Genomic DNA, 57671 nt, shown 5'->3' on the forward strand with positions numbered 1-57671 from the left:
ACAAACCACTGTGGCGAAAGAATAAAGACTACTTTTTTATCTTTCAAATCACTACCAAATGACTGCATCATCATGTATTGCGTTAAAGATTGCGTCCCTGGTGCCCCTAGTAAAAAAGGTGTGTAATTTCGATTATATTTTTTGGCTAAAACAGACGGGTGAAAAGGACTGATACGACTTAGTTCAGAAGAACCAAAAAACGGTACATATTCACCAGATTTTACGGCTTCATTTTTAATTGAATTCCCCCGTAAAATATTTCCTGACATGGAACTGCTAGCTTTTTCCCATAAGCCTTTATCTTCGTCATTAATCTTAAAAGGTGAAAAGAAAAACAGCGCTAGCAGGACCACAGCTGCTATTACCGGCCCAAAAATAGCAAGAAGCTTTTTTTTCATAATTAATTTCCTTTTAATTCAGAAACTTTAGCAATAATTTTATTTGGTGTATCCCATTCTTCGCGGTCAAATTCTGAAACAGGCACTTGAACATCTAGTTGTCCTTCTAATTCAACTAGCAATTGAACCGTTGCCATAGAATCCATTAAGCCCTCATCAAATAAATTTACATCTAAATTTTGTTTTACTTCATCTGTTCCGGTAATTTCTTCTAAAATGTCTAATACTGTGTCTTTCATTATTCATTCTCCTCTTTTAAATTAATTTATCTAAAATTCCTGAAAAAATCATAAAGCTAAAGCATACTGCCTGAAAGTTTAAGAAGATTGCCAATCCATGGGTAAACTTATTTGACGGTAAATTTTTATGTTTTTTCTTATAACGCAACCAGGCATCGGTTAAACAAATCAACGTAGCATGGTATAAACCATAGACGATATAATACCAAGCCAAACCGTGCCAGACCCCCATAATTAAAAAGAGGGCAAAGTAACCAACATTTGAAGCAACGATCCGACTTTTGAATACTTTCTTTTTCAATAAAGTAAACATTAAACGCATGTAAATGTAATCACGGAACCAAAAAGACAACGTCATATGCCAACGATTCCAAAACTCCTTGATGTTCCAAGCTAAAAATGGTTTATTAAAGTTCATTGGTGTTTCGTAACCCAAAATATTACTCGTTCCAACTGCGAACAAACTATACCCTGCAAAATCAAAGAATAAATACATACTATAAACATACATATATAAAACTAAGGCCCATGAGATACCGCCATTGACGATTGTGGCCCGCTCAAGTGGTGGTAACAAAACTGAACCAAAGTAATAGCCGATAATAAACTTATATAAGAAACCGACAAAAATGCGATGAATACCAGTACCTAAAAGATCCACATATTTTTCTGGCGTCGGAGGATTATCTAAGTCCTTATCAAACCGCCGGAAGCGATCAATTGGCCCAGAAGAAATCGTTGGGAAAAACAATAGAAACTGGATGTAATGCCAAACTTTATACGATTTAATCATGCCATCACGAGTTTCCATAATCATTTGTACCGATTTAAAGGTCAAATAAGAAATCCCTAAAAACCCTAATATAGAACTATGACCACCATTGAAAAAAGGTGTGACTTTGGTAATGGCTAAAGGCAAAATTGCCAAGACAACGGCGGTATAAAAGACGCCACTGCTATTTTTTTGCTGGCGATATAAAAAATAGAGGTAAACCAGTAACGTTTGCCAAACAACATAGACAATCAGCGCTACCCCTTGATGCCAACTTGCACCGCCAAAACTAACGTATAAGAAAAATAACGTCACAAGGGTTTGGTAAAAAGAAGGCCTTTTACCTGCAATCAACATACTTAAAATCAGTGGAATAAACGCAACGAGCAATAATAAAAAGTATTTAGGATCTGCATAGGGAATACTATGTGGAAAGACCATTAGCCGTTCACCTCATTTATCAGACCCTTACGATCGATTTTACCGTTTGCACTACGAGGTAATTGTTCCACATAAACAAAGCGTTGTGGGATCATGTAATCCATCACACCTTCAGCTAGTTCAGCTTTAATGGCTTTGGTTAATTGAAATTCTTTAGCAAAATCATTTTCATTGGCGACTACAAAAGCAACCAATTGCTGTACCTTGTGATCTTGATACTTGGGTACCACTGTCGCTTGTTTAACTAGCGATACTTGGTTTAAATGATGATCTACGTCTTCTAATTCAATGCGATAGCCATGAAGTTTCACTTGAAAATCAATGCGGCCTTCGTAACGTAATAATCCATCTGCTGGTAAACTCCCCGCATCTCCGGTTCGATAAGCCCAGTTACCATCTAATAAAAAGAAAGCTTGAGCGGTTTTTTCAGGATTATTCAAATAACCTTTTGAAACACTTGGTCCAGAAATGACAATTTCACCAACCTCACCGGCTGCTAAGACATTCATTTCATCCATAATGGTTACTTTTGTATCCTCTTTTACATACCCAATTGGTAAGCGGTCAACTTGTTCTAATAATGCAGGAGTAATTTCCACACCAGAAATCGCCACTGTCGCTTCTGTAGGACCATAGGTATTGTAAATATGAGCCGCAGGAAAACGTTCCAATAAACTTTGAGCCGTTTTTTTCGTTAACTCTTCACCACAAAAGATAAATGTAGTTAAACTTGGAATGTTTTTTGCGTTGAATTCTTTTTCCATCAAGCAAATATCCATAAATGATGGTGTTGAAACCCAAACTTCCAATGCCAATTTTGGTAATGTGGCAAATAAGGTCTTAAAATCGTTGATAATTTCTTTTTTCAAAGGAACTAAAGAGCCCCCTGAACACAATGCTGGATAAACATCAAAGACAGATAAATCAAATGAGTACGGGGCTTGTGATAAAAAGCGACTTTGCTCTGGTAAAACAAAATCAGTTAGCGTCCAATTTACAAAGGATAATAAATTGTTATGACTAATTTGTACCCCTTTTGGAACCCCTGTGGTACCTGAGGTGAAAATTAGATAATAATTTTCATCATTTTGAACACTTTCAAATTTCGCCACAGTTTGTTTTGCAGCAAAAATTTCTGCTAATGCATTTGGTGTTATTACTTCACAGTCAGAAGAAATATCAGGCCACGCTTCCACACTAATGATTAACGCAGGTTGCGCTACATTTAAAATCAACTCTACCCGATCATTTGGCGTATTAGCTTCGATGGGGATATAGGCATGTCCTGCTTTACTAGCACCTAAAAAAGCGGCTAACATTTCAAATTCTAAATCACCGTAAACTACAATAGGTCTTCTATCAGCAAATTTTTTAGCTAAAAAGGTAGCAAGCTGATCTGACCATCTTTTTAACTGACCATAGGTATACTCTTTTTCGTCAATATAGGCGATACGATTTGGTTCTTTTACGCTCCAAGAATCAATTTGTTCAATAATGTTTGTTACAGTCATCTGCTCTCACCTCTTAAAATTCGTTGTAAATAAATGTGCCGCCCTGAATGTTCTTGTAGTGATACAAATAAATCAGAATCAGTAGGACACAGAAGTAAAAGAGCGTTTTGCCAATAAATGTTAACCAATAATGGGTGTTTTCTTTTTGCAACCAATTTTTCATTATCACTCTCTCCTTTTCAATTGAAGTATAGAGTATTTGTTTAATTTAGAACATTTTTTCAACTTACAGTAAAAAGAAGAATCTAACACTTTCGTCACTTAAGCCCTTTCAATTTACTCACTTAAAAGGCTTTATCTAATTACCATCGTTACTGATTTTTTTAATATGTAACACACCTTTAATACTCACGGCATTTTCCTGAAATGAATTCTATTTTAAAGAAGCGTGCTATTTTAGAAAGCAGACCAAAATACACCCTAATAAAATCTTTTCTAGTCTGCAAGATGCAGTAAAAAGATTTTATTAGGGTGTATTTCACACAGGTATTATCCTCAGCTTTCCCAGCTGTGTAAGAAAAATTTGACTGTTAAAATATAGGCGACTAAATAAATCACTGCGACGATACCGCAGAATAAATAAGCGAGCCAATAACTACCGTTGGTGACAAATTGGGACCATGTATAAATCGCAAACCCGGCATGACCACACACCAATAAAACTGGGGGAGCAAAAATCCAAGCATTTTGATAATACAAGTTGCGCTTCATTTGTTTACGACTAACCCCTAATTTTTGCAACAACAAGAAGTCTTTTTTACCATTTTCAACTTCTGAAAGTTGCCGCAACATGACAATCGCAGCAGTAGTAATCGAAGCAATCATACCTAGAAATGTTGCCACATACATGAAAATTCCCGCTTCTCTTGTGGCCCTGCGTACAATTGGAAAACGACTCGTATGATTTAACCGGGAATAGTTTCCAGTAAAAGCATGGGGAGTAGCATTCTTCAATACTTTGGTGGTAATTTCACCTTTTAATTTGTCATTTTTATACGTAAAGTCATAGTAAATATCATTTCCCCAATCAGATTTCAACTCTTTTTCAACTGAAGTTGCTAGTTGCTCTTCATCTTTTGTCTTTACATTGACCATAGCAATGGTGTAGTCAACCCCTTGAATACTCTGAAACTGTTCATCTGGTAAAACCAATACCCCAGCAGCATAGCGCAACAAAGCATCCCCCAGCAAATCCGAATAAAAATGTTCTACTTTAATATCTAGCCCATTTGGCAACGTCACTTGGCGGCTGAGCTCGCTGACACTGTTAAACATCATATAATTATAATCAAATAAAATGCCACGATTAACCTGTAATGGCTCAATTTTGGGCAAATCAGGATGCTGTGCCTGAAATTTTTGATAGTCACTAAAGCGTAAAATATTAATTAAATTAAATTGCTCCATTTCTTCACTACTGAAAAGTTTTAGTGCAAAGCGGCCTGCTGTGACTTTATACTGTAAATTTTGGGTCGTGGTTACCTTGCCATCATTTTCACGAACGATGGCTTCTAGCTTTCCCAGTTCACTGCTATGCACTTGAAAGTCAGTTGGCGTTTCATTTTGACTGACGCGACTTTGAATACTAACAAGAGAAATTGCACCGCCAATTAATGCAATGGCTAATGATGTCAAAATAGTAAGCAGTGCCAAAGAACGCCAATTTTTTAATATAGCGACCAAACTGCGACTACGTTCGTAATAGTTTAGACCTTGATAACGACTTTTCTTTTTATCAAGAAAATAAAAAATAGTTTTTAAACCATAGCGATAAAATAAATACGTGCCGATAATACAAGCAAGTAAAATACCTCCCGGTAGCCAAATTAAAATAGAAAAACTTTTTGTCAGTAAGAAAAAACGAAAAATTAGCGGTCGAATAAATACAGCAGCCAAATAGCCACAGCTAATTAACAAAACACTGAAAATACCTAATTTAATTTCATAAGGCTTTGTCTTTAACTTTTGCAAGTCAAACTGTGACTTAACCGAGAACACACCATCCACTTGCTTTTTAGATAAAACAATAATGTTTTGAAATGCACTGATAATAAAAACAAAAAGAAAAACAGCCGCAGTAACCTGAACAGATTGCCATGAAAAAAACAAGGTACTCGTAACATCTAAAGCCATTGCCTTTACTAAAATCATGGAAAAAAGTTTGGAAAAAATGACACCCAGACTAATCCCCACTAAAAATGCCAATAAGTTCAAGGCAAAAATTTCGACTAACGATTGTAAAATAATCCGCCGCCGTTTTAAACCAAACAATTGGTAAAGTGCAACTTCTTGCTGCCGTTTTGCGATAAAAAAGCGATTGGCACTTAATACAAAAAAGACCATCATCACAATGACAAAAAAACTACCAATCGTTAAAATATTCTCAATTTTTATATCTTGGCTAGCCCTTTTTGTTAGTGGCTGATCATGCGTCATGGCATTAAAAGAATAATAAATCATCACCGCCATCGTGATACTAATTAAATAAACGCCGTAATTGCGAAATTGTTTTAAAAAACTACGCCAGGATAATTTATAAAGCATTTCGTCGTCCCCCACCGCCTAAAGTTGCCTGCATATCAATCACCTGTTCAAAGAAATTCTGCCTGCTACCTCTTTTAACAACCTCAGAAAAAAAGACTCCATCTTTAATAAATAAAATGCGATTGCAATAACTTGCGGTATAGGGGTCGTGGGTTACCATTAAAATGGTTTTATTTTGCTTTTGATTTAATTCGCTTAAATAATACAGTAACTCCGTGGCAGATTTTGAATCAAGGGCACCTGTTGGTTCATCGGCAAAAATAATCCGTGGTCGCACGACTAAAGCACGGGCAGCTGCCACCCGTTGTCTTTGTCCTACCGATAACTCTTCTGGATAACGATGTAAAATAGCTTTAATTCCTAATAAGTCAGCTGCTTCTGTCACGCGGCTTTCAATCTCTTCGACTTTTAAAAAATCAATTGCCAAAGGCAAGATGATATTATCTTTGGCTGTAAGCGTAGGCAATAAATTAAACTCTTGAAAAATAAAGCCCAAATCTTTACGGCGAAAATCACTTAACTGATCTTCTTTTAGTGCAGTCAGATCTTGTCCGTCCACTTTTACTGTTCCAAAAGTCGGCAGGGCAATGGAAGCTAATATATTCATTAAAGTCGTTTTTCCCGCACCGCTTGGTCCCATGATGCCGACAAATTCTCCTTCATCAACACTAAAGGACAGATTATCTAGCACTTTGGTCTGATTAAAACGATTTCCATATGTTTTACTCAAATGTTTTACTTCTATTATTTTTTCATATTTCAACCTCATTTAGTCCTTTTGTTAAATAATTTAAGACAACTTACTTATTATCTTTATGGTAGCACAAGGTGTTTTAAATGCGCAGTTTTTAAGGTAAGTCAAGGGAAAAATTTAAACAAAAATTTTTTCTTGTGCACCATTCATCTTTTTATGCAAATTTCTGTTTTTTATAAATAGCAAAAACCTATCCCTATCTGTTTTCAATATTTTTACATATTTTTTATACACTAGATATAGTGTTTAATAGTATTAAATTAAAACAATGGCACTATATATAGTTGTGTTTTTGGTTGCACCTGACTTACTTTTCGGCTATCATAATATGTGAGTTCAGACACAATAGTCTGCTGATTAAGCTGGTCTTTTCTAACTAGTTAACAGTAAAGGACATGGTTTAAGAAATAAAGGAGTGAGCAAAAATGATGGATTTAAAAAATGAGCAGCTAGCACGCGAGGTGCATCCCCAACTGCAAACCATTAAAATCATTAAACGAGACGGACGCCTAATGGATTTTGATGACCAAAAAATTTACGATGCTTTGGTTAAGGCAAAACAACAAATTCACGGTGAATTATCCCCGATTGATCATGAACGTCTATTAGAAATTGTCGAGCGGATTGACGCTGAAATTGGCCAACGCTTTTCAACTGATGTCAAAATTTATGAAATCCAAAATATTGTCGAACACATCCTTTTAGAAAAAGGCGAATATGAAATCGCAGAAGCTTATATTAATTATCGCACCCGCCGCGATTTTGACCGTAGTAAGGCAACAGATATTAATTTTACAATTGGGCGTTTAATTAACAAAGATCAAAGTGTCGTCAATGAAAATGCCAATAAAGACAGTAATGTCTTCAATACACAACGGGATTTAACAGCCGGCATCGTTGGAAAATCGATTGGCTTAAAAATGTTACCGACACATGTCGCAAACGCACATCAAAAAGGTGATATTCATTACCATGATTTGGATTACCATCCCTATACCCCTATGACCAACTGCTGTTTAATTGATTTTAAGGGCATGCTAAATGATGGTTTTAAAATTGGCAATGCAGAAGTAGAATCACCAAAATCAATTCAAACTGCCACTGCCCAAATCTCACAAATTATCGCCAATGTAGCTTCTAGCCAATATGGCGGTTGTTCTGCTGATAGAACTGATGAGTTATTAGCACCTTTTGCAAAATTAAATTATCAAAAACATATGCAAGATGCACTAAAATGGATTGAAAATCCTAAACGGCGTGAAGAATATGCCAAAGCAAAAACCAAAAAAGATATTTTCGATGCGATGCAAAGTTTGGAATATGAAATTAATACTTTATTTACTTCAAATGGTCAAACTCCTTTCACTTCCCTTGGCTTTGGCCTTGGGACAAACTGGTTTGAAAGAGAGATTCAACGGGCTATTTTACAAATTCGTATTAATGGCCTAGGAAGTGAGAGACGAACTGCTATTTTTCCAAAATTGATTTTTTCAATTAAAAAAGGCGTTAATTCTAACCCCACTGATCCAAACTACGATATTAAACAATTGGCTTTGGAATGTGCAACAAAACGGATGTATCCTGATATTTTAAACTACGATAAAATTGTTGAATTGACAGGCAGTTTCAAAGTACCAATGGGTTGCCGTTCTTTTCTACAAGGTTGGCAAGATGAGTCAGGGCAAGAAGTAAACGTTGGTCGGATGAATTTAGGTGTGGTTACGTTAAACTTACCTCGTATCGCATTAGAGGCTGCTGGTGATCAAGATAAATTCTGGACACTTTTAGAAGAGCGCTTAGCAACTGTGAAAGATGCTTTGGTGTATCGCGTAGAGCGTTGTAAAGAAGCAATCCCTGCAAATGCCCCAATCTTATATATGTACGGTGCCTTTGGTAAACGTTTAAGCCGGACCGATGCCGTGAATGAATTATTTAAAAATAAGCGGGCAACTGTTTCATTAGGTTATATTGGCTTATATGAAGTTGCTTCTACTTTCTTTGGTGGTGCTTGGGAAAATAATCCGACTGCAAAAGACTTTACCTTAAGTATTGTCAAATCATTGAAAGCTCACGCTGATGATTGGGGTAATGAATATGGTTACCACTTTAGCGTTTATTCAACGCCAAGCGAAAGTTTGACAGATCGTTTTTGTCGTTTGGATACTGAAAAATTTGGTATCGTTGAAAACGTCACTGATAAAGAATACTATACCAACAGCTTCCATTATGATGTTCGTAAAAACCCAACACCTTTTGAAAAATTAGACTTTGAAAAAGATTATCCGAAATATTGTTCCGGTGGCTTTATTCACTACTGCGAATATCCGATGTTGCAACAAAATCCAAAAGCTCTAGAAGCTGTGTGGGATTATTCTTACGATAAAGTTGGCTATTTAGGCACAAATACGCCAATTGATCACTGTTATGAATGTGGTTTTGAAGGTGACTTCACCCCAACAGAACGCGGCTTTGAATGTCCGCAATGTGGCAATCACGATCCTAAAACCTGTGACGTGGTAAAACGAACTTGTGGTTATTTAGGTAATCCCCAAGCGCGCCCCATGGTACATGGTCGTCATAAAGAAATTTCATCCCGCGTAAAACATATGAAATAAGGCCACTTTTATGGAAGTTAGAAAAAATGACCCGAACTCAGGCAACTGATGCTCGGGTCTTATTGCAAAGAAGTAAACCTGCTTAGCTAAATAAGCGATTAACAGAAAGAAGGCTTTTTTTATGCGCAACCCCAAGCCTAAAGAATGGCAAGCAAGTAAATATAGTAAAAATTATATTGCTGACTATAAAGCATTTAATTTTGTCGACGGTGAAGGTGTCCGCAATAGTTTATATGTTAGTGGTTGTCTTTTTGCCTGTGAAGGCTGCTTTAATAAAGCTGTCCAAAACTTTAACTACGGTACTCCTTTTACTAAAGAATTAGAAGATCAAATCATCACGGACTTATCTCACGATTATGTTCAAGGCTTAACGCTATTAGGCGGTGAACCTTTTTTAAATACAAGTGTTTGTTTACAAGTAGTTAATCGAGTAAAAAAAGAATTTGGTGAAAAAAAAGATATTTGGAGTTGGTCTGGATATACTTTTGAAGAGCTATTGCAAGAGACTGACGACAAATTGGAATTGCTAAATAAAATTGACATCTTAGTAGATGGGCGCTTTGAACTAGCCAAACGAAATTTAAATTTACAATTTCGTGGCAGTAGCAATCAACGAATCCTAGATGTCAAAAAATCATTGGCGCTTGGAAAAGCGGTTATTTGGGATAAATGTCACGATGCAACAGAAAATTTTGAACAAATAAAAAAACAAGATTTAATCTAGCCCTCCATCGCTTAGCTTCACAAAAATCAAACAATTGTCCCACTCACAAAAAAGTAGGATTTTCCCAATTTGCCTTATTTCTTAAAAGGCCTGCACCTGAAACAAACGACATAAACTTTTGTAAAGTAATTTATTTTCGTGAAAATTTTATCTTTTTCTAATAGTGTACAAAAAGTGAGGCAAAATGAAAATTCTGCCTCACTTTTTACGTATATTTACATTCCATTACTTTTCATCTTCCCACAAAGGTAAGGTCATATTTTCAAAAGTCACCGGATCCAAATTCGTCACCGTCACCCCTAAAAGGCGAATTCCCTTTTCAATGCCTGCAACGTCTTCCCAAATTAGACTAGCTTGAGAAAAAATCATTTGTTTATCAATTAAATAAGTAGGCAGTGTCTTTCTTTTGGTTACCGTTTCATAACCTGTATAGCGCACTTTTAAAACAATCGTTTTACCATGTTTGCCCACTCTTTTTAAAGATGCTGCAACTTTTTCAGACAATTGTCTCAGCTGCGTTAACACTTCTTCTTCTGTAGTAAGCGGGTTGCCATAAGTATGTTCTTTTCCAACCGACTTTCGCTGTCTTGTCACGGCAACCGGTGCATCGTGTATTCCCCGCACTTTTCGATACAAAGAGTAGCCCATTTTACCAAAGGTTTGAATTAACTCCATTTCTGTTTTCTCGTATAAGTCCGCACCGGTAAAAATTCCCATTTCATTCATTTTGGGGACTGTCTTTTTTCCGACTCCATGAAATTTTTCAATTGGTAAAGCTTTTAAAAAAGTAATCGCATCCCGTGGTGGAATAACCGTAATCCCCTGAGGCTTCATATAATCAGAGGCCAACTTAGCTAAAAATTTATTATAGCTAACTCCTGCTGAACAAGTAAGGTGAACTTTTTGCCAGACTTCTTTTTGAATTAAACGGGCGACCTTCACGGCTGAAGTACTGTTCACTTTATTTTCTGTAACATCTAAATAAGCTTCATCAATGGATACTGGCTCAATAATATCGGTATAACGGGCAAAAATCTGACGAACTTCTTCTGAAACTTTTCGATACTTCTCGTGGTTTCCCGGTACAAAAATAGCCTTGGGACACAATTCATACGCTTTTTGTGCACTCATTGCAGAGTGGATCCCATATTTGCGCGCCTCATAATTGGCAGTCGTCACAACTCCTTTACCCCCAGTATCGCTGGGATGGCGTGCAATAACTAAGGGATGCTTTGCTAAATTGGGATCGTCTCGTTCTTCAACAGAAGCAAAAAAAGCGTCCATATCAATATGAATAATTTTACGACTTGTATCATTCTTTAAAGGAAATTGCAGCTCTCCCATACCCTCACCCCACATTCTAACTTATTATACTAACACAAACAAACGTTCGCAAGTTTTCTCGTTAATAAAAATTTTTTTTAACAAAACGTTAGTTTTTAACAAAAAAATCAGCCGCTTTAATCGGCTGATTCGAGGATTTCATGATAGTTTTTATAAACAACTTGCTTTTTAACTTGATTATTTTGTGCCACTGTTTTAATCGCTTGATTGGGTTTCATCCCTGTTTTAACTAAATTTTCTACCTGCTCTTTCAAAGATAACATAGCCGTCTCAGCAGATACATCATCTTTTCTGCTACCAGAAGAGCCTGCTACCATTAAACAGCACTCACCTTTTACAGCATTTTCTGCCAAATAGCTAGCTAATTCCACCAGATTGCCCCGTAAATACTCTTCATGTACTTTGGTCAACTCACGGCAAATAACTGCCTGTCGACTGCCAAAAACTTCAGCTAAATTTGCAACGGTTTGTTTTAAACGATAAGGTGATTCATAAAAAATTAAAGTTGCCATCTCGTTTTTCAACGTATTTAAAACTGTGAGCTGTTCACTTTTCTTGCGGGGCAAAAAGCCATAGAAATAATTAGGTTGCGGGTTTAGCCCGGAGGCAATTAAAGCCGTTAACCCAGCAGTTGCACCAGGTAGCGCAACAACGTTTATCTCCTCTGCAATACACGCCACCACTAATTCATGACCGGGATCACTAATTGACGGCATGCCGGCGTCGCTTACTTGGGCAATATTTATTCCTTGCTGTAACAAAGTAATTAATTCTGGCACTCGTTCTTTAAAATTATGTTCATGTAAACTTTTTTGTGGTGTTTTAATTTCAAAATGATTCAATAATTTTTGTGTATTGCGAGTATCTTCACTGGCGATTAATTGTACCGTTTTTAACGTCTCCACGGCACGATACGTCATGTCTTGTAAATTGCCAATTGGTGTAGGTACCAAATAAAGCGTTCCGCTTATTGGACTTCCTTTAAAACTGCTTTGCTTTTGCACTTGTTATCACCTTTTCATAAAGTGAAAAAGAATTGATTGAAAAGGATAGAATTACCTTTTAATCAATTCCTCGTCACTTAATTTTGACTTTCACGATATAATACTTCCAAACAAAAAACGCATTGCTCGTCGTTTTCTCTTCTGGCACCATAGGATTCACGGCAAATATGAAAACCTTCTTCATAAATCTTTTCCAAGTTCATCCGGGATTTTGACATACCCTGTTTAACTTCTTCCGCGGCATTTTCTTCTTTTAACTCTTGCAAGTATTCCCGTAGTTTTTGATTTTCTAATTCTAAGGTTGTATTCTTCTCAACAATTTCTTGCAGGGCCGCTTTCATTGCTGTTAATTGCTGTAATGAACTCTCTAAATCTAACTCTAATTTACTTAATCCATCATAAATATCACGTTTGTCCATGCTCACTGGCATCACCTGCTTTTTTTGCTTCATCGGCTGTGGCAGCTAGACTGGCTACTTGTTGCGCCTTAAAGTCTTTTAGTTCCTCATAATGATACTCCACTGGCGTTTCTTTTTGGAATAGCCGCACTTTTACAATCCGACTTAATAAATTCAAACCGATAACTTTTCCCTTGCCATCTGGTGTCTCAATCTCTTTACCATAATCTGGTAATTCTCGTTTTGCCGCTTCATATTCATCATTTTCATATTTCAAACAGCACATTAAACGGCCACACAAACCAGAAATTTTGGTTGGGTTTAAAGATAAGCCTTGATCTTTAGCCATTTTAATCGAAACAGGAATAAAATCACCTAAAAAAGTCGTACAACATAACGGTCTACCGCAAGGCCCGATACCGCCTAATAATTTTGCTTCATCCCGTACACCGATTTGGCGCAACTCAATTCTTGTTCTAAACTCACTAGCTAAGTCTTTTACCAACTCACGAAAGTCAATTCGACCATCTGCTGTGAAGTAAAAAATCATTTTACTCCGGTCAAAAGTATATTCAACAGAGACTAGTTTCATCGCTAATTCATGTTGTCGTATTTTCTTTTTTCCAATCACAAAGGCCGCTTTTGCGTCTTCTTTGTTTTGGGCTGCTCGTTTTAATTCTGCGCTCGTTGCAATATGTAAAATCGGCAGCACTTCATCAGGTAAATCCCCACTGTCAATTTCCACTTTAGGAATGACAACTTCTGCCATTAATTTGACTTGTTGGGATTCAACTATCACTTTTTCTTCATAACGATACTCTTGATCTTTACCAGGACGATAATAATAAACGTGACCTGCTTCTTTATAGCGGACTCCCACTACTTCCATTTAATTCCCTCCCTTACTTTAAATTTTAAAAGCTCGGTAACTACTCCCTAAACTTTTTTATGAAAGACGAACAATCCGCAAAACCAATTGTTCACATACATTTTGAAAGGCAACATTGGCCCGTAATTTTTGTTCAGCTTGCAAGATCAACTCTAAAATACCGTTAACTTTTTGCAGCTGCGGCAAGTTTGCCACTTCTTTTTTTCGTTGTTGGCGAAAATAAAACAATAACATTTGTAATAATGTAAACTGTTGCTCTTTTTCTTTTGCCAAAGGCGCCAACTTCTTTTGAACAAAAATAAAGGCTTGTAAATCTGCTTTTTCAAGATAGCGATGCCAAGTTAAAACAGCATCCTTAGCACTATTAAACCATTCATCTTGTGAGAATTCAATTGCTTTTTCAAAGCTATTGGTAAGGCTTGCAAGTAAAGTTGCACTTTTTCCCCCCACCCCTTCAGCGACCAAACTTTCAAAAAGGTGTGTCTTTGATAAGGGGGTAAAGTGGATAAGCTGACAGCGGGATTGAATCGTTGGTAAAATGCGTCCTAACGCACTGGTCTCTAAAATTGCTAAAAGGCCTGCTTGGGGTTCTTCTAAAAATTTTAACAAACTATTCGCTGCGCTAACGTTCATTTTGTCCGCATCTGAAATAATGAAAACTTGTCGCTTTGCTTCAAACCCTTTTTTACTAAATTCAGCCTGGAGTCGTCGTATCTGATCAACTTTAATCGTTTGACCCTCAGGCTTTATAACTTGAACATTCGGGTGTTCGTTTAACTGAATCCGGATGCAATTATTGCACACATTGCAAGGCTCGTTAGCTACTACATTAGTGCAAAAAAGACGTTTAGCCAGCCACATACTCATTTGATGTTTACCAGTGCCACTCTCCCCTTCAAAAAGATAAGCATGAGACATACGCTCATGCTCAATACTTTTTTTTATTTGGGCAAAGACCTGGGGCTCATTTTTTAATAAAAATTCTTGCTCCGTCATTTTACTTGCTCCTTAATATTGATGGAAACCTTCGACTGGTAGAACAAAAACTGTTGCGCCACCGACTTCAACTTCGACTGGATAGGGTACTTGTCCGTCTAGGGAAATATCTAAAGACATAGGGGTTGAAACATACTGTTTTCGTGACTGACACGTCTTTTTAATCAATTCAAGTGCTTCTTGCACCCGTTCATCTTCAATCCCGATAATAAACGTACTGTTACCAGCTTTTAAAAAGCCGCCGGTTGAAGATAGTTTTGTGGCCCGAATATTATTGTCAATAAACTCGTTAGCCAAACGGTTACTATCTTTATCTTGTACAATTGCCATAACTAATTTCATAAAAATTGCCTCCTTTTAATTGGAAAGACTTCACAAACTGACGTGACTGCAATGTATTCAGCTAAATTATTCTAAGAAAAGCTGGCTTGCCTTTGTGGATACTCGCTTTTCCAGTAAATCGCATTTCATTGTATCCTAAGCTTTTGTTCTTTAGAAAAATTGAGGATATGCTTCAGTGATGGCAGTAAAACTCGCATCCACTACATCTTGTAAACTCATTCTGGCATCAACTTTGTGAATCCGAATGGGATCTTCTTCGGCCAATTTCAAATAGGCATGACGCACCCGTTGATGAAATTCCAAACTCTCAATTTCCAAGCGATCCGCTTCGCCATGACGGGAATTTTCGATCCGTTTTAATCCTGTGTCTGAATCGACATCAAGATAAAGAGTGAAATCTGGCTTTAAACCTTCTGTTGCAAATTCATTAATTTTAGCAATTTCCGGAATACCAATTCTGCGTCCAGCTCCTTGATAGGCCAAAGAACTATCTACGAAACGATCACAAATCACGATTTTACCAGCGTTTAAAGCAGGCATAATAACTTCAACTAAATGTTGACGTCTGGCTGCTGCATATAATAAAGCTTCTGTGCGATCATCCATTTCTTCATTACGAGGGTCTAAAATAATTTTTCTGATTTTTTCAGCGATTTTTACACCACCGGGTTCCCGCGTTTTAACGATGCCGCGTTTGGCAATCAGCTGAATCCGAGGAAATAATTCATTAACAACGCTCGTTTTTCCTGCGCCATCTGGTCCTTCAATCGTGATAAATAATCCGTTCACAAGTTTGTCCTCCAATTATCTATTAACATTATTGTACAAAAAAATTCTAAATTTTGAAACTTTACAACTCACGGCGTCCTTCCACCGCTTTTAAAAGGGTTACTTCATCGGCATACTCAATATCACTGCCGACAGATAGACCGTGAGCCAATCGGGTTACTTTAATTCCAGCTGGTTTAATTAAGCGGGACAAATAAATGGCGGTCGCTTCTCCTTCGGTCGTAGCATTTGTCGCCAAAATTACTTCTTTTACTTCATCATCATGTAATCTTTTCAAAAGAGTTGGCACGTTAATATCTTCTGGTCCGGTTCCTTCCATTGGCGATAAAACGCCATGTAAAACGTGGTATAAACCGTGATACTCCCGCATTTTTTCCAAAGCCATCACATCTTTTGGTTCTTCGACGACTAAAATTGTACTGCGATCCCGAGTTTGATCGGCACAAATTGGACAGGGATCTTCTTCTGTGATGTTGCCGCAAATGCTACAAAAATGTAGGTCCCGTTTAACACTTAAAAGGGATTTGGCAAATTCATTGACGACCTCGTCTTTCATATCGATTGTATAAAAAGCTAACCGTGTGGCGGTTTTTTGTCCAATCCCGGGCAGTTTCATATAGCTGTCAATTAATTTGGCAATTGGTTCTGGGTATTGCATAAACATTTCTCCTTAAGCTAAAACTGCTGTGCGACACTTTTTTAAAATCCTGGCATACCTTTTGTATATTTTCCTAACGTTTGTTCGGTTTCTTTTTCGATTTTACTTAAAGCATCATTGACTGCCATCATGACTAAGTCTTGTAGCATTTCACTATCTTCTGGATCAATCACATCAGAGACAACACTTAAGCCAGTCATTTTTTTATCGCCAGTAAACGTCGCTTTTACATATTCATTGGTTGAAACACCAACAAATTCTTTTTCATTTAAAGCCGCTTGTGCTTTTGTCATTTCCTTTTGCATTTTTTGTACTTGTTTCATCATGCCTTGCATATTTCCCATGCCACGCATCATATTAACCACTCCTTCAATTTTTAAAATTTAGACTAATCGTCGATTACTTTGACCACATCTGAGCCAAATAAAGCGACTGCTTTTTGGGCTGGATCTTCATCTTCTGTAGCAGTCGCATCTGGTGGCAAATGATTTAATAAATCGTCATCTAAAATACCAGCTTCCACTAAATCTAGCCCGTTATTTTGCGCTTTCCTATTTTCATTTGCAGCATTTTCGACTACTTTTTCTTGCTTGTTTGCTTTATTTTCTTCTTTTTGCGAATCATCATCAGCTAATAGGCTGCCATTTTTTTGCGCTGTCACAAATTCGCGCCTTAACTCTTGCCAAGCAGCACTGGTTAAATAGACCGGCTGCGGCGCATAATCTGGGATCATTTTGCTCAAATTATTGCCAATGAGCTGACTCATCTCCTCATCGGCAATAGCTTTTTGACAGATAATTTCATAATCAAAGGTCACGACAATTCCATTTGCACTAGCAGCTCGCACTTGCCCCTGCCGTAAAACTGCTTTTTTTGTAATCGGTAAACTTGCCAATAAATCTTCCCAGACGATTTGCGTTTGATGTAAATTATCTTTTGTTGCTGCTTTCAAAACGTTAAAGACTTGATTTCTGGGAACGCGCAGATTATTTTGCTTCCGATTATGATTTTTTTCCGGAGCTTTTGAAACGGTTGGCTCCTGCTTCACCACACCTGTTGATTGGAGTTGTTTTACCTCTTGTTCCAATTGTTCAACTTTTTGTTTTAAGGCAACAACTGAATTATCCGCATTTGATAGTGCAACTGGCGTGTTGGCCTTAGTAGAAGTTATGGCGGTAGTCGTTTTAATTTCAGCTAATTTAACAATACAGACTTCCAAATAAATTGTGGGGGAATTTGTAAAACGGACTTCATTTTGTGTCTCATTTAAAATTTTAATCCAATCAAAAATCTGTTGGCTACTTAACTGCTCAGACAAGTTTTTAAAAGCAGTAGTTAAATGCCCTGCCTTTTGTTGCAGTAATTGTGGCGCTTTTTGATACAATAATAAATCGCGACAATAAACCAATAAATTTTCAAGTAACCGCTGCGCTTCTTTTCCTTCGGCTAAGATAGCTGCTAAATCCGTTAAAGCTGCGCCGGCATCATGACTTAAACAATGGCCTAAAAGTTGATCCATCATTTCATACGTTAGACTACCTGTAACTGCCATAACATCAGCTAAAGTAATAGTCCCATCAGCAAATGAAATTGCTTGATCCAACATCGACAGGGCATCTCGCATACCCCCTTCGGCTGATTGTGCAATTATTTCTAGGGCTTGCTCTTCATAAGGTTGATTACTTTCTTCTAAAATATATTGCATTCGTCCCACGATTGCTTTGGTGTCGATGCGTTTAAAATCAAAGCGTTGCGTTCGAGAAATGATTGTCGCCGGAATTTTATGAGGCTCGGTTGTCGCTAAAATGAAGACAAGACTTTCTCTTGGTTCTTCAAGTGTCTTTAATAACGCGTTAAAAGCCCCCGTTGAAAGCATGTGGACTTCATCGATAATATAGACTTTATATTTACCCTTGGTAGGGGAATAATTAGCACGCTCGGTTAAAAAGCGAATTTCGTCAACGCCATTATTACTAGCTGCATCGATTTCAATAACATCATCAAATTGGCCGTTCGTAATCGCCTGACAATTTTCACATTCATTACAAGGCTCTCCATCATGACTATTAGGACAGTTAATCGCTTTAGCAAAAATTTTGGCTGCACTGGTCTTCCCTGTTCCTCGCGGTCCGGTAAATAAATACGCATGGGAAATCTTCTGTTGGCTAATAGCATTTTTTAAGGTTTGCGTAATCGCGTCTTGTCCGACTACGTCATCAAAACGTTGTGAACGCCAAACACGATATAGGGCTTGATAGGCCATTTTTTGCCTCACTTCCTTTAAATTCACTATTTTCTATTATACGCAATTTCTGATAAAAAAACTAGTTTTGCTCTGTTCTTTTATCAATTCTAAAACCTTGTTTAAACAAAGCAGGCAGTCTGTTGCACCTATGCTATAATTTTATTATAGTAGGCGCTTTACTACTATTAAAAAAAGTGCCACGAAATAAAAAGGAGGATTTTTGAGTATGGGAATTATTAAAGCTGCAGCCGGAGCTGTGACAGGCGGTTTAGCCGATCAATGGCTTGAGGTGATTGAACCTGCTGATATGGGGGATAACACTGTCTTAACAAAAGGTGAAAAAGTTAGAAAAGATGCCAAGCGTAACGCCAACAAAAAAGGAACAAGCGACGTTATTACAGATGGTTCTGTCATTCATGTTTATCCAAATATGATGATGCTTTTAGTTGACGGTGGTAAAATCATTGACTATACCGCCGAAGAAGGTTATTACACAGTCAAAAATGATACCGCTCCTTCTCTTTTTAATGGCTCTTTAAAAGATGCCGTTAAAGAAACGTTTAGTCGCGTTAAATTTGGTGGAACGACACCGCAAAAACAACAAGTCTTCTACATTAATTTACAAGAAATTAAAGGCATCAAGTTTGGCACCCCTGCACCATTAAATTATTTTGATAATTTTTACAATGCGGAATTGTTTTTAAGAGCCCACGGAACTTATTCAATTAAAATTACCGATCCGATTTTATTTTATACAAATGCAATCCCTAAAAATAAAGAGCAAGTGGAAATTGACGACATTAATGAACAGTATTTAAATGAGTTCTTGACTGCTTTACAGACTGCTATTAACCAAATGTCAGCTGATGGCGTCCGTATCTCTTATGTTCCGTCAAAAAGTATGGAATTAAGTAAATATATGGCCAATGTTTTGGATAGTGATTGGAATACTTTGCGAGGAATGGAAATTGTAGCCGTTGCACTAGCAAGTATTTCTTATACCGATGACTCGACTAAATTAATTAATATGCGTAACGAAGGTGCTATGTTAGGCGATCCAAGTATTCGTGAAGGATACGTACAAGGATCAGTGGCACGAGGCATGGAAGCTGCTGGCAAAAATGATGCCGGCGCAGCAACGGGATTTTTTGGCATGGGAATGGGGATGAATACAGGCGGGACTTACCTAAACCAAGCTAGCCAAAACAATCAACAACAGCTAAATAATCAACAACAAAAACAAAATGAAAAAGCAGATGACAATACATGGACTTGTCCGCAATGTGGCACAGAAAATACCGGTAAATTCTGCAGCAATTGTGGCACACCAAAACCAGCTGCATCTGGAAAAGTTGATTTAAAAATGAAATGTAGCGAATGTGGCAGTATCATTGATCTTTCCAATGGAATTCCAAAATTCTGTCCGGAATGTGGCAAAACATTTAAAGGCGTCCCCATTGATTAAGCAGTTGTAACAGAATTGTTACATTTAAAAAATCAATGAGTTACTATTTCACATCAACGTAGCTGACTTATTGCAGCTAGTCAAAACAATAAGTCGGCAAATCCCAAAATAGCAACTCATATTTTTATGATTGTTCGGCTTGGTTTAAAAAAGTTAACCTTAAAACACCACTATTTAAAAAAAGAGGTGTGACAAGACTTTTGTTATATCGCTAACACCTGACAAAAAATAAGGAGTGACGCCATGGACGCATTAACACATAAATGTCCCAATTGTAACGGTGCGCTAACTTTTGATCCCGATGACCAAAAGTTTCATTGTCCTTATTGCGGTAGTATTTTTACCGTAGATGAGTTAAGCGCATTTGAAGTAAAACAAGCTAGTTCACGAGACATATCCACCGATAACACAAAAACAATAACGCCACCCACTACCACAGATGAAACTACAAGCAAAAAAGAAAATGCAACACTTGATAATTCACTTGCAGATACTACCGTGGCAGATGAAGGCGCAATGGAGCTCTACCTCTGCCCCAACTGTGGTGCTGAAATTGTAACAGATGCTACCACGGCGGCAACTTATTGTTATTATTGCCATAATCCCGTCGTCTTAAAGGGCCGTTTATCGGGGGAATTTTTACCAGACAAAGTCTTACCCTTTGCAATTGGAAAAGAAAAAGCAACCGCAGATTTTCTAAATTGGGCTCAGAAGAAATTTTTCGTGCCAAAAGATTTCTTTAACAAAAGCCAAGTAGAAAAACTGACGGGAGTGTATTTTCCTTATTGGCAAGTTGATGCTAAAGGCAGCGGCAGTTTGACGGGAAATGGGACTTCTATTCGTGTTTGGATTGTCGGTGATATTGAATATACCGAAACCAAACAATACACTATCAGTCGAAAAGGAAACCTTATTTTTAAAGAACTTGTTAAAAATGCTTTAACAAAAAATACGCCACAAAAAATGGTCGCAAGCGTCCAGCCTTTTCCACTAGAAAAAGCAGTAACGTTTCAAAATCAATATCTCGCCGGCTTTCAAGCTGAAAAACGCGATATTGAATACGATAGTTTAAAAGATGAAGTAACAAAAGAATTAGCTGATTACGGTGAAAAAAAATTGCGAGAAACAGTGGGAAGCTACACAACCTTTACCAAAACGCAGCAAGACCTCAATTTAACAGAAACTAAAGCCTCTTATTTGTTGTTACCCGTCTGGCTCGTTACTTATCGCAGTTCAACTAATGATGAGAAAGTTTTTTATTATGCGATGAATGGCCAAACTGGAAAAGTGAGTGGTGTTTTGCCTATCAGCTACAAAAAATTAGGACTGGTATCAGCAGGTATTTTCTTAGGGCTGTTCGTATTGTTTTTACTAGGAGGTTATTTCCTATGAGAAAACTTTATGGTAGTTTAGTTCTTATTGTCACCTTGTTTTTTTCTTTAATTGCGTTACCTGCTCATGGTGCAGTAAGTAACGTTGAAGATGCGGCTAATATTTTTGAACCAAATCAACTGAGTCAATTAAATGAAGGCGCAAAAAAACTCGGCCAAAAAATAAAAGGCGGCATCTACATTGTAACAACGACAACCAATGAAGAAGAGCCTCGTACTTTTGCCAATGAATACTTGCGGGATAAGGTCGGAAATAATCAAAATGGGGCCGTCTTTTTAATTGATTTGAACCAACGGGAAATGTACGTCGCCACGTCAGGAAATATGATTGATTATTTAACAGACAGCAGACGAGAAGATTTTTTTGATGAGGTTAGTTCCGAAATGAGTAATGGCGATTATTACGGGGCTAGCACAATCTTTCTAGAGCAAATGACCGCCTATGTAAATGCTGGCGTACCTGGTGGACATTATCGCATTGATGAAGAGAGTGGCAAAATTATCTATTACAAAACAATCACCCTTTTAGAAGGACTCATTGCTTTTGCTTTGGCATTCGTAGGAAGTATTGCCTTTTTTATTATCGTTAAATCGCGGTATCAATTAAAATTAGGAACTTATAAATATCCTTTCCGTCAAAATACACAGCTGGAACTAACGGAAAATGAAAATCGCTTAATTAATTCTTTTGTCACCACCAGGCGCATCCCTAAAAACAACTCAAGTGGTGGCGGCTCTGGCGGCAGTACTACAAATTCTAGCGGTGGCGGTACCTTTGGCGGCGGTGGTCGCGGCTTTTAAAAATAAAAACTAACTCTTAGTCACGTCACGTAAAAGTGACGACAGCTAGCTAAGAGTTAGTTTTTTTATAAACAAATAAAAAAATTTTAATGCCGTTTCCCCAGACTTACTTAAATAATTTCTTTAAAAACAGAAAAATCAATATTGCCACCAGAGACTACTGCGATCGTTTTTTTTCCATGAAGCAAGTGATCAATATGACCACTTAAAATTGCTGCCGTACTTAAGGCACCAGCACCTTCTGCAATGACTTTTTCTTTTAAGGCCAAATAATGGATCGCTTGTTCAATCTCTTCTTCTTCTACCAGCACCGTTTCATCGATTCGATCTTTCAAAATTTCATAAGTTAATTCACCGGCAAGAGCCACATCACAACCATCAGCTAATGTTTTATGACTACGATTGGCAATTAATTTTTGCTGCCAAATTGACGAAATCATGCCATGAACGTGATAAGATTGCACACCAATAATTTTAACTTCTGGTCGATAAGATTTAATGGCTAACGCAATTCCTGCAATTAACCCTCCACCGCCAATGGGTACGATAACATTATCAACTTCAGGCAAGTCTTGTAGTAATTCAATTCCAATCGTTCCCTGACCTTCCATAACTGCACAATCATCAAAAGGCGAGACAAAAACTTCGCCACTTTTTGCTGCTTCTGCTAGGGTTTTTGCTTTTGTTTCATCAAATGTTTCTCCGACTAATTCAACTTTAGCACCATAATTCTCTGTAGCAGAAATCTTAGTTTTGGGTGCACTTTTGGGCATAAAAATTCGTGCATCAATCTTCAGCAGTGAGGCTGCTAACGCCACACCTTGGGCATGATTCCCCGCCGAGCAGGCAATAACACCGCGTTTTTTTTCTTCAGGTGTTAAGGTTGCTAGTTTATTATAAGCTCCTCTAGCTTTAAAAGAGCCAGTGCGTTGCAAATTTTCTAGTTTTAAATAGATTTCACCTTGTTTTTCCTGGCCCAAAATATTACTCGGTGCCAAAGGTGTATGAATCATTAATGGCATTAAGCGTTCATAGGCTTTTAAAATACCGTAGAGTGCTTGGTTCTGTGTTTCTGAAATCACTTTTTCACCTTCTTGTTAGCGTTTACAAACAAATTAAAACATGAAATACGGCAAATAGCAATGGTCTTTAAAAAAAATAAAAATAACAAGAGTGTTGAACTAAGCAACTTCACTCCTGTTATTTTTTCTGTATATGTACCCACGATCAACGAAACACCAAGTGATACGTATCGCTCCCACTCGTTTCAATAAATTGATACAAAATCAATTCCATCAGAGCTACCATCGAAATATGTGAAGTAATATCCAGATGGTTTAAACTAATTTCGTCGGTAAATAAATAAAGATTTAAATCACTAGAGTTTTGCAACAGATTATTATCTGCACCTGTAATTGAAACAATTAACGGGTGATTTTGATTTTTCATCTTACGCACAGCCTCAATTAACTCTAAGTCCTCTCCTTTATAACTGAAAATAAAAATAATATCATTTTGTTGCGCTTGTTGTTGCGCAATCGCCCGAGTCTGATGGTCTTCTGGAAAAATGACAAAAAAACCTGCTGTGTTATACAAATATTTAATGTAACGCATGATTTCTTTGCTTAACCCTTTGGCAAAAAGAAAAATTTTAGGCTTTTTTTGCAATTGTGCTACAATTTGCGTTACCTTATCAGTGTCCATAACGCGAACAGATTCCACCATATTTTTTAAATATTCTTCTCGATAATCTTTTTGACTCACAACAAAGGGTGAGGAATCTGGAATCGTCTTTTTATTTAAGAGCGTATACTTAATAACTGTCGTAAATTCACTAAAGCCAGAAAAACCTAGCTTACGTACAAAACGTAAAAAAGTAGTCGTCGAAACGAAACAGTCATCAGCAACCTCGCGAATACTTTTATTTTTGATGCTGTCGAGATTTGTAATGACATAATCAAACAGCACTTGTTCATTTTTAGTCAATTCGGCAATATGACTGTTGACTATTTCAAAAAAATCCATCGCTTCCCTCACCTTTCATGTTGTGGTATGCCCTGGGCAATACAGTGAATATTACCACCACCAAGTAAAATTTCCCGTGCTTGTACGCCAATGATTTCATATCCTGGATAAAGTTCTCGTAATAATTTTTCGGCCTTTTGGTCGTTAGGATCATCAAAAAGAGGAAAAACAATACCATTATTGGCTGTGTAATAACTAACATACGTTGCCGTTAAACGATCGCCGGCAAAGCGGGGCAACATGCCATTGACCGGATCAACACCGGCAGCCTCTTCATTAGTAATATACAAAGATTTTGGCAATTCCAATTTATGTATCGTAAATTTTCTTCCCCGTGCATCCCTTTGGCTTTGCAACACCGCTTCTGCTTCGCGGGTGATTTCATACATCGGATCTTTTTTGTCTTCACACCAAGTTAAAACAACTTCTCCCGGCCGCACAACATTTAACAAATTATCGATATCGCCATTTGTTTCATCTAGAAAAAAACCTCTGGGAAACCAGATGACTTTTTCAATCCCACAGTACTCTTTTAAAATTTCTTCAATTGCTTGTTTTTTCAGTTGAGGATTGCGCCCTTCTGATAATAAACATTCTTCTGTTGCAAAAAGCGTGCCCTCTCCATCAGTATGAATTGAACAGCCTTCTAAAACAAAGTCTTTTAATTGATAATAATCAATTCGCTCTAAATCACAAAGTTTACGCGCTAGTAAATCATCTTGGTCCCAAGGAAAGAATAAACCATCTAAAAGTCCGCCCCACGCATTAAAACGAAAATCAACTCCGCGTAGTTTTCCTACAGCATTCATAACCAATACGGGCCCTGTATCTTTTAACCAGGCATCATCATTACTCATTTCGACAACGCGAATATGATTAGGTAACTGGTGACGGGCATTTAGAAATTGTTGCTTTGAAACCAATACCGTAACATTTTCAAAACGACTAATCGCTTCTGCCACCTGTTGGTAAATTTTTTGGGCTGGTTTTCCTCCTAAACGCCAATTATCCGTACGTTCTGGCCAAATCAGATAACATTCATTATGGGGTAACCATTCCGGTATTATTTGAAAACCATCTCGCCTTGGTGAAGTTTCTACTAACATCAAAGCTTCCTCCTTTATTTTGCTTACTTTAATTGAATAATTTTATCCTTATTTATTGAAACAACTGATTTTTCACTGCACTTTAAATATACCACAGCTACAATCTGATTTTTATTTTTTGTCAGAAAAAGCCGACCCTTTTGGCTCGACTTTTTTCTTTGGTTTAATTGGTGATGAAATCTTTTAAATGACTTTTTTGTTCTAAATTTTGATTGCCATAAATAATCGTACCGGCATCTTCATTTAATAACGCATCTAAATTATCTAAAGAGGTAATCACGGCTCTGGCATTTGGTTGTGCTTTGACAAAGGCTAAGGCGGCTTCCACTTTTGGCAACATACTCCCTGGAGCAAACTCGCCAGCTTTTTTATATGTTTCTAAAGTTTCAATATCCACTGTAGCGAGATTTTTTTGCTCCGGTGTATTAAAGTGAACCGCAACATTAGGTACACCAGTCAAAATGATTAGCTCATCGGCGGCAACGATTTCAGCGATTTTTTCAGAGGCAAAATCTTTATCAATGACTGCTTCTACACCAACTAGTCCCGCAGCTGTTGTAATGACTGGAATACCGCCACCACCACCTGCTACAACTAAAGTATCCGTTGCAATCAAAGCTTTAATCGTTTCAGCTTCAACGATTCCAATCGGTTTAGGTGAAGCAACAACTTTACGCCAACCGCGACCGGCATCTTCTTTGTATACGGCGTCGCTGATTTTCATTTCAGCTTGCGCTTTTTCGGCTGTCAAAAATGGGCCTACTGGTTTAGTAGGATTAACAAATCCCGGATCCTCCGCTGCTACGATAACTTGCGTTAAAAGCGCTGCAACGGGCTTTTCTAGTCCTCTTTTTTTTAATTCATTATCCAAAGCTTGTGTTAGCCAATACCCAATGCTGCCTTGTGTCATGGCAACACTCGTATCCAATGGCATTTCTGGATTTTCCGGGGAAGCGGCTGCTTTTTGCTGTAATAATAAATTTCCTACTTGTGGACCATTGCCATGAGAAATCACTACTTTGTAGCCAGCTGCAACTAAACTAATCAAAGCAGTTGCAGTTTTTGCCAATGCTTTTTGTTGTCCCGTTGCAGTTGGATCGTCAGTTAAAATAGCATTGCCTCCTAAAGCGACGACAACTGTTTTTGTCATTATTATGCCTCCCCTTTAGGAATTTGTTGCGTAATACAGTGGATATTCCCACCACCTAATAAGATTTCACGGGCGTAAACACCAACGATTTTACGATCTGGATATAATGCTTGTAAAGTTTCTTTGGCCTTTTCATCCATTGCATCTCCAAATAACGGATAAATAATGCCGCCATTTGCAGTATAGTAATTCACATAACTAGCTGCTAGACGATCGCCCACTTGTCGTGGCAGAGTGCCATCTACCGCGTCAACACCGCCACTTTCTTCTTCATTAATTAAAATTGGTTTTGGAACATATAATTTGGTCACATTGATTTTACGTCCTTTGGCATCTGTTTCATTTTCTAAAATATCCAAGCATTCTTTTGAAATTTCATATTGTGGATCATTCTTATCATCTGTCCAGGCCAAAGCAATTTCACCAGGTGCCACAAAATTGGCAATATTATCAACATGGCCATTTGTTTCATCTAAATAAATACCACGTTTTAACCAAATCACTTTTTCAATATTCAAATATTCTTTTAAAATATTCTCAATCTGTTCTTTAGACAATTGTGGATTGCGTCCTTCTGATAACAAGCATTCTTCTGTCGTAATTAACGTACCTTCACCATCCACATGGATTGAACCACCTTCTAAAACGAAATCATTTAATCGATAGCGATCTTTCCATTCATTCTCACAAATTTTTTGAGCGACTTGATCATCTTTATCCCATGGAAAATACAGTCCATCTACTAAACCACCCCATGCGTTAAACGTCCAATCTACTCCACGGGTCTCGCCTTTGCCGTTGGTTACAAAAGTTGGTCCGCAATCTCTTACCCAAGAATCATCACTTGCAATTTCTACTACGCGAATATTGTCAGGTAACATATGCCGTGCATTATTGTATTGATCGAAATTTACTCCCATGGTTACAACTTCAAATTCCGCAATTGCTTTGGCTACTTCGACAAAAGCCTGTTGGGCAGGCTTGCCACCATCACGCCAGTTATCCGGACGTTGTGGCCATAACATGTAAACTCCTTCATGTGGTGCAAATTCTCCAGGCATTTTAAATCCATCTTGACGTGGTGAGCTATCAATTGTTTTCATCTGTAATGACTCCTTTTCCATGTTTTTCTTTTGCTGAATATCGGATTACGATTTCCCCAATAACAAAAGCCAAAATCGTACCGATTAAAACAGGTATTTTAGCATTCATTTCCGCGGCACTACCATCTAGGGGAACGATAGAAAAAATTAACGTAATAATTAATAAAATCATTGGGACAAAGGTCATAATTTTCATTAACCAGTTTGGTCCAGGGACTTTAAAAGGACGAACAGCATCGGGATCAATTTTTCGTAATTTTAAAAAGGCTGGAAACATCATAATATAAGAAAGTAATAAGGCTACGACATTTAATGAAAAGAAGGCCCAAAAAATATTTTCGTTTGGAATAAACGGTGCGGCAACAACCAAAATCGAGGCAATGACACCATTGACGACTGAAGCTCCCACTGGCATATCATTTTTAGGATTTTCTTTTGCAAAAATGGCTGGCATATCTTGATTTTTAGCCGCATATAAAGCAACATAATTTACCCCTAATGCCCATGAAATAAGATTAGCAGCAAGCGTGTACATAAATAAGATGCCAATAATCACTACAAATGGATTTAATCCGCCAACTAATAAAATAAAACTATCAATTAATCCCCCGGAAGCGGAAAGTTGGTCTGCTGGTACAGCTGCCCCCATTCCAAAAGCGGCAAACAAATAGAAAAAGGCAATTAGAATTCCGCCATAAATAATTGCTTGGGGAATTTGCTTTTTAGGATTATCCATATCACTTGCTAAAGTAGTTACTACTTCAAAACCCAAGAAGTTAAATAAAATCACGGATAAAAAGCTTAAATTTTGAATATCAAATTTTGGTAACAAAGCCGCACCAGAAAAATCATTTGCCATCCCTTTAGTCATGGCATGGTAAATCCCTAAGATTCCCAAACAAACCATAATTGCCACTTTAGCAAAAGCCGCTAAATTTAAAATCCATTTACTATCACTAACAGGATAGCAGCTGACAATCGTTACAAACCAAATGAAAATCAACTGAATTAAAATTAAAACCGGTGTGCTTAACTGTAGCTGAAAAATTTGGCTTAAAACTTCTTGGAACAAAACTGCAAGGCTTGCCATCCAAATTGGAAAGTTAATCCAATAAAACCAAGCTACTCGAGCTCCCCAACGACGACCATAGGCTTTTTTTACCCAATCGTAAATGCCGCCTTCGTCATCATAAGTGGTACCAAGTTCTGCGGAGATTAAACCATAGGGTAGGAAAAATAAAATTAACAATAAGCCCCACCAGAAAAATTGCGAAGAACCGATTGCAGCGGCCGGCGCGGCAGACTCTACTACTAGAATAACAACTACGGCCATTAAGACCGCATCAAAAAGACGAAACTTTTTCTTTTCCTTCATAATCGTGCTCCTTTCAATGAGCCAAAGATGAAAAACTGCTGCAAACTTGACGCAGTTTATATGAAAGTACGTCAAGTTTGTCACAGCTTTTCAAATTTCAGAAAACTTGCTAGTCTTTACGTTCTAATTGACGTTTTGGTTGCAACATGTATTGCAATTCGCCATCAAATTTAGCAGCCAATGCATCATCGGCATAATCCAAATAAGGATTTAAGAAATAAACTAATAGTGCCCGCATTGCTGTCAAACGATTTTCGGCTTCATCTAAAACAACCGATTGACTGCCATCTAATACTTCATCCGTAACCTCTTCACCACGTGTGGCAGGCAAGCAATGTAAAAATTTAGCATCTGGTGCAGCTTTAGCCATTAATTCATCATTGACTTGATATTTAGGATAGAAAACATTCATCCGCTCTTCTTCTGATAATTCTGCTTCATACAAGCCATACCAAACATCGGTGTAAACAAAATCAGCATCTTTTAACGCTTCATCAGCATCTTCTGTGATTAAGACGCTACCACCAGATTTTTTAGCATTGGATTTGCCAATCGCCAACGTTTCTTCTTTAATTTGGAACCCTTTAGGCCCAAATTGAACAAAGTCCATTCCCATTTTTGTGGCCATAAACATTGTTGAAACACAAACTTGCGTTGCATCGCCAACAAACACAATTTTACAATCAGACAATTTTTTACCAGCTGGTAGGTGTTCTGTCATCGTGATAATGTCGCCTAATTCTTGTGTTGGGTGGTTGTAATCACTCATTCCATTAATAACTGGAATTGTCGCATCTTTGGCAAGTGCAACAACAGATTCATGACGTTCTACTCGTGCCATTAAAATATCTACTAAGCGAGATAATACCCGAGCTGTATCAGCTAGACTTTCGTGTCCACCTAATTGAATTTGACCAGGGGCTAAGTATTGCGCATGTCCCCCCAGTTGTGTCATTGCAGTTTCAAAAGATACACGCGTACGGGTAGAAGATTGTTCAAAAATCATCCCCAATGTTTTATTTTTAAGTAGCAAAGGATAATGCCCATGTTTGATACTATCTTTAATTTTTAAGGCTAATGCGATTAAATATTCAATTTCTGCTTTAGTAAAATCATTTGTGTCGATAAAATCTCTTTTTTGCATGGTATAACGCTCCTTTAGATAATTAATATAGTTGTCTTTACTCGAGTAATGCTTTTGACATACTCAGCATAGCGTGATACCAAGATTTTAGAAAGGGTTTTCAAAGTTTTAGAATGCAACTTGTGATAAAGAAAACATGTTACATTTCCCGTAACATGTTACAAGCAATTAAATAATAAGATTCAAAAGGCTTTTGTATAAACTTTCAATTATCTAAAAACTCTTTTTTTGCTAAGGTCAGAATTTTATTTGCGGAATTTTTGCCAGAAGATTATAGTGGAAGAGAAGCTACTGCAGGTTTTAGCAAAAAAATGCTATTGTCATTTATTCCTTTCATTTCAGGTTGTAAAGACTGCTTTTGGCAGTTGCTCATTATTGTAAAGGAGGAGAGCTCATGTTTCGTGTTAGTGTGGGGGAAATTTTATGTCGTCTTGCTTTAGTGATTTTAACCAGTGGCATTATTGGTTTTGATCGCGAACAAAAAAATCGGCCAGCGGGAATGCGGACCCATATTTTAGTTGGAATCGGGGCGTGTATCATTGCCATGATGCAGCAAGAAATTGCCGCCCAAGCCGTTATCTTTGCTAAAAATAATCCGCAAATCGCAACTGTAATCCGGGCGGACCAGGCGCGTTTAATCGCGCAAGTGGTTAGTGGTATTGGGTTTTTAGGAGCTGGGACAATTGTTGTTACCCACCATTCCATTCGTGGGTTAACTACTGCTGCCTCGCTTTGGGCGACTGCAGGATTAGGTCTTGCCATCGGCATGGGGTATTATGCCATTGCCTTACTTAGTTTTATCGCGGTCATTGCTGTTTTGGTATTGCTAAAAAAAATCGTCCATGTCCCAACAAACAAAAATTTTCAAATTAAATATATTCATCCAGATGAAGCTGAACCTTTTATTCATGAATTTTTCAAAAGTCGCGGGATAAAAGCTATTACGACCGATTACTATGTGGATACCCAAGACGAAATCAAAATTTTCAGAAAAAATTATGCCATTGCTTTTATTAGTGCAGATAGATCGGCAGAAATTATCGATGGCTTAGCACAAAATGAAAATATTATAGCAGTTCGCGCTTTAGCCAAATAAATTGCTTTTTATGTATTCCCGATAAAATTTGTACCAACTACTAAAGGAGTCTATTATGACCTTTGATAAAATCCAACAAATCTACCCCGATGCGCGTTTTAGTAACATTGCCTTAGATGATCCAAAATTTTATTGTATCCCCCTTGAAGAAGGATATGCCTTACTCATTGCCAGTCAATTAAATGAAAATGAACGTAAATTGCTGCAACTATTTTTACCTACTATTAGTGAACCAAAAGATATCATCAGCCACCGTTTTTACCGCATCTTATTTAAAGGGGAAATTCCTAGTCACACAGGATACGTACGCATTTTGCAAATAAAAGTAAAAAGCGGCAAATCTTTTGAAAAAGCCGCTTGGCAGCATGCAGCAAGTGAAATAATCCAAACTGTTTCTGATAGTTTTTGGCTTAATTTTGACACTTTTATTTTAGTCGAAAATAAAGACGTTGGAAATTTTTCAACCGATGAATTGTTTGGTATTTTCCAAGCGCTGGATAGCGACTTTAACTGTTACAGTCAAGTCTTTGTCGGAAGCTTCCACAAGCTCAGCCAAGCATTGGCTATAGATTTTCAAACCGAACGCCAAATCTTTTTGCAACAATCTCATCGGAACAATAGTCAACAAAATTTTACACTTTCAAATTCAGCGATTATGTACCTGATTGGAGATACCATGGGGGAAATTACGTTGTTTAAAAACTTACATGACCGCTGGTTTAGTGACTCAGAGATGGTTTCCATTTTGGAAGCCTTGTGGCAGGCACAAGGAAATGTTAGTTCAGCTGCTAAGACGTTATTCTTACATCGTAATACCATTAGCTATCGGATTGATAAATTTCAAGAGGCAACTGGTTTAGACTTAAAAAAAATGGATGACCTGATGTTTTGTCATCTACTAATCACCTGTTTTTCTGAATTATAAATAAAAAAATCGTGCCCAGTTGTTTTGGGCGCGATTTTTTTTGACGCATTTTTAAAAAATTAGTTTCCCTTTGCCAAGCTTGCTTTATGATCGTCCTTAATTTTAGCTAATAATTCGGGCTGTTCAAATAAATCTAAGGCTGTTTGAGCTAGAAGTTGTGCTGCAATAGCAATAGATGCCAATCCCTTTTCACTTTTAGCCGCTGCTTTAAATTCTTCAGAGTGTCCGGCGATATAATCATCTGAAATAGAAACTGTCGGTTGAATTGTTGGAACAACTTGACTAACATTTCCGACATCAGAAGAGCCTAAACTTGTGCGTATTTCTGTTTCTATTTCCTCAGTTGGAATATTCAATTGGGCTAAATGGTTGAAAAACAATTCGTCAAAACTTGGAGTTACAATCACATCGTCGACTGAATTTTGGAAAAGACCAAATTCATAGCGCGCTCCAGTTGCTAATGCAGCGGCTTTTACCACATTTTCTACTTTTTGATATACTTCATTTAAAGTACTCCGATTTTTAGCCCGCAGATAAAAGCGGCCCGCCGCATATTCAGGAATTACATTGGCTGCTAGTCCACCATCAGTAATAATGCCATGAATGTTTACATCTTTTGGCAAATACAAACGTAAACCATTGATTCCATTGAAAACTTGTAATAATGCTTCTAAGGCACTAATCCCTTTTTCTGGTGCTCCGGCGGCATGGGAGGCACGCCCATAAAATTTAATGTCGACAGGATCATTGGCTAAAGAAGCTGTCATTTTGCCATAATGGTAAGCTGGGTGAACACACAAAGCTGCATCAACATCAGCAAAGAAACCATCTCGCACAAAACTTCCCTTCGCTGAACCATTTTCGCCCCCTTCTTCACCAGGTGTACCATAAACGCGAATTTCGCCACCAAAATCTGCAATCAAATCTTTCAATGCACTCGCAGCTAAAACAGAATAGGTTCCAAAAAGATTGTGTCCACAAGCATGACCAATTCCCGGCAATGCGTCAAATTCGGCTAAAAAAACAATCACGGGTCCAGGTTTTCCAGTCCTAAAGCGGGCGTCAAATCCTGTTCGGTGTCCGGCGACATCTTTTTTGACAGAAAATCCTTCTTCTTCCAATTGTCTAATTAAAACATCTGAAGAGTAAAATTCATAATTACTGACTTCAGGATGATTATGAATATCTAACGCAAGTTCTTGATAAGTTGGTAAATTCGTTGCAATAAATTCTTCAATGTGTTGTTTTCTTGTTGTTGTTGGCATACTGTTCACTCCTCAATTTTTTATAAATATAACCGAATCGTTTTAACGTGCAGTTTTCTTTTCTATTATTGAAATGCTACTTAATCACTTGCGACCAAAAGTTTCCCACGCTGGTACACTTGAACCTTTTGACGTTTCTTCAATCACTTTTTTTGTTTCATTTGTTTGGTAGGCTGTTACAATTTTGTGATAAATTTTATTATTTTCATCTTCTTTACGTGCAACGATAATATTGACATAAGGGCGTGCGTTATCATCCACCGGTTCTAAAAAGATTGCATCTTTAGTAGGTGTAAATCCTGCATCAACTGCAACACCACTGTTAATAACAGAAATCGCAACATCTGATAAAGCCCGCGCTGTTTGCGCAGCATCTAATTCAGTGATTTTCAAATCTTTTTTGTTTTCTGTAATGTCAGAAACTGTGGGCGTTTGCTTTTTAGCGGGATCTACTTTAATTAAGCCAGCTGTTTGTAAAAGCAGTAATGCCCGGCCACCATTTGTCACATCATTTGGAATCGCAACCTTAGCACCGTCTTTTAATTCTTTCACATCTTTTAGTTTGTCTGAATAAATTCCTAATGGTGCATTCACTGTATTCCCAATTGACACCAGATTAGTTCCATGTTCTTTGTTGTAGTTATCTAAGAAAAATTGATGTTGAAAAGCATTCAAATCAATGGATTTATCCGCTAATGCCGCATTGGGCTGATTGTAGTCCGTAAATTTTACGTATTCTAAATTAATGCCGTCTTTTTTGAGACGTTCTTTTACATTATCCCAAACATCTGTATCTGAACCGATAACCCCTAATTTAACCGTCGTTTCTTTTGTATCATCCTTTGCTTTGGCATTTCCTTTTGAACATCCTGTGGCAACTAACAACAACGCGACTGCGACAAAACCTAATTTAACTAATTTTTTCATTTTTTATTCCTCCAAATAATTTCGTATTCTAATGACTAATTTTTTTAATAATTTGATTGCTAATAAATTGACTGATAAAGACTAAAATTAATATCAACAGTGTTGCAACAATCGTCACGTCGGTTTGAAAACGATTATAGCCCCTAGAAATAGCTAGATTTCCTAAGCCGCCAGCTCCGACAGCTCCTGCCATTGTGGTTAAGCCAATAACGTTAATAATGGTTAGAGCACTAACACGGATGATTCCTGGCAAACCTTCTAATAAATACACCCTAAAAATAATGCCCACCGGACTTGTTCCCATTGCTTGCGCTGCCTCCACTACTCCTGAATCAACTTCTAACAGAGCATTTTCAATTTGACGAGCAAAAAATGGCACTACCCCCACCACTAAAGGTACTAAAGCGGCTTTTTCCCCAATAGTTGTCCCCACGACAAAGCGAGTTACTAAAGCTAAAAGCGACAACATAATAATAAAAGGAATCGAGCGTATAATATTAATTAATTTATCTAGAACATTGTATAATGGCCGATTTTGTAAAATTCCACCAGGACGACTTACAACTAACACAACACCTAATAAAATCCCCAAAACGCCTCCAAACAATGCGGTCCAAAATGACATGTACAATGTTTGTTTGGTTGCTTCAATAAATTCGTCTGGTATTGCAAGTACATTGGGGAAATATTTTTCTAATAATGCCTGCATTCTAAAAACCTCCACTCACAACTTTGGCGCTTTCTTTCGAGTATTTTAAAACATTCGTATAAACGCCAAGTTTTTGTAAATGTTTTAAGGCTTGGCGTCGCTGATTTTCTTCTCCAGCCAACGTCACAACCAAACTTCCTAGTGGCACATCTTGAATAATTTCAACGTTGCCATATAAAATATTGGTCACAACTTGATAGCGGCTATATAGCTGTGCAATCAAAGGTTCATTGGTCTGATCGCCTACATACGCCAATTCCACTAACCATTCATTTTCTGCTAAGCGACTAAATTTTTCGCTTGTTAAAATAGTCTCGAGGGCTTGATCAATATGGGTTGCTGTCCGAATAAAATCGCGGGTCAATGCTTGCTTTGGTTGGCTAAAAACTTGAATACTGCTACCTTTTTCAATAATTTTGCCAGCTTCCATGACAGCGACTTTATTACAAATTTCTTTTACCACCTGCATCTCATGTGTAATTATGATAATTGTTAAGCCCAATTTCTTATTTAGATCTTTTAAAAGGGCTAAAATCTGTGATGTTGTTTTAGGATCAAGTGCACTCGTCGCTTCATCACATAATAAAATACTCGGATTATTCGCTAAAGCACGCGCAATCGCCACGCGCTGCTTTTGACCACCGGATAATTGTGCGGGATAACTATTTGCTTTATCTTTTATACCCACCAACGCTAATAGTTCATCGACTTTTTGTTGACGCTCCTGTTTGGATTTCCCTGTGTATTTAAGGGAAAATGCCACGTTTTCAAAAATCGTTCGACTATTCATCAAATTGAAATGTTGGAAAATCATCCCAATTTCTTTGCGTTTTTCTCGTAGTTTTTTATCCTTTAAGGCAGTTAATTCTGTATTATTAATCGTCACCGTACCCCTTGTTGGTCGTTGCAATAAATTAATCACACGCACTAATGTACTTTTACCGGCTCCTGAATACCCGACAATTCCATATACATCTCCTTTTTGGATATGCAAATCTACATCGGTAACAGCATTGATCACCTTATCTTTATCTTGGGTAAATGTCACCGAAATATTTTTTAAATCAATCATGTTTCTCCTCCTAAAAATCCGTCTTATGCCGTCTTTTCAAAAGCATCACATTCGTTTTTGCCCCATTATCTTCATCCTTTCAAAAAATCATTGATACAAAAAAAGCATCCTCAAACAAAGAAATTTTCTTTGCTTGAGGACGCTTTTTGCGTGTTACCACCTCATTTTGAATTTAGCTCACGCTAAATTCCTCTTCAAGTACTAGCATACTCTAGCGCTGTAGCGGGCGCCCCCGTTATCTTCTTACTTCTTAGCTCGAAAATAATTTACTATCAGGCCATTTTCAACAACTTCATTTTTACTTCTTCTCAGCTACCGAAGCTCTCTGTTAAAAAAATTCACTGTCTACTTACCCGGTCATCGTAATTTATATATAAAAAAAAGCCCTTTTATAGAAAATAATCTATAAAAGGACGAATAATCGTGTTACCACCTTTGTTTGAAAGCTATGCTTTCCTCTATCCAACGTTTACCAAATATCCCGTAAAGTATTGGTGTTTCTTTTAACGGTGAAACATTCCGAAGCTGCCTACTTATCGACATACTTTTTCTCCAAGGCCATTTTCAGTATTTTGTCCATAACACTTTCCACCAACCAGTGTCTCTCTAAAATGTCCGCCAAACTTACTTTCCTCATCAACGAAAGTTTATTTATTTGTTGAAATGAAGTTTACGCTAGTCAAATTTTTTTGTCAACAAAAAAAATAAATTTTTTTCGCTCATTGTCTGTATATGCGCTGGAAAGTCGGTCAATTCAAGTTTTAATAAACAAAAAAATTTTGCTGCTACAAAAAATGAAACCATTTTCAAAAAAGTGCACAAAAAAAATGACTGATTTTGTGCATTCTGACCTAACAAATAAAAACGGTTACATATATACTAAGTTCATAGCAAAACAATAAAAAGAAAAAGAGGTAATCATTATGGTACAAATGGCATTAAATCATGTCTATAAAAAATACGACAATGCGGAAAACTATTCCGTTACAGATTTTAATTTGAATATCGCAGATCGCGAATTTATCGTTTTCGTTGGTCCTTCAGGTTGTGGTAAATCAACAACTTTACGAATGATTGCTGGCCTTGAAGATATTACAGAAGGCGAACTTTCAATTGGCGAAAAAGTCATGAATGACGTTGCACCAAAAGATCGCGACATCGCCATGGTATTCCAAAACTACGCATTATACCCACATATGACAGTATTTGATAACATGGCTTTTGGTTTGAAATTACGTAAATATGACAAAGCAGATATTAAAACACGGGTTGAAAATGCGGCTGAAATTTTAGGCTTAACAGAATATTTAGACCGTAAACCTGCCGCTTTATCTGGTGGACAACGTCAACGGGTTGCGTTAGGTCGTGCAATCGTTCGTGATGCAAAAGTCTTCTTAATGGATGAACCTTTGTCAAACTTAGATGCAAAATTACGTGTTGCCATGCGTGCTGAAATTGCGAAATTACACCAACGCTTAAACACAACTACAATTTACGTAACCCATGACCAAACTGAAGCTATGACAATGGCTGACCGAATTGTTATCATGAAAGATGGTTTTATCCAACAAATCGGCACACCGCAACAAGTATACGATACACCGGTAAATGTCTTTGTTGCAGGCTTCATTGGCTCTCCTGCTATGAACTTCTTCAACGTTACATTAAATAACGGAGTAATCACAGATGGCTATGGCTTAAAATTACGTATTCCAGAAGGAAAAAATAAAATTTTAGTTGAAAAAGGTTACGAAGGAAAAGAAGTTATCTTTGGTATTCGTCCTGAAGATATTCACTCTGAACAAGTCGCAATTGACGCTTCACCAGAAGCAACAGTTAACGCTGAAGTCGTTGTTTCAGAATTACTTGGAGCAGAATCCATGTTGTATACAAAAACTGGCGAAACTGAATTTGTATCAAAAGTTGATGCCCGTGACTTCCATAAACCAGGTGAATTCATTGACCTTGCTTTCAATATCAATAAAGCTCATTTCTTTGATAAAGATAGCGAAAATGTTATTAAATTACCTTAATCTTGTTCATTTCTTATTTTCCCATAAAGGCAAAAAACGTTCGCAAATGCGAGCGTTTTTTGTTTTGTCGTTTACATAAATAGCCAATTATTCACAATTATGTTTTTATAAATAATTGGCTTAAAAAAACCGTCTCTCAAAAAGAGACGGTTCACTTATTTAATTAAGCTGCTAATTCTTTGGCTTTTTCTTGTTCTTCTTTCAACAATTTATTGTCATAGAATTTGATGAATGGAAACCAGATTGCAAAAGCTAGTATTGCACACAATACAGCTAAAACAGCTGCTTTCCAGTCACCACCGGAACCAATGAATGCACCAATTCCTACTGGAGATGGCCAAGGCATTTGCGCTAGCATTGGTTTAACAATTTCAAATTTAATAGCAAAATAGGCTAAAGATGCTGAAGCCATTGGTGCTAAGAAAAATGGTAAAGCCAAAAATGGATTGTAAACAATTGGCATACCAAAAATAATTGGTTCATTGATGTTAAAAATGCCCGGCACAAGCGAAGCTTTTCCTAAAACCTTTAATTGATCTGATTTTGCCATGAAAGCAATAAAAATAATCAATCCTAACGTTGCACCGGAACCACCAACAGTTACATAAGAATTATTAAATTCACCAGCTAGTGGATAATTTGCTCCCGCCGCATTGGCAGCCATATTGGCTAGTACAATTGGAGTTAGAAAAGAAGTAATAATATTTGCTCCATGAATTCCGACAATCCATAGTGCATGGATTAAGAAGTAAATCACCATGATTCCTAGCCATGTATTGGTTAAATTCGTCACAAAACTAAATGGAATGTAGATGACTTTAAAAATATCTGTACCAAGAGCAATCAAAACGCCGTTAATAATCATTACAACAAAAGCGATTACAAAAGTTGGGATTAAAGCGGTAAAAGAACGTGAAACACCTGGTGGCACAACATCTGGCATTTTAATTACTAAATTACGTTTTACACACAAGCAATATAATTCAACTGCAATAACGGACATGATAATACCAGTAAAAATACCAGACGTCCCTAGACGATCAGCAAAAGACCCCATACGAATCCCATTTACTACTTTTTCAGTATCGGTAATTGAGTTAACTAACGTCATTTTACCTCCTTCCCAGACAATTTCAGGGATACATATAAAGAATGCAAAAACTGCCAAAAGTGCACCCGTTAATGGGTTAACATTTAAGCCTTGTTCATCTCGTTCAATGGATGTCAATTCATAAGCGAAAACGATTGCAAAATAAATAGCTAAAATACCCATTGTCATAGTATTTGCTACCATATATAAATCACTGATCTTGAAAAAACTAGCTTCAAATATTCCCTCTAATCCAGAAAATGCTACTGGTAACACATTTAAAACCAAAAACATTGAACCGACAATAGTAAATGGAATGGAAGCCATCCCGGCTGCCATAACCGCACGAACAATTTTCATTTGGGCGACTTTCCCCATCGGTCCCATTAAATATTTTTGTAAAAAATTAAACATATCTTACTCCCCTTTCATAGGTATAACGATTTTTCATATTGTTTAATCCGTTGATAGTGCTTGTCATGATTACTACTGATATCACGTAAACGATGTTGAATCCATAAACATAAGAAACAACCAATTAAAAGAGCTGCCACGATAAAAGCACGGCCATTTATTCCTTGCTTCATAAAAGGAAATAATCTATGAAATAATGGCGTAAAAGTGGCGAGTAACAATCCAACATTGACGATTAACTGCAACCAGTAATAACCTGTTGTGCGCGGTGTTACATTTTTTGGGGTACTGTACAACTTTGCTTGTTCAAAGACAGCTGGTAAAATACCAAGAATTAAAAGAGCTGGAATAAAGATCGTTTTTCCCTGAACTAAAAACAGTGCAATCAACCAGTATAAATTAATAAAGAAAAAGCCCGCGCTCAGATACCGAACGAAAAGATAACGATTAAAATACATTGTTTTAAGACTTAGCTTTTTACGATCTAAATCGAGGGCTTTTTTATCGGCATCTTTCATGATTTTACCTCCTTTTAATTTTTTTGATTTTGTGCATTTTGCTCATAAAGATATTTCATTTCTTGGGCAACTTCTAGTAGCGTCATCGTAGTCATCAAGTGATCTTGTGCATGAACCATAATGATCTCCATTTCAATTTTTTTGCCACCTGCATAATCTTTTAATAACGCGGTTTGTGATTTATGTGCTTGTAAAATTTCTTCATTAGCCTCATTTAAAAGCTGTTCTGCATTACTAAAATCATTTTTCCTCATGGCAGCAAAGGCTTTATGAATAGTAGTACGAGCATTTCCACTATTTAAAATAATTTCAAAAGCTGCTACTTGAATTTCTTCACTACTCATCACATTTTCATTGGCTGGTGTCATAATTTTCCTCCTCCCTTTCTTACATTAATTGTAAAAATAGTTGACTAAAATTGGTAAAAGTTGGTTCTGCTAACATTTTTTCTTGAAACGGTAAGCAATCTACTAATTTGACAATCGCTTTAGTCATAACGGTGATTCCTTTATTTTCAATATAAGAAGGCGAAATCAAAAAGACAAAGTGAATTTTCTTTTCTTCATCCCAGCTCATTCCCCTTGGAATCAGCGCCACAGCAATTTTGGTAGAAATTCCCACCGGTAGTGCTGGATGTGGGACAACAATGCTTTCACTAAAAATAATCTGTCCCATTTGTTCACGATGATTAATCTGTTCTAACAATTCTTTAGGATAATTTTCAGCTTCATTAACACGCAATAATTCTGCCAATTCTTGTAAGACCTGCTCCTTGGTTGGCACAATGTCGTAAAGTTTAAAATACTTTTCCCCCATCTGTTCTGTGAGCATATTTTGTTTACGCTGATCTTTTCCGTCATTTAATTTAAGATTTATCATTTGTCGATTTTTGGTACTAATTTTATGAATCGTTTTCCGAATTCTTGCAACATCCTCATCATTTAGAAAAACACTAACATGAATAATTGGAATGGGAAAAACCATAGCCGAAAGATCAATCGAAGAAATGATTAAATCTGCATCATTTAAACTAGTCTCATTAATTTCGTAATACCCCTGAACATTGGTAATTGTAATATGGTTATCAAATTCGTTAACAACACGATTTTTTAACAATTGTGCGCTGCCATAACCCGTAGCACAAATAATCAAAGCATGGACTTTTTGCATGTCTTTAGCTTTTTCCATTGCTGCCATTACATGTAAAGTTAAATACGCCCATTCATCATCGGTAATTTGATAATCTTTTAAAACTGGCATCTGACCTAAATAGTTTTTAGTTAGCTCAAAGGCCTGGGGATAATTACTTTTTATTTCACTTGTCAATGGATTATCTAAAGAAATTTTTCTTTCGAGCCGAACTAGCATTGGCTTTAAATGATCCAATAGACCACTTTTCAACTGATAATCTTCGTTTAGAGAATAACCTAGGCTGTTACTTAATAGTGCTATAGCCTGAGTTAGCGCTCCCGTTAGTTCTTGATTTTCTTCTACAACCGGATGATTTGATTTTGCCATTAAGTGTAAGGCAAGATAAGATATCTCTTCTGAGGGAAAAGCGATTTTAGAAAACACCTCGATCCGACTGACTATTTTTCTAGCAACTTCATACTCTATCTTTTCAGAAATGTCAGCTGCTATTCCAAGTTCCTTGATTTCAAAACCTTCTTTTAAACGCTTAATACTTAAGGCAAGATGCAGAACTAAATTTTGAATAATAATGTCAGATATTTTTAACTTTGCCTCTCTAATTTCATCCAAAATAATAATCGTCAATTCTTCAAAACTAATATCTTGAAAAAGCGGGCTATTACCTAGATACTTTTTAAGCGAATTGGTATAATTTTTCCCAAAAAAAGTATCTAAAATGAAATGGCGTTTACTCCGTTCATCCCCTTTAACAAAAAGACCCACGCCATGCTTTGAAGCAAGTGTTAACGTATACGGTTTTAGTTTCTCTTTGATTTCTTGCATATCTTTGCTCAAAGAAGAACGACTAATAAATAATTCTTCAGTCAAGTCATCTAAATTTATAGTTGCCTCTTCTAGTAGCAACTTATTTAGAATATAATTTTCCCGATCTGTAATATCAGAAATCAAGGGTGCTTTTTCTTCACTATTTAAGGTAATGCCTTGTTTTGCCAAAAAAAGATCGAAATTCAATTTATTTACAATAGTCAAACAATAACCATAACCTTGTTTAGCAGTGATCACACCCCCATTTTCTGCAATAAGTTCTTTTAGACGCGTGATATATGTGCGGACAGTACGGTCAGACAATGACAACTCAGAGGCCAAATGTTGGCTAGTGACAAAATCACCTTGATACTGGATTAAGTGCAAGAGCAATTCTCTTTCCTTTGGTCTCATTATCTTCCCTCATTTTCTAAATATTTTCTTCAATAACTTCACTTAGTTTTTGAATACCAGTTGGAATTGGCACGTAAGCTTGAAATGGGATACTAACAACAGGCTTCCCAACTTCTGACCCTAATTTTTTGAATTTATCTAAAAACATAGTTGTTTGTGGCGAAATTAAAAATAAATCAAAATCACTGGTTTTAATCATTTTGTCCCCTTCTGTCGCAGAGACAGCATCGACAACAATTTCTTCTCCTTTGTTTTTAAAATATTCCGTTGTTTTTGCAGCCATCATTGAAGATGACATCCCCGCAGCACAAATTATTAAAGCTTTTTTCATATCCATACACTCCTCAAAATTTTCTAAATTTTTTCACCATTTGTTTGAATTACTTCGTGATACCAATAAAATGAATCTTTTTTACTTCTTGCTAAAGTCCCGTTTCCTTTATTATCTTTATCAACGTAGATAAAACCATAACGTTTTTCCATTTCTCCGGTTCCAGCCGAAACTAAATCAATACAGCCCCAAGGGGTATACCCCATCAAGTGAACCCCATCTTCAATTACGGCTAACTTCATTTGTTCAATATGTGCTTTTAAATAGTCAATGCGATACTCATCATGGACACTGCCATCTGCTTCTTTTTTGTCGTAAGCACCAAACCCATTTTCGACAATGAATAATGGCACGTGATACATGTCTGTGAACCAGTTTAACGAATAACGTAACCCAACCGGATCGATTTGCCAGCCCCAATCAGAGGCTTTAACAAATTCATTACGTACTAAATCTTTTGTCTCGTCATAATCGTAGTGAACATTTTCTTCATGATGAACAACTGCATGCGACATATAATAACTAAAACCAATATAATCAACCGTGCCTTCTTTCAATGCTTTTTCATCTTCACGTGTAAAATCAATTTTAATTCCTTTACGTTCCCAATACTTCAAGATGTGATTTGGATAAAAACCGTGAACATGGACATCACAAAAGTAATAACGTTTCTCCATTGATTTTATTGACATCAACGCATTTTCAGGCTTGTCATTTACCGCATATAATGGCGCAAAAGCAATCATACAGCCAATTTGAAAATCTGGATTAATGGCTTTCCCAATTTTTACTGCCTTAGCACTAGCAACAAGCTCATAATGAGCAGCCTGATACATAATGGCTTCTCTATCTTCTCCTTCTTGATAAAAAATACCAGAGTTTGTAAATGGAGCAAAATCTTCATGGAAGTTTGCTTGATTATTGATTTCATTAAAAGTCATCCAATATTTCACTTTGTTTTGGTATCGTTTAAAGCAAACTTCAGCAAAGCGGAGGAAAAAGTCAATTAACTTACGATTACGAAAGCCACCATACTCTGTTACCAAATGATACGGCAGTTCAAAATGAGACAACGTTACAACCGGTTCAATATTATGCTTCAAACATTCATCAAATAAGTCATCATAAAATTTCAAACCCGCTTCGTTAGGCTCCGCTTCGTCTCCGTTAGGAAAAATCCGCGTCCACGCAATTGATGTTCGAAAGCATTTAAAACCCATTTCTGCAAAAAGAGCAATATCTTCTTTATAACGATGATAAAAATCTATTCCCTCATGATTTGGATAATACTCATTGGGTAAGACACCATCTGTAATGGCGCGATAATGGGTTGGTGAACCGACAGTCATAACGTCAGCAACACTGACACCTTTACCACCAGCTTGCCACGCACCTTCTAATTGGTGAGCTGCAACTGCCCCACCCCAGAGAAAATCTTTTGGAAAACTAGTTGTCATTTATTCTCCTCCTTATTTGTTATTTACATACATAGTATATTTTGGAAACGCTTTCCAAACAAACGGAATATTTCCTTAGTACTCCGGAAAAAAATTCCATTATCCTTTTTAAAACGGCATTTTGTAAAAATATCAAATTAGTCTATTTTCGTATGATTTCATAAAAAACAACGAATAATAAGTTTGACGTTATCTAATCATAATATCAAATTATTAGGTAATAAATTTATTTATTTACCCATTTGTACATTACAAAACTTTTGACAAACCAAAAGACCATCGTGGTTAAAGATGAACTTTAACTACGATGGTCTTTTCACTAGCGAAAATAATCTTTCGCAAGTTTTTCATAAATCACTTGTTCTTTTGGATTTGGTACAAACTGGTATTCTGTTCTTTGTGCGGGTATTTCTGGCTCGAAATACAAATAGTACAAGCCAAAAATGGGCTCGTTTTCTGGCGCATAAATACACTTGGCACCCAAAATTGTACTAGCCAACTGCGCAAGTTCCGTCGTTTTAAAAAAGCCACCGCTTACTGATAACACTTGCTTTGGTGCTACCAATTTTACTAAACGCCTAATATTTAATAGCATCCCTTCAATGACACTGCGTAATAAATCTTCACGTGTATGTTGTAGAGTTAAGTTATAAAACCCGCCCCTTACTGTTTCATCCCAAAGTGGTGCTCTTTCACCATTTAGATAAGGCAAAAAGCGTAATCCCTTCGCACCGATCGTCGTTTTTTCTAGTAGCTCTGGTAATTGGGTAAAAAATGAAGAGGAATCTTTTGCTAATTGCGCAGCTGACCACTCCAATAATGACGCACCATTATTAGAAGGTGCACCAATTACAAAGTATTTTTCATTCAAATAGTAACAAAAATTTTGTTTATTTGGTTCTAATTGCGCAGTGGTAACAATTTGTCGGACTGCTGCACTCGTTCCAATTGTTAAACTGGCTGTTCTTTTCGTGCGATAAAAACTGGCATAAGCTGCCAGCGTGCCATCGCTAGCACCAACTGCAACTTTTATCCTTGGTGCAAAACCAAAGTGTTTAATTTTATCTATCTTCATAGCCAGTGTTTTCGTCGTGTCGACAATTTCAGCTAATTGATTTGGCTTAATTGACAGATAAGATAGAATTTCTGTACTCCAGGTTTTCTTTTCCAAATCATAATATCCTGTAGCTGAAGCACAAGCACGATCAATGATAAATTCCCCAGTAAAGTATTCCAAGACCAGTTCTTTTAACCCCGACCATTGTGTCACTTCTTGATATTTATTAGTTTCTTTAAAATAAAGCAGTTTTGCAAAGGGCGACATTGCATGAATCGGTGTGCCTGTTAGTTGATAAAAATCTTTCGCTAATTTTGTTTTAGAAAATTCCGCAATCGTTTCTCCTGCCTGTAAGTCTGACCACAAAAAGACCCTTTGACTATTAGCCGGCCGCAAACTGTGCATTGCCGTACTAAAACTCATTATTGAAATTTTTTTTCGTAGATCTTTCGGAATTAGAAAAATCCCTTTTTCTAACAAAGCGATAATTTCTGAGGCACGTTGGTATCTTGCTGCTTTATCTTCATAAGTCGTTAATTTCACACTCGTTTCAAACAATAGTTGTTGCTCATAAATTACCCCTAGCTTAATTGCTGTGGTTCCAATATCGATTCCTAAAAATACAGCCAAATTTATCCACCTCTATTTTAGCTCACTTCATGTTATTCTTCTTATTCTAGCATAAGAGTGTTTCTCTCTAAAATAAAGTGACGTTAAAAATGCGAACTATACCTCCTAACTTTTAGTCATAACGATTTTATTGCAGTCAAATCAATTTTTTTCGTGTGGAAAGTTTATACTTCCTTTACAGAACAAAAAAAGACGTCGAAATATTATCGACGTCTTGAAGATTCATTACATTAACGGTGAATATAAGTTAAGCCAGATGCGCTTAATGTTTCGATGTTTGGACCAGTTGGTGATGAGAAGCCCATACCACCTTGTGAAATTGTAATTGTGTTGTTAGCTGCATTGTATGATTCAACGTAAGCTACGTGACCATATACTGGATCAGCATTCCAACTACCAACACTTTGGCCACCAGCAAATACTACAACTGCTCCAGCAGCTGGTGTTCCATCAACGCGGTAACCATCAGCAGCAGCTGAACCACCCCATTGTGCTCCATTACCCCAGTAAGTGCCTACCCAAGGCGCAACTTGTTTTACATACCAAGTACATTGTCCTTGTGCATACATATTACCTGAGCCAGAATGATCGATTCCATTACCTGAACCACCCCAGTTATTATTACCAGAGTCGTTATTATCATTGTTTGTATCGTTATCATTTGAATTATTATTATTGTTATTACCAGTATTACCAGTTTGGTTATCTTGCGCAGGTTTATTTGTTTCAGTTGATCCTGCAGTTGAACCAGATTCATTATTAGCAGGAGTAGTAGTTTCTTGTTGTGCTTGTGCTGCTAATTTTTCTTGACGAGCTGCTTCTTTTGCAGCAGCTGCAGCTTTTGCTTCTTGTTCTTTGCGGATACGAGCTGCTTCTGCTTCTGCTTGAGCTTTTTGTTTATTTAATTTATCTTTGTCGCTTTTAGCAGTTGCTTCTTCAGCAGCTAAGTTAGCTTTTAAGACATTTAATTCGGCTTGCTTATTGGCAATCGCATTTTTTTGTGTTTCTAACTCTTTTTGGTTAGCAGCTAGTGCGTTAACTTTTTCTTCATTTTCTTTAACTTTTGTTTCAACTGCTTGTTTGTCACGTTTTTGTTGGGCAACCAAGTCGTTGTTGGCCTTAACAATTGTTGTCATCGCTTGAACGCGACCAATAGCATCTGATAGAGAGTCAGACTCAACAACTGCATCGATAAAGTTTGTGCTTTGACCGTTCACTTGAACATCGCGAGCTTGTTTTTTGATTGCTTCTTCGCGTTTAGCAATTCGCACTTTTAATGTAGCGATTTTATCTTGCAATTTCATTGTGTCTTCATTTAATTTAGCTTGTTTATTTTCTAAGTCGCTGACTTTTTCAGCAACTGCGGCAATTTCAGCTTCTAATGAACTAATTTGATTGGAAACATCAGCCTGTTGACCTTGTAAGCTGTTAATTTTTTGATCCTGTGCTTCAATTTTCTCATCAATAGTATCTGCAAAGGCTACATTACTTGGTACGGCTGCAAGTGTTAATGAGCAAACTAATAATGCTGATAACAAACTCTTCTTCACGTAAAATTCCTCCGAATGGCGTCTTATTTTCTTATTTAATAAATAATAATTACAGGTTAAAAATTTCTCTTCTCTTTTAACGCTAAGAGCAGTTTAACACAGTGATATGTCAAACAAATAATAGCTATGTTACAAAAACATTTCAAAACACAATGTTTTTTTTACAATTGTCAAAAAAGCACTATTCCATTATTTATAGTGATTAATAACTATACTTTCTATTATTTCTTGTTCTTTTTAATCAAGAAAAGATGAAAACCATTCAATTATCCAACCTTTTTTCAATTGAAAGTCAAAAAATTTTTTTCTTTGTAAAATAATTTTTAATCTGAAATGAACACTATAAAGACGCTAGGAGAAAAGTTGAGTGGACTTTTTTCCTAGCGTCTTTTTTATCACAAAATAAGGGGAAGATTACGATTTGCATGACCTAAAAATACTTCATAATATTAACTTTAACAGCTTTCATCCTAACGGCTAGCACTTAAATCATTCTATTTATTTACGAAATTTCCAAAAGATTGGCACAGATAATGACAAAATTCCACCCAAAATAACTAGCCAAACATTTTCTTTTTCACCCATCTTAGGTAATAGTTTTTGCTTTTTCGTTTCTAAAATCGAACTTTCATCTTTCTCAACGTTACCTTGCTGCTTTGGTTTACTTGGTTCACTTGGTTCACTTGGTTCACTTGGCTCACTTGGCTCACTTGGTTCACTTGGTTCACTTGGTTCACTTGGTTCACTTGGCCCACTTGGCTCACTTGGCTCACTTGGCTCACTTGGCTCACTTGGCTCACTTGGCTCACTTGGCTCACTTGGCTCACTTGGCTCACTTGGCTCACTTGGCTCACTTGGCTCACTTGGCTCACTTGGCTCACTTGGCTCACTTGGGTCGTCATTCTTCGTATCTAAGTATGGATCGTTTGGATCTTGGATAATCGTTTGTGTTTGGCTATAAGGAGTCAAATGCTGTTTATCTTCTGGATTACTATCCAAAACTTTCACCGTGAATAATTTAGGACCAACAATTGAATCCAGTAAAACAATCGAAAAGGAGAAGTATCCTTTTTTATTCGTAAAGTCAAAAGTCAAATTATTATCATAAGATGCAGCTAACGCAGGGTCTACATTGGAAAAAATAATTTGAGCTTGACCAATTGGAAGCGTATCTCCCGAGAAATCTATTTCACCATAAACGGTAATTTTTTGACCTACTTGCATCTTAGTTACTCCAGAATTAAATAAGTAAAAATCATCAGAAAAGGTAATGCAATTGGCGTTTGCCCAGCCACTAGATGCAACAGTTGCTTGATTTTGTTCGTCTAAAGAGCTTCCATGAGCAATACTACCAGTTGTTGTCATAAAAAATGTCATAAAAATACTAACAATAAAGATTTTCTTCGTTTTTTTCAAATTATATACCCCGTTTCATTAAATGTTGCACTGAGTATACGTTTGAAAACAGTCGTTTTATTATATATTTTTTTGAAAAGTGATATTTTTTCATAAAATTGCATTGCGTGCTACTATCTAGGTGAGGTGAAACTATGGAAACGCAAGCCGCAATTCAAAATCATTTATTAAAGAAAAAAACAGAATCAAATTAAATATTTTCAAGTTTTTGGCAGACCTCGATTTTCCAATTACAACGCATTTCATTGCGAATCGTTTTAAAATTTCTGAGGCGAATTTAACAGTCTATTTACAAGAACTAAAAAAAGATTTATTTCAGATTGACTATCCAGTTAAAGCCATCAAAAAAGAAAATAAATTCATTTTTTTAGATATTGCTTCCCAAGATTGCGCACGTCTGTACTATCAACTTTTTACAAATTACTGCGAAGCTGCGACAAATTATATTATCTTAACTTCGTTATTGGATAAGTCGAATACTTCAATTACTAAAATTAGTCAAGCAACCCATTTTAGTGCACCACATGTTTATTCTAAGATGAAAGAAATCAATAATTTTTTAGCACTGTATGGGATTACAATAAACTTTGCAGCCAATGGAACCAAAAAAATTAGTGGCAGTGAAATTCAAATTCAATACTGTATGTTAGACATCTATTGGAATATCCATACCAATACAGGTCCTATCTTTCATGCGCAAAAAAACGCAAATAGAAACCAAGTTTTACGTACTTATTTTACAGACAGAATTATTTTGGAGCTTAATTCTAGTATGCTAGACAAACTTTTTGTCATTTTTCAGTCCGTTCATACTTATTTTCCCGTCACGAGTTTAACTGAATTTCGCGCTAGTCTCAAAAATTTGGAAAATTTTTCTAGTCTATTTATCCAATCTTTTGATATCGTAAAAGAACAGGCGCCTGTGACGCAAGATCAGCGTTATCTCATTAATCTATTAGCGCGACTTTCTCTTGCGAAAATTGACAGTCCTACGTTAAATCACAAACAATATCTTCAACTAAAAAATTTACAGGCACCCATTTTTTTAGCAACAAAAGATTTATTGACTGATTTTATCTCACAATTTAATTTGCTGGTACCTTTAGAAGAACTCGAACTTTATACGTTAAACTTTATCCGGCATCAACTTTACGCCAAGCTCTTTGTGCCTACTCAACCTAACACGACCCTACCCAGCTCTAGCCTACAAAATGAACTGAATCATGGTATTATCCAAAAAAAAATTTCCGCCTTTTACCAGGACTTTGCAAATACTCAAAATCACGTTATAAAAAAATACGATTCAGATTGGATGATTGAAGATTTGCTGCATTTTTATGATCGCTTCAAACCAACTTCAAAAATACAAATTGGAGTCAATTACACCCGAGACTATTACGTAGCCGATGATTTGTGTGCACAATTAGAACATATCTTTGGCACAGACCAGCTTCTATTTAAAAGACGTGTTTTTAGCCAATGCGATATCATTATTACAGATTGCCCTCTAACAGATGTCCGTTACGAAGCTAAAATTATTTATCTACTTGAAAGCCAATTGGATCAAGCGGCATTGCAGTCTTTAATCAAAAAAGTAGCAAACCAAATTTTTATTTTAAGAACGAAAAATAGCTTTTAAATAAAAAAGCTTCGCAAATCCTCGCAACATGTGAAGTCAGATCTTGTTAAAACTGTTGCTCTAATCTTTTTACTTGTCAAAAACTTATACTTTCTTAAAGATAAAAAAACTTTTAGCCCTTTACTTAGAAATAAGCAATAAAGACCTTTACTTTATTGACTGAATTTCTAGTGATAAAAGGCTAAAAGTTTTTTTGCAGCTCTTTAAAGTAATTGTTCAATGGTTGGGATAATTTTTTCAGGTGGAGTAGCAGATGCAAAGCGCTTTACGACTTTGCCGTTACGGTCAACAATAAATTTTGTAAAGTTCCATTTAATCGCCGCGCCTAATCCTTTTTGTTCTTTTTTTAAGAATTGATATAAAGGTGCCTCATTTTCACCATTTACTTCAATTTTTCCAAATGTCTTAAACGTCGTGTGATAACGTAATTGGCAAAATTCCTGAATTTCTTCATTACTACCAGGAGCTTGATTACCAAACTGATTACAAGGAAAATCCAATATTTCAAATCCTTCTGCCTGAAAGCGTTGATATAAATTTTCCAGTCCTTCATATTGTGGTGTAAAACCACATCCTGTAGCAGTATTTACAATGAGCAAAACTTTCCCTGCATAATCTTTCATCGACACAGATTTTCCGGTGACATCTTTTACTGTATAATCATAAATTGACATTTTATCCCTCCTAATTACTTATCAATGCACTCATTATACGTTAATTTTCTATTCTTGCGTATTTTGTTGATTTGCTTCATGACGGCAAAAAAAGACTTGGTCCATAAGTGTTGCTTTTATACGTCAGAAAAAATCCAACTAAAAAGCACCTCAAGACCCAAGTCTTCATTTCGTTAAAAAAATTCATGTTTCCAAAATCAGATTTGCTGCCATTTTTTGCTATAGAGCGCGGCCGTTTTGGTTACTTGTGCGTAGTCATTTTCGGCAACGCCTTGAAAAAGATTACCACCAACCCCAACCAAGAGAGCCCCAGCATTTTTCCAAGCTGCCAGGTTATCTAGATTAATGCCACCTGTTGGCATAATGCTAATTTGTGGCAACGGAGCTTTAATACTCTTAATTAATGTTGGTTCAAAATTGTTAGCAGGAAACAACTTTACAATTTCTGCTCCACTCATCAACGCCTGCTGCATTTCTGTTATTGTCATACATCCAGGCAAATAAGGAATCTGATACAAGTTACAGATTTGAGCCGTTTCTTTGTTAAAAGTAGGACTCACAATAAATTCAGCCCCTGCCATAATTGCCAACCGCGCCGTCGTTGCATCAAGTACCGTACCTGCACCAATGACTACACCACTTTTTACAGGATAGATTTCATTAAGCTGCGTAATCACAGCAGCAGCATTAGGTACAGAAAACGTCACTTCTAATCCCAAAATTCCACCTGCAACAACTGCTTTTGCCGCATTTAGCGCCTGTTGCGCCGTTTCTTCTCTGATGACTGCAACAATTCCTGTTTTTTCAAGGCGAGCTAAAACTTCTCCTTTTTTCATCGCGAACCTCTACTCTACATTGACGTGTTCATGTAGCGCATCTTCATTCGAAGTTTCGTCTCGTGCGGCTAATTTCAACGTCAATGCATCTAATGTAATATGCACAGTTTGATCAAAAAGACTTGATAATAATTGAACAGATTTAATCCCTGCACCTGTTTTAGTTGCACCAGGCACAACAATAACTTTATCGGCTAATTCGGCCAGCGGCGATGTCAAATCACTAGTCAAAACAACGATGTCTAAACCTAACTTTTTAGCTGCTTGTGTATCTGCTACAATTCCTTTGGTGGTCCCCGAACCTGAAATAGCTACCCAGGTATCTCCTTTTTGAATTGAAGGTGTAATGGTTTCTCCCATCACAAAATCAGTATAGCCAATATGCATTAGACGCATAGCAAATCCTTTTGCTTGAAAGCCACTTCGACCTGCGCCAATAACAAAGATACGTTTGTTTTTTTGAAACAAAGGTAATGCATCTTCCAGTTGTTTTTCATCCACTAATGCCATGACGTGATTAATTTCTGCCATAATTGTTTCAATTGTTTTCATAATGAATTGCCTCCATAAATTCATTTACTGCCTTAATTGGATCTTGTGCTTTGGCAATTTTTGAACCTACAATTACCACTTCCAATAATCCTTGTTGTGCTAATTTTTTTGTTTGTTCGAAATCAATACCTCCGGCAATAGCCAAGCGTTTAATTGTAGGAAATTTTTCGTGGAATGCTGCTACAGTTACCACAGCATCCAATTTATCCTTGCGATCAATCGAATGATGCAAGGCATAAATTGCCTCGGGAAAATCTTTTATTGCTGCAATTTTTTCATCACTTACTTCTAATAAATCAATCATCATTGTTTTGTTTTCTTTTTGTGCAACCTTATAACAAGCAACAAGGGTGTCATAAGACGCAGCCCCCATCACCGTGACAATATCTCCACCATAATGAAAAGCCTGATTAAACTCATAGGCTCCTTCATCAATTGTTTTACTATCTACTAATAACGTTGTCTGAGTCAGTTTTTGGCGCATGCGCTCAATTGCAACATTCCCATAATCTTTAACTAAAGAAGTGCCCATCTCTAAAATATCAGTTTTCCCATTAAGCTGTTGCGCTAATTCTTCTGCTTCTTCTATCGAAATACGATCAATTGCGGTTTGTAACTTCATTTATTTCACCTTCTGATTTTGTAAAAATTCCTGCAATTGTTCTGGCGTTGGATAGCCGTCGTTATCCCCAGGAGATTGAACAGCCATCGCACCAATGGCATTGGCACGGACTACTGCATCTTTTAGATCTTCGCCTTCAATTAAAGCAGTGATTAATCCGACGGCAAAGCCATCCCCTGCACCAACTGTATCGACTACTTTTTCAACCTTAAAGCCTGCAACCGTGTAACTTGTACCATTCTTTTCTTTGACATACGCACCTTCTGTTCCCAATTTCACGATGACTGTTTTCGTTGCGTTGCCGTTGTTTAAGTAAAAGTCAGCAATTTTTTCGGGATTGCGACTGCCCATTAAAATTTCACCTTCATTAATACCAGGTAAAACAATTTCCGCATGAGAAGCTAAGTCATTGATTGTACTTACCATTTCTTCAGTGCTAGCCCATAATTGTGGGCGTAAATTTGGATCAAAAGTTGTCCGAATTTGATGTTTTTCCAAAAGCTTAATTAAATACCGAAATGCTTCTTGTGCTTCTGGTGAAATAGCTGGAAAAATACCTGATAAGTGTGCCATTTTGACTTCAGAAAAATCAATTTTATCTAGGACCTCTTTTTCAAAATGGGCCGCTGCTGAACCTTTACGGAAATAGAAAATACTTGGATCGCCATCACTTACTCTATCTTTTAATTGGAATGCTGTCCAAAAATCTGCAGACTCTGAAATATAATCAGTCCCAATTTTATTTTCATGTAGTCGATCAATGATAAATTCGCCAAACGGATCTTTTCCTACTTGTGTAATATATTCACTACTATGACCTAAACGAGCCACCCCAACAGCTACATTAACTTCTGCTCCGGCTAAAAATTTTTGAAAATGCAAAGCATCTTTTAAAGACTTATCTACTTCTTCTGATCCAAATAATGCAATAGGTTCACCAATTGTTAAAAATTCACTCATGTTAAATTCCTCTTTTCTTTTATTTTAAAGTAAGATATAAGCTGCGATTAAATTCAAAACTGTTGCGGCCCACGCCCAAGGCAGACCCGTTAATAAGAATGTTTTTGTATCCAAACCTGCATATTGAACTGACCATAAGTTCCAAGATTGTGTAATACAGGCAGAAACGCCCATCATAGAAGGAACTACCAGTAAACCGTATAAGAAATATTGATCAAACATTCCCGTTCCCACTAAAATTGCCGCCGTAGCAGCACCTGCACCATACAACATCAAAGGACCGCGGAAATAAGAAAGCGGTGCAATAATCGCTACAATGATGATTAAGGCTAGTTTGCTATCTGGAATAACTTGTTGGAACACACTCGTAAAACCAGACATTGCATGAACTGCTGCAGATTGGAACATCGTTAAGACAAACAACATAATTAACAATCCCGCAATATCACTAATTGCATGTTTTGCAGTTTCATTCATCATCATGACAAACTTTGTATACTTCTTCATATTCCCAGTTGCTGCAAAAGCAATAATCGTTGAAAGCAGCAAAGCTGGTACGGCATCCCATTTAGCAAAAATGCTTAAAGCAACTGGTAATACTGGTAAAACATACGTCCAAATTGGTACTTCCACGATCTCTTCTTCACTGTCACTTTCAATAATTTCAGGTTTGCCATTGCGAATTTTTTTTGCATTAAATAAAATGAATAGCACTAAAATAACCATCTGAATGCCCATTGCAACAAAACCAAAACGTTGATAATGTGGGCCCCAGGCAACTTTAGGGAAGAACACTTGAAATTGAACGAACAAAACATTGTTCACATACATCGCGGCACCAATTGCAATCGTAAAAACCGAAACGGCAATATTTCGTGGTACACCAATGGAGAACATAATTGGAAACAAGATCACGCCGACAGCAATCGCAGACCCTACACCGTAAGAGCTGGTAAATATTAAAGCGATTACAAAAGCGATTAAAATTGTTGCTAATACCGGGCTTTTCTTTCCTACTTTTTCTGTCCGACGGCTAATACTTCCTGCAATACCAGTATCTACTAGCACACGTCCAAACCAAGAACCAAAAATAATATATGCTGCTGTTTTCCCATAATTCAAAACAGGTTCAGTAAAAATTTCTTTAATTGCTTGGTTAAAAGGAACCAAGCCAATAATCGTCCATAAAACTGCCATAACGAAGAAGCCGACGGTTAAGTTTCCGCCTTTCATCGCGTAAATGACAAATACGATAAAGGTTAATGCAAGTAAAATTCCAGTTATTGCGCCACCCATGTTCTACGCCTCCTAATATTTGTTTAACTCACTCAAAATACGTTGATAATTGGAAACAGGTTTCTTATGATCTTCTACGAAAAAGTCATTTTCTAAATGATTAAATTTTTGAATTAAATAATAAGCTGTTAAGTAAGCAGCTAATGCTTCCTTTGCTGCATCTTGCATATTTTCTGTATCAATTTCAGGTCGATTAATCGTATCCATGAAATGATAAGCAAATTTTTCGGCATCTATTTTTGTTTGTTGGTCACTCATTTTACTTCCCCCTCTAAAAGTGCTTTTGCTTCCAAAATTTCTTCATCGGTTGTTGTTGGGTATTCAATTGCGATGGGGCAATCATCTGGCAAAATAGATAAAACTTTACGCCAATTGATAACACCATGATCTAAGCCTGTAGCTTGTGGTTTATCCTCTTTGTAAAGGACATCTTTAACATGAATATAATGAACATATTCTGCTAATTCTTTTGCAGCTTCTAGTTCGTCTGCTCCTACAAAACGCCAATTTCCTAAATCATAAACATAGCCAATAGCTAAGTCAGCAGTCTTAACAGCCGTCATATATTTTTTAATTGCTGCAATTGTTCCAGAAGTTTGTGTTTGATCATTTTCGATTGTAATCACTACGCCTTCTTCAATAAGCGCTTTCATTTTTTCTACATGAAGCTCTCCTTTAAAATCTCCAATATTCCATTTAATTTGTTTCACACCCATTTGATTTGCTTCGGAAATATATTCTGTTAATTTAGGATTAACTTCACCGTTAACATAGACTTCATCTGGAACACTGTAAAATAAATCAAGATGCAAACGTTCCGCCTCTTTTTTGATAAGCGGCATTTCTTTTGCTACATCTTTAAAATACTCGCGCCGGATTTCCACAGCTTGAAAACCTAAAGCAGCGATATGGGATAATAATTCATTTTGTTGGATACCTTTTTCAATTTTTTCTGCAAAAACTAAAAAATTAAGTACGATTTGATTGTTCTTCATAAAGCCCATCCTCTCAATTAGTTAACCGGTTTCTATACACGTATAGTAAACCGGTTTCTAAAAAATGTCAACGGTTACATTTTAAAAGAACAGCCCTTTCAATCAAAAAAATGAAAGCAGCCTTTAGAAACCGATTTCCAAAGGCTGCTTTCACGAATATATTTTTTTAAAAAAAAACTTAAACTAGACAGATTTCCGCCAACGAATTGTCGAAGGCACGATAATTTCTGCCACATCGTCACTTTTATTGCGTAATACGTTTAACAATTTTTCTGCTGCAATTGCGCCAATTTTTTGCGAAGGTTGTTCAATGCTTGTAATCCCAGGTCCTACAAGTTCTGTTAAACTCCAATCATCAAAACCTGTAATTCCTATTGTATCAGGCATATTAATTTTTTGATTAATTAAAATAGCCAAACTATCCATTAAGACACGACCATTTGAAGCAAATAGTAATTTTTTTTGTGGTTTCAAAAGAATTGTTGCAATCGCATTTTCCAACTCTTCTTTACTATTTACTTCAATTACTTGCCCTTGTTTACGAGCTTTTAAAACACTTTGAATAACCGTTTGCGAACGCAATTCGCGGGTACTAACATTGGTAATTGGTTCACTTAGGACAAAAAAATCTTCATATCCTTTTTGTAAAGCCTTTTTTACTACTTCTTTTGTGGCGTCAACATTATTGGTTAACACAGAAGACCATTCTTCTGGTTCTGTTTGGCGATCTACTAATAGTAGTGGTATATTTGATTTCTTGATAAATTCATATTGTTTTGACTGCCGTGAAGATGGCTGCAAAATAATGCCTTCAACACTCTGATCAAGTAGCCGTTGTAGCAGCTCTTTTTCTCTGGTAATCGAGTTACCTGCATCCATAATAATCATTTGATAGCTATTTTTTTCAAGTATTTCGCCAATTCCTTTCAGTAATAACGAAGAATACATATTGGAAATATCAGCAACGACGACACCTATCAAATAACTGTGTTTTGATTTTAATGCTTGTGCTTG

55 protein-coding genes and 2 other annotated features (2 of these 57 running past the window's edge) are annotated in these 57671 nt (G+C 36.8%); of the genes, 9 read left to right on the plus strand and 46 right to left on the minus strand.

Going from position 1 to position 57671, the window contains the following annotated elements; translation table 11 throughout:
- The 7 genes from dltD to P3T75_RS09370 form a co-directional block, all read right to left on the minus strand.
- A protein-coding gene (gene dltD / locus P3T75_RS09340) for a D-alanyl-lipoteichoic acid biosynthesis protein DltD (protein ID WP_282461411.1) crosses the window boundary here: on the minus strand, positions 1-398 show its 5' end (the start). It extends 862 nt beyond the left edge of the window; 398 of the gene's 1260 nt are visible here — the first part of the coding sequence; its start codon is at positions 396-398; its stop codon lies off the left edge, out of view.
- Positions 399-400: 2 nt separating this feature from the next.
- The gene (gene dltC / locus P3T75_RS09345; RefSeq protein ID WP_016172567.1) at positions 401-637 is read right to left on the minus strand and encodes a D-alanine--poly(phosphoribitol) ligase subunit DltC; all 237 of its coding nucleotides are present in this window, start codon (positions 635-637) and stop codon (positions 401-403) included.
- 16 nt (positions 638-653) lie between these two features.
- Positions 654-1850, minus strand: a complete 1197-nt coding sequence (dltB, locus tag P3T75_RS09350) for a D-alanyl-lipoteichoic acid biosynthesis protein DltB (protein ID WP_282461412.1) — start codon at positions 1848-1850, stop codon at positions 654-656.
- Positions 1850-3361 carry a D-alanine--poly(phosphoribitol) ligase subunit DltA gene (gene dltA / locus P3T75_RS09355; protein ID WP_282461413.1) on the minus strand — a complete coding sequence of 504 codons (1512 nt, stop codon included), beginning with the start codon at positions 3359-3361 and terminating at the stop codon, positions 1850-1852. The genes dltB and dltA overlap by 1 nt, the downstream gene beginning before the upstream one ends.
- 13 nt (positions 3362-3374) lie before the next feature.
- Positions 3375-3524, minus strand: coding sequence for a teichoic acid D-Ala incorporation-associated protein DltX (locus P3T75_RS09360; protein ID WP_206903834.1), 150 nt, complete (start codon positions 3522-3524; stop codon positions 3375-3377).
- A 332-nt stretch (positions 3525-3856) separates the two neighbouring features.
- The gene (locus tag P3T75_RS09365; protein WP_282461414.1) at positions 3857-5905 is read right to left on the minus strand and encodes an FtsX-like permease family protein; all 2049 of its coding nucleotides are present in this window, start codon (positions 5903-5905) and stop codon (positions 3857-3859) included.
- A complete protein-coding gene (locus P3T75_RS09370; protein ID WP_282461415.1) occupies positions 5895-6674 on the minus strand; it encodes an ABC transporter ATP-binding protein in 780 nt (259 codons plus the stop codon). Before P3T75_RS09370 ends, P3T75_RS09365 begins: the two co-directional genes overlap by 11 nt.
- A 410-nt stretch (positions 6675-7084) precedes the next feature.
- Between P3T75_RS09370 and nrdD the strand changes: the two genes are divergently transcribed.
- Together nrdD and nrdG are read left to right on the plus strand one after the other, a co-directional pair.
- Entirely contained in the window at positions 7085-9274 is a 2190-nt protein-coding gene (nrdD, locus tag P3T75_RS09375) for an anaerobic ribonucleoside-triphosphate reductase (RefSeq protein WP_206903831.1), read from the plus strand.
- A gap of 121 nt (positions 9275-9395) precedes the next feature.
- Positions 9396-9998, plus strand: coding sequence for an anaerobic ribonucleoside-triphosphate reductase activating protein (gene nrdG / locus P3T75_RS09380; RefSeq protein WP_206903830.1), 603 nt, complete (start codon positions 9396-9398; stop codon positions 9996-9998).
- A gap of 225 nt (positions 9999-10223) precedes the next feature.
- Here the strand turns inward: nrdG and dinB are convergent, their stop codons facing one another.
- The 10 genes from dinB to dnaX all read right to left on the minus strand — a co-directional run bounded on the left by dinB (position 10224) and on the right by dnaX (position 18681).
- Positions 10224-11342, minus strand: a complete 1119-nt coding sequence (gene dinB, locus P3T75_RS09385; protein WP_206903910.1) for a DNA polymerase IV — start codon at positions 11340-11342, stop codon at positions 10224-10226.
- A 116-nt stretch (positions 11343-11458) separates the two neighbouring features.
- Positions 11459-12346: a 16S rRNA (cytidine(1402)-2'-O)-methyltransferase gene (gene rsmI, locus P3T75_RS09390; protein WP_206903829.1), complete on the minus strand. Its 888-nt coding sequence runs from the start codon at positions 12344-12346 to the stop codon at positions 11459-11461.
- Positions 12347-12423: 77 nt separating this feature from the next.
- The gene (locus P3T75_RS09395) at positions 12424-12765 is read right to left on the minus strand and encodes a DNA replication initiation control protein YabA (RefSeq protein WP_034864815.1); all 342 of its coding nucleotides are present in this window, start codon (positions 12763-12765) and stop codon (positions 12424-12426) included.
- Positions 12752-13633, minus strand: coding sequence for a PSP1 domain-containing protein (locus P3T75_RS09400; protein WP_206903828.1), 882 nt, complete (start codon positions 13631-13633; stop codon positions 12752-12754). The genes P3T75_RS09395 and P3T75_RS09400 overlap by 14 nt, the downstream gene beginning before the upstream one ends.
- 57 nt (positions 13634-13690) lie before the next feature.
- Positions 13691-14629, minus strand: coding sequence for a DNA polymerase III subunit delta' (holB, locus tag P3T75_RS09405; protein ID WP_282461416.1), 939 nt, complete (start codon positions 14627-14629; stop codon positions 13691-13693).
- 12 nt (positions 14630-14641) lie between these two features.
- Complete coding sequence (locus tag P3T75_RS09410; RefSeq protein WP_206903826.1) at positions 14642-14971, minus strand: cyclic-di-AMP receptor; 330 nt, start codon at positions 14969-14971, stop codon at positions 14642-14644.
- A gap of 150 nt (positions 14972-15121) precedes the next feature.
- Positions 15122-15760, minus strand: coding sequence for a dTMP kinase (tmk, locus tag P3T75_RS09415; RefSeq protein ID WP_206903825.1), 639 nt, complete (start codon positions 15758-15760; stop codon positions 15122-15124).
- Between the two features lie 61 nt (positions 15761-15821).
- Positions 15822-16418 carry a recombination mediator RecR gene (recR, locus tag P3T75_RS09420; RefSeq protein WP_206903824.1) on the minus strand — a complete coding sequence of 199 codons (597 nt, stop codon included), beginning with the start codon at positions 16416-16418 and terminating at the stop codon, positions 15822-15824.
- Between the two features lie 41 nt (positions 16419-16459).
- Positions 16460-16774, minus strand: coding sequence for a YbaB/EbfC family nucleoid-associated protein (locus P3T75_RS09425; protein WP_206903823.1), 315 nt, complete (start codon positions 16772-16774; stop codon positions 16460-16462).
- A 32-nt stretch (positions 16775-16806) separates the two neighbouring features.
- On the minus strand, positions 16807-18681 hold the full coding sequence (dnaX, locus tag P3T75_RS09430) for a DNA polymerase III subunit gamma/tau (RefSeq protein WP_282461417.1): 1875 nt from the start codon (positions 18679-18681) through the stop codon (positions 16807-16809).
- A gap of 208 nt (positions 18682-18889) precedes the next feature.
- Here dnaX and P3T75_RS09435 point away from each other — a divergent pair, with 208 nt between their 5' ends.
- The 3 genes from P3T75_RS09435 (at position 18890) to P3T75_RS09445 (ending at position 22320) form a co-directional block, all read left to right on the plus strand.
- A complete protein-coding gene (locus P3T75_RS09435; protein WP_282461418.1) occupies positions 18890-20128 on the plus strand; it encodes a DUF7130 family rubredoxin-like protein in 1239 nt (412 codons plus the stop codon).
- 243 nt (positions 20129-20371) lie between these two features.
- Entirely contained in the window at positions 20372-21520 is a 1149-nt protein-coding gene (locus tag P3T75_RS09440) for a TFIIB-type zinc ribbon-containing protein (RefSeq protein WP_282461419.1), read from the plus strand.
- Complete coding sequence (locus P3T75_RS09445) at positions 21517-22320, plus strand: TPM domain-containing protein (protein WP_282461420.1); 804 nt, start codon at positions 21517-21519, stop codon at positions 22318-22320. Before P3T75_RS09440 ends, P3T75_RS09445 begins: the two co-directional genes overlap by 4 nt.
- 110 nt (positions 22321-22430) lie before the next feature.
- On the opposite strand, the gene P3T75_RS09450 is transcribed toward P3T75_RS09445, so the two are convergent.
- From P3T75_RS09450 to ptcA, 7 genes are all read right to left on the minus strand, one after another.
- Entirely contained in the window at positions 22431-23342 is a 912-nt protein-coding gene (locus tag P3T75_RS09450) for a pyridoxal-phosphate dependent enzyme (RefSeq protein ID WP_328517245.1), read from the minus strand.
- 205 nt (positions 23343-23547) lie between these two features.
- On the minus strand, positions 23548-24345 hold the full coding sequence (locus tag P3T75_RS09455) for a MurR/RpiR family transcriptional regulator (protein ID WP_282461421.1): 798 nt from the start codon (positions 24343-24345) through the stop codon (positions 23548-23550).
- Positions 24346-24353: 8 nt separating this feature from the next.
- Complete coding sequence (gene aguA / locus P3T75_RS09460) at positions 24354-25451, minus strand: agmatine deiminase (protein ID WP_282461422.1); 1098 nt, start codon at positions 25449-25451, stop codon at positions 24354-24356.
- 163 nt (positions 25452-25614) lie between these two features.
- A complete protein-coding gene (gene arcC / locus P3T75_RS09465; protein ID WP_282461423.1) occupies positions 25615-26601 on the minus strand; it encodes a carbamate kinase in 987 nt (328 codons plus the stop codon).
- Positions 26602-26603: 2 nt separating this feature from the next.
- Complete coding sequence (gene aguA / locus P3T75_RS09470; protein WP_206903813.1) at positions 26604-27704, minus strand: agmatine deiminase; 1101 nt, start codon at positions 27702-27704, stop codon at positions 26604-26606.
- Positions 27691-29079 (minus strand): APC family permease, encoded by a 1389-nt coding sequence (locus tag P3T75_RS09475; RefSeq protein ID WP_282461424.1) that lies wholly within the window; start codon positions 29077-29079, stop codon positions 27691-27693. The genes aguA (P3T75_RS09470) and P3T75_RS09475 overlap by 14 nt, the downstream gene beginning before the upstream one ends.
- A 109-nt stretch (positions 29080-29188) precedes the next feature.
- Positions 29189-30223, minus strand: coding sequence for a putrescine carbamoyltransferase (gene ptcA / locus P3T75_RS09480; protein WP_282461425.1), 1035 nt, complete (start codon positions 30221-30223; stop codon positions 29189-29191).
- A gap of 394 nt (positions 30224-30617) precedes the next feature.
- Here ptcA and P3T75_RS09485 point away from each other — a divergent pair, with 394 nt between their 5' ends.
- The gene (locus tag P3T75_RS09485; RefSeq protein ID WP_230708951.1) at positions 30618-31319 is read left to right on the plus strand and encodes an MgtC/SapB family protein; all 702 of its coding nucleotides are present in this window, start codon (positions 30618-30620) and stop codon (positions 31317-31319) included.
- Positions 31320-31374: 55 nt separating this feature from the next.
- On the plus strand, positions 31375-32244 hold the full coding sequence (locus P3T75_RS09490) for a helix-turn-helix domain-containing protein (protein ID WP_282461426.1): 870 nt from the start codon (positions 31375-31377) through the stop codon (positions 32242-32244).
- A gap of 59 nt (positions 32245-32303) precedes the next feature.
- Here P3T75_RS09490 and P3T75_RS09495 read toward each other — a convergent pair whose 3' ends face one another.
- From P3T75_RS09495 to P3T75_RS09510, 4 genes are all read right to left on the minus strand, one after another.
- Complete coding sequence (locus P3T75_RS09495) at positions 32304-33509, minus strand: M20 family metallopeptidase (RefSeq protein ID WP_282461427.1); 1206 nt, start codon at positions 33507-33509, stop codon at positions 32304-32306.
- Positions 33510-33593: 84 nt separating this feature from the next.
- Positions 33594-34436 (minus strand): MetQ/NlpA family ABC transporter substrate-binding protein, encoded by an 843-nt coding sequence (locus P3T75_RS09500; RefSeq protein WP_282461428.1) that lies wholly within the window; start codon positions 34434-34436, stop codon positions 33594-33596.
- Positions 34437-34464: 28 nt separating this feature from the next.
- On the minus strand, positions 34465-35145 hold the full coding sequence (locus P3T75_RS09505; protein WP_282461429.1) for a methionine ABC transporter permease: 681 nt from the start codon (positions 35143-35145) through the stop codon (positions 34465-34467).
- A 1-nt stretch (position 35146) separates the two neighbouring features.
- Positions 35147-36217 carry a methionine ABC transporter ATP-binding protein gene (locus P3T75_RS09510; RefSeq protein ID WP_206903805.1) on the minus strand — a complete coding sequence of 357 codons (1071 nt, stop codon included), beginning with the start codon at positions 36215-36217 and terminating at the stop codon, positions 35147-35149.
- 132 nt (positions 36218-36349) lie between these two features.
- Positions 36350-36587 (minus strand) — a binding site (T-box leader).
- Positions 36588-36623: 36 nt separating this feature from the next.
- Positions 36624-36866, minus strand: a binding site (T-box leader).
- Positions 36867-37140: 274 nt separating this feature from the next.
- On the opposite strand from P3T75_RS09510, the gene P3T75_RS09515 reads away from it, so the two are divergent.
- Positions 37141-38250, plus strand: coding sequence for an ABC transporter ATP-binding protein (locus P3T75_RS09515; protein WP_206903804.1), 1110 nt, complete (start codon positions 37141-37143; stop codon positions 38248-38250).
- Between the two features lie 163 nt (positions 38251-38413).
- On the opposite strand, the gene celB is transcribed toward P3T75_RS09515, so the two are convergent.
- The 9 genes from celB to P3T75_RS09560 form a co-directional block, all read right to left on the minus strand.
- Entirely contained in the window at positions 38414-39754 is a 1341-nt protein-coding gene (celB, locus tag P3T75_RS09520) for a PTS cellobiose transporter subunit IIC (RefSeq protein ID WP_282461430.1), read from the minus strand.
- A 14-nt stretch (positions 39755-39768) separates the two neighbouring features.
- Positions 39769-40272 carry a hypothetical protein gene (locus P3T75_RS09525; protein ID WP_282461431.1) on the minus strand — a complete coding sequence of 168 codons (504 nt, stop codon included), beginning with the start codon at positions 40270-40272 and terminating at the stop codon, positions 39769-39771.
- Positions 40273-40286: 14 nt separating this feature from the next.
- Positions 40287-40640: a PTS cellobiose transporter subunit IIA gene (locus P3T75_RS09530; RefSeq protein WP_396139427.1), complete on the minus strand. Its 354-nt coding sequence runs from the start codon at positions 40638-40640 to the stop codon at positions 40287-40289.
- Between the two features lie 19 nt (positions 40641-40659).
- Positions 40660-42642: a BglG family transcription antiterminator gene (locus P3T75_RS09535; protein ID WP_282461432.1), complete on the minus strand. Its 1983-nt coding sequence runs from the start codon at positions 42640-42642 to the stop codon at positions 40660-40662.
- Between the two features lie 16 nt (positions 42643-42658).
- On the minus strand, positions 42659-42973 hold the full coding sequence (locus P3T75_RS09540) for a PTS cellobiose transporter subunit IIB (RefSeq protein ID WP_230708972.1): 315 nt from the start codon (positions 42971-42973) through the stop codon (positions 42659-42661).
- Between the two features lie 23 nt (positions 42974-42996).
- On the minus strand, positions 42997-44430 hold the full coding sequence (locus P3T75_RS09545; RefSeq protein ID WP_282461433.1) for a 6-phospho-beta-glucosidase: 1434 nt from the start codon (positions 44428-44430) through the stop codon (positions 42997-42999).
- 319 nt (positions 44431-44749) lie between these two features.
- Positions 44750-46117, minus strand: coding sequence for a gluconokinase (locus P3T75_RS09550; RefSeq protein ID WP_282461434.1), 1368 nt, complete (start codon positions 46115-46117; stop codon positions 44750-44752).
- Positions 46118-46347: 230 nt separating this feature from the next.
- Positions 46348-47667, minus strand: coding sequence for a CHAP domain-containing protein (locus tag P3T75_RS09555; protein WP_282461435.1), 1320 nt, complete (start codon positions 47665-47667; stop codon positions 46348-46350).
- 498 nt (positions 47668-48165) lie between these two features.
- Positions 48166-49044 (minus strand): LPXTG cell wall anchor domain-containing protein, encoded by an 879-nt coding sequence (locus P3T75_RS09560; RefSeq protein ID WP_282461436.1) that lies wholly within the window; start codon positions 49042-49044, stop codon positions 48166-48168.
- A 247-nt stretch (positions 49045-49291) separates the two neighbouring features.
- Here P3T75_RS09560 and P3T75_RS09565 point away from each other — a divergent pair, with 247 nt between their 5' ends.
- Positions 49292-50722 (plus strand): helix-turn-helix domain-containing protein, encoded by a 1431-nt coding sequence (locus P3T75_RS09565; RefSeq protein WP_282461437.1) that lies wholly within the window; start codon positions 49292-49294, stop codon positions 50720-50722.
- A gap of 203 nt (positions 50723-50925) precedes the next feature.
- On the opposite strand, the gene P3T75_RS09570 is transcribed toward P3T75_RS09565, so the two are convergent.
- From P3T75_RS09570 to P3T75_RS09610, 9 genes are all read right to left on the minus strand, one after another.
- A complete protein-coding gene (locus tag P3T75_RS09570; RefSeq protein ID WP_206903791.1) occupies positions 50926-51396 on the minus strand; it encodes a glutathione peroxidase in 471 nt (156 codons plus the stop codon).
- A 197-nt stretch (positions 51397-51593) separates the two neighbouring features.
- Entirely contained in the window at positions 51594-52232 is a 639-nt protein-coding gene (locus tag P3T75_RS09575) for a bifunctional 2-keto-4-hydroxyglutarate aldolase/2-keto-3-deoxy-6-phosphogluconate aldolase (RefSeq protein WP_282461438.1), read from the minus strand.
- Positions 52233-52241: 9 nt separating this feature from the next.
- Positions 52242-52784 carry a 6-phospho-3-hexuloisomerase gene (gene hxlB, locus P3T75_RS09580; RefSeq protein WP_206903789.1) on the minus strand — a complete coding sequence of 181 codons (543 nt, stop codon included), beginning with the start codon at positions 52782-52784 and terminating at the stop codon, positions 52242-52244.
- On the minus strand, positions 52771-53406 hold the full coding sequence (locus tag P3T75_RS09585; protein WP_282461439.1) for an orotidine 5'-phosphate decarboxylase / HUMPS family protein: 636 nt from the start codon (positions 53404-53406) through the stop codon (positions 52771-52773). Before P3T75_RS09585 ends, hxlB begins: the two co-directional genes overlap by 14 nt.
- Positions 53407-54366, minus strand: coding sequence for a sugar kinase (locus P3T75_RS09590; RefSeq protein ID WP_206903787.1), 960 nt, complete (start codon positions 54364-54366; stop codon positions 53407-53409). It abuts the gene before it with no gap.
- A 24-nt stretch (positions 54367-54390) separates the two neighbouring features.
- The gene (locus P3T75_RS09595; RefSeq protein WP_206903786.1) at positions 54391-55662 is read right to left on the minus strand and encodes a gluconate:proton symporter; all 1272 of its coding nucleotides are present in this window, start codon (positions 55660-55662) and stop codon (positions 54391-54393) included.
- 12 nt (positions 55663-55674) lie between these two features.
- Entirely contained in the window at positions 55675-55920 is a 246-nt protein-coding gene (locus P3T75_RS09600; protein WP_206903785.1) for a hypothetical protein, read from the minus strand.
- A complete protein-coding gene (locus tag P3T75_RS09605; RefSeq protein WP_282461440.1) occupies positions 55917-56657 on the minus strand; it encodes a sugar phosphate isomerase/epimerase family protein in 741 nt (246 codons plus the stop codon). Before P3T75_RS09605 ends, P3T75_RS09600 begins: the two co-directional genes overlap by 4 nt.
- Before the next feature lie 183 nt (positions 56658-56840).
- On the minus strand, positions 56841-57671 hold the 3' portion of the coding sequence (locus P3T75_RS09610) for a LacI family DNA-binding transcriptional regulator (RefSeq protein WP_230711500.1). It continues 156 nt past the right edge of the window; only the last 831 of its 987 coding nucleotides appear in the window; its start codon lies off the right edge, out of view; it ends in the stop codon at positions 56841-56843.

This window comes from Enterococcus montenegrensis, from assembly GCF_029983095.1.
Lineage (GTDB): Bacteria > Bacillota > Bacilli > Lactobacillales > Enterococcaceae > Enterococcus_C > Enterococcus_C montenegrensis.

What these genes read in the sequence shown, in the direction of transcription:
- dltC (WP_016172567.1), bottom strand. Translation starts at nt 637, where the DNA reads ATGAAAGACACAGTATTAGACATTTTAGAAGAAATTACCGGAACAGAT.
- dltB (WP_282461412.1), bottom strand. Translation starts at nt 1,850, where the DNA reads ATGGTCTTTCCACATAGTATTCCCTATGCAGATCCTAAATACTTTTTA.
- dltA (WP_282461413.1), bottom strand. Translation starts at nt 3,361, where the DNA reads ATGACTGTAACAAACATTATTGAACAAATTGATTCTTGGAGCGTAAAA.
- P3T75_RS09360 (WP_206903834.1), bottom strand. Translation starts at nt 3,524, where the DNA reads ATGAAAAATTGGTTGCAAAAAGAAAACACCCATTATTGGTTAACATTT.
- P3T75_RS09365 (WP_282461414.1), bottom strand. Translation starts at nt 5,905, where the DNA reads ATGCTTTATAAATTATCCTGGCGTAGTTTTTTAAAACAATTTCGCAAT.
- P3T75_RS09370 (WP_282461415.1), bottom strand. Translation starts at nt 6,674, where the DNA reads ATGAGGTTGAAATATGAAAAAATAATAGAAGTAAAACATTTGAGTAAA.
- nrdD (WP_206903831.1), top strand. Translation starts at nt 7,085, where the DNA reads ATGATGGATTTAAAAAATGAGCAGCTAGCACGCGAGGTGCATCCCCAA.
- nrdG (WP_206903830.1), top strand. Translation starts at nt 9,396, where the DNA reads ATGCGCAACCCCAAGCCTAAAGAATGGCAAGCAAGTAAATATAGTAAA.
- dinB (WP_206903910.1), bottom strand. Translation starts at nt 11,342, where the DNA reads ATGGGAGAGCTGCAATTTCCTTTAAAGAATGATACAAGTCGTAAAATT.
- P3T75_RS09395 (WP_034864815.1), bottom strand. Translation starts at nt 12,765, where the DNA reads ATGGACAAACGTGATATTTATGATGGATTAAGTAAATTAGAGTTAGAT.
- P3T75_RS09400 (WP_206903828.1), bottom strand. Translation starts at nt 13,633, where the DNA reads ATGGAAGTAGTGGGAGTCCGCTATAAAGAAGCAGGTCACGTTTATTAT.
- holB (WP_282461416.1), bottom strand. Translation starts at nt 14,629, where the DNA reads ATGACGGAGCAAGAATTTTTATTAAAAAATGAGCCCCAGGTCTTTGCC.
- P3T75_RS09410 (WP_206903826.1), bottom strand. Translation starts at nt 14,971, where the DNA reads ATGAAATTAGTTATGGCAATTGTACAAGATAAAGATAGTAACCGTTTG.
- recR (WP_206903824.1), bottom strand. Translation starts at nt 16,418, where the DNA reads ATGCAATACCCAGAACCAATTGCCAAATTAATTGACAGCTATATGAAA.
- P3T75_RS09425 (WP_206903823.1), bottom strand. Translation starts at nt 16,774, where the DNA reads ATGATGCGTGGCATGGGAAATATGCAAGGCATGATGAAACAAGTACAA.
- dnaX (WP_282461417.1), bottom strand. Translation starts at nt 18,681, where the DNA reads ATGGCCTATCAAGCCCTATATCGTGTTTGGCGTTCACAACGTTTTGAT.
- P3T75_RS09435 (WP_282461418.1), top strand. Translation starts at nt 18,890, where the DNA reads ATGGGAATTATTAAAGCTGCAGCCGGAGCTGTGACAGGCGGTTTAGCC.
- P3T75_RS09440 (WP_282461419.1), top strand. Translation starts at nt 20,372, where the DNA reads ATGGACGCATTAACACATAAATGTCCCAATTGTAACGGTGCGCTAACT.
- P3T75_RS09445 (WP_282461420.1), top strand. Translation starts at nt 21,517, where the DNA reads ATGAGAAAACTTTATGGTAGTTTAGTTCTTATTGTCACCTTGTTTTTT.
- P3T75_RS09450 (WP_328517245.1), bottom strand. Translation starts at nt 23,342, where the DNA reads ATGCCATTAATGATTCATACACCTTTGGCACCGAGTAATATTTTGGGC.
- P3T75_RS09455 (WP_282461421.1), bottom strand. Translation starts at nt 24,345, where the DNA reads ATGGATTTTTTTGAAATAGTCAACAGTCATATTGCCGAATTGACTAAA.
- aguA (WP_282461422.1), bottom strand. Translation starts at nt 25,451, where the DNA reads ATGTTAGTAGAAACTTCACCAAGGCGAGATGGTTTTCAAATAATACCG.
- arcC (WP_282461423.1), bottom strand. Translation starts at nt 26,601, where the DNA reads ATGACAAAAACAGTTGTCGTCGCTTTAGGAGGCAATGCTATTTTAACT.
- aguA (WP_206903813.1), bottom strand. Translation starts at nt 27,704, where the DNA reads ATGAAAACAATTGATAGCTCACCACGTCAAGATGGATTTAAAATGCCT.
- P3T75_RS09475 (WP_282461424.1), bottom strand. Translation starts at nt 29,079, where the DNA reads ATGAAGGAAAAGAAAAAGTTTCGTCTTTTTGATGCGGTCTTAATGGCC.
- ptcA (WP_282461425.1), bottom strand. Translation starts at nt 30,223, where the DNA reads ATGCAAAAAAGAGATTTTATCGACACAAATGATTTTACTAAAGCAGAA.
- P3T75_RS09485 (WP_230708951.1), top strand. Translation starts at nt 30,618, where the DNA reads ATGTTTCGTGTTAGTGTGGGGGAAATTTTATGTCGTCTTGCTTTAGTG.
- P3T75_RS09490 (WP_282461426.1), top strand. Translation starts at nt 31,375, where the DNA reads ATGACCTTTGATAAAATCCAACAAATCTACCCCGATGCGCGTTTTAGT.
- P3T75_RS09495 (WP_282461427.1), bottom strand. Translation starts at nt 33,509, where the DNA reads ATGCCAACAACAACAAGAAAACAACACATTGAAGAATTTATTGCAACG.
- P3T75_RS09500 (WP_282461428.1), bottom strand. Translation starts at nt 34,436, where the DNA reads ATGAAAAAATTAGTTAAATTAGGTTTTGTCGCAGTCGCGTTGTTGTTA.
- P3T75_RS09505 (WP_282461429.1), bottom strand. Translation starts at nt 35,145, where the DNA reads ATGCAGGCATTATTAGAAAAATATTTCCCCAATGTACTTGCAATACCA.
- P3T75_RS09510 (WP_206903805.1), bottom strand. Translation starts at nt 36,217, where the DNA reads ATGATTGATTTAAAAAATATTTCGGTGACATTTACCCAAGATAAAGAT.
- P3T75_RS09515 (WP_206903804.1), top strand. Translation starts at nt 37,141, where the DNA reads ATGGTACAAATGGCATTAAATCATGTCTATAAAAAATACGACAATGCG.
- celB (WP_282461430.1), bottom strand. Translation starts at nt 39,754, where the DNA reads ATGTTTAATTTTTTACAAAAATATTTAATGGGACCGATGGGGAAAGTC.
- P3T75_RS09525 (WP_282461431.1), bottom strand. Translation starts at nt 40,272, where the DNA reads ATGAAAGATGCCGATAAAAAAGCCCTCGATTTAGATCGTAAAAAGCTA.
- P3T75_RS09530 (WP_396139427.1), bottom strand. Translation starts at nt 40,640, where the DNA reads ATGACACCAGCCAATGAAAATGTGATGAGTAGTGAAGAAATTCAAGTA.
- P3T75_RS09535 (WP_282461432.1), bottom strand. Translation starts at nt 42,642, where the DNA reads ATGAGACCAAAGGAAAGAGAATTGCTCTTGCACTTAATCCAGTATCAA.
- P3T75_RS09540 (WP_230708972.1), bottom strand. Translation starts at nt 42,973, where the DNA reads ATGAAAAAAGCTTTAATAATTTGTGCTGCGGGGATGTCATCTTCAATG.
- P3T75_RS09545 (WP_282461433.1), bottom strand. Translation starts at nt 44,430, where the DNA reads ATGACAACTAGTTTTCCAAAAGATTTTCTCTGGGGTGGGGCAGTTGCA.
- P3T75_RS09560 (WP_282461436.1), bottom strand. Translation starts at nt 49,044, where the DNA reads ATGACATTTTTTATGACAACAACTGGTAGTATTGCTCATGGAAGCTCT.
- P3T75_RS09570 (WP_206903791.1), bottom strand. Translation starts at nt 51,396, where the DNA reads ATGTCAATTTATGATTATACAGTAAAAGATGTCACCGGAAAATCTGTG.
- P3T75_RS09575 (WP_282461438.1), bottom strand. Translation starts at nt 52,232, where the DNA reads ATGAAAAAAGGAGAAGTTTTAGCTCGCCTTGAAAAAACAGGAATTGTT.
- hxlB (WP_206903789.1), bottom strand. Translation starts at nt 52,784, where the DNA reads ATGAAAACAATTGAAACAATTATGGCAGAAATTAATCACGTCATGGCA.
- P3T75_RS09585 (WP_282461439.1), bottom strand. Translation starts at nt 53,406, where the DNA reads ATGAAGTTACAAACCGCAATTGATCGTATTTCGATAGAAGAAGCAGAA.
- P3T75_RS09590 (WP_206903787.1), bottom strand. Translation starts at nt 54,366, where the DNA reads ATGAGTGAATTTTTAACAATTGGTGAACCTATTGCATTATTTGGATCA.
- P3T75_RS09595 (WP_206903786.1), bottom strand. Translation starts at nt 55,662, where the DNA reads ATGGGTGGCGCAATAACTGGAATTTTACTTGCATTAACCTTTATCGTA.
- P3T75_RS09600 (WP_206903785.1), bottom strand. Translation starts at nt 55,920, where the DNA reads ATGAGTGACCAACAAACAAAAATAGATGCCGAAAAATTTGCTTATCAT.
- P3T75_RS09605 (WP_282461440.1), bottom strand. Translation starts at nt 56,657, where the DNA reads ATGAAGAACAATCAAATCGTACTTAATTTTTTAGTTTTTGCAGAAAAA.